The organism is Teichococcus deserti (genome assembly GCF_001982615.1).
In the GTDB taxonomy this organism is placed as follows: domain Bacteria; phylum Pseudomonadota; class Alphaproteobacteria; order Acetobacterales; family Acetobacteraceae; genus Pseudoroseomonas; species Pseudoroseomonas deserti.
On sequence record NZ_MLCO01000279.1, the window covers coordinates 1 to 52,982 of the forward strand.

A 52,982-nucleotide genomic window follows, 5' to 3' on the forward strand; every position below is an offset into this window, starting at 1 on the left:
ATCTGCCCGGGGGGGGTGGCGGCCTCGGCCAGCGGCGCGGTGAAGGACCAGGCGGCAAAGCCGCCGACGAAGAGGGCGATCGCCCCCAGGCCGAAGAGCAGCGTGCCGCGGGTGCGCGGGCGCGAGGCCTCGGGCGCCAGGTCGGGGGCGACCGGCGGCAGCGTGCTGACCGGGCGGTCGAGCGCGCCGCCTTGCGGAGTGGTGGTGATGCTCATGCGGCACCTCCGGGCTGGCTGGCGAGGCGGGGCGTGGGCTGGGCCGGGATCTCGGCCGGGCGCGGGCCCATCAGGCGCTTCAGAACCTCGGCCCGCGGCCCGAACATCTCCACCGCGCCATCCTTCAGCAGCAGCACCTTGTCGACATTCTGCACCAGCTGCGGCCGGTGCGAGACCAGCACCACGGTGCAGCCATTGGCCTTCAGCCCGTCCAGCGCCTTCTGCAGCGCGGCCTCGCTGTCGCCGTCCAGGTTGGAATTGGGCTCGTCGAGGACCACCAGCTTGGGCTGGCCGAACAGCGCCCGCGCCAGGCCCAGCATCTGCCGCTGGCCGCCCGACAGGTGCTGGCCGCCATCGCCGATCTCGGTGTCGTAGCCCGAGGGCAGGCGCAGGATCATGTCATGGCAGCCGGCCAGCTTGGCGGCGGCGAAGACATCCTCGGGCGTCGCATCGCCCATGCGGGCGATATTGGCGAAGACGGTGCCGTCGAACAGCTCGACATCCTGCGGCAGGTAGCCGACATGGCGGCCGAAATCCTCGCGCTTCCAGGTATAGACATCGGCGCCGTCGAGGCGGACCGAGCCGGCCGAGGGCGCGAGCGTGCCGATCAGCAGCCGGATCAGCGTGGTCTTGCCGGCCGCCGAGGGGCCGATGATGGCCAGGCTCTCGCTGGCGCTGAGCGCGAAGCTGACGCCCTTGATGATCGGCACGTTCTGGCCGGGCAGGCCATAGGTGACGCGTTCGGCCGAGAGCTTGCCGGTCGGGTCCGGCAGCGGCAGGCCGGGCGGGCGCAGCCGCGGCATGGCCAGGAAGGAGGAGAGGCGCTGCAGCGCCTGGCGGGCCTGGACCAGCCCCTTCCAGCCGCCGATCAGCTGCTCCACCGGGGCGAGCGCCCGGCCCATGATGATCGAGCCGGCGATCGAGGCGCCCGAGGTCAGCTGCTGCTGCAGCACCAGATAGGCGCCGACGCCGAGGATGGCCAGCTGCACCGCGAGGCGGAAGAACTTGGTGAGGGAGAGAAGAATGGCGGCGCGGTCGGCGGCCTGCTCCTGCGGCGCCACGGTCTCGGCGACGCCCGCGCGCCAGCGGCGCATGACGGCGGGCATCATGCCCATGCTGTCGATCACCTCGGCATTGCGGCTGAGCGCATCGACCCGGCGCTGCCCGGCCATGGCCGCGGTGTTGGCCTTCTTCAGCAGGTTCGAGGTGGTGACCTCGTTCAGCAGGGTCAGGATGAACAGCAGCACCGCGCCGCCGAGCGCGATCAGCCCCATGACGGGATGCAGCAGGAAGATGGCGGCGAGATAAATCGGCACCCAGGGGACGTCGTAGACGGCCAGCGCGCCGGGAGAGGCCAGCCAGGAGCGGCAGAAGCCCAGGTCGCGCAGCGCCTCCATCCGGTAGGGGCGGCCGCGCAGCTGGGATTCGAGGCCGCGCTCGAAGCCCTCGGGGGCGACGCGGGCCTCGATCCAGGCGGCGCAGCGCTGCATGACGCGGCCGCGCACCGCCTCCAGCACCGCCAGCAGGGCCAGGGCGGCCACGGCGATCAGGGTCAGGAACAGCAGGGTGTCGAGGCTGCGGGTGGCCAGCACCCGGTCGAAGACCTGCATCATGTAGAGCGAGACGGTCAGCTGCAGCAGGTTGACCATGCCGCTGAACAGGCCGACGGCGATGAATTCGCGGCGGCAGGCCTGGATGGCGCGGGACAGCGGCGTCGGCTCCTGCTGGCCGGGCATGGCCTGGCGCGGGGCGAGGGCCATGGCGGTCAGCCTGCGACCGGCAGGTGGCCGAGCCAGCCCGCGGTGATCGCGACCCAGCCGAGCCCGCCCGCCAGCAGCGTGGCGACGAAGCCGGCGACCACCAGCGTCAGGAAGCCGGGCGGCGACTTCATCCCCGCCAGCGCGCCGCGGGCGGCTTCCTGGCGGATGCTCTCGGCATGGTTGTGCAGATGGCGGAAGGACCAGTCGCCCAGCAGCTTCTCGGCCTCGGCGCGGCGCTGCGGCAGGCGCGTGGCGGCCTCGTCACCGGCGTCCTGGGCCAGGGCGAAGGCCAGCAGCGCGGTCACCCGGTCGCCGCCGGGGGCCAGGGCCAGCTCGCGCCAGCCGGGCGGCAGGGCCGAGGCCTGAGGTGGCTTGGCGCCGGGCGAGCTGCTGACGGCAGAGACGTCGGAACCGGCGTCGGAGGCCGCATCGGGCCGAAGGGGATGGGGCGCGGACATGCCGACGACAACTCCAGTCAAAAGGGCCCAGGGCGTGCGGGCCGGACGGATGTTTAGGCCGAACCGCGGGACCATAACAGGGCGGCCATACACGGCACGGCGGCATCAGGCCACCGGTTGAAACGAGACAGTTTTCTGGCGGCCGGCATCCCGCTGCCGGTCAATCGGCCACCCGCGGGCGGCGGCCCGATGGCTGGTCGCCGTCCGAAATCCCGTCCTGCCTAGGCCGGCTTTGTGACCGGGCTGTTGCCAGCCTGGAGCGCGGCCAGAGCGTGGCAGGTCGCCATCCGGGTCAACCAGGATGCACGGCCGGGGTTTCATCGAGCTTAGCGCCAGGCGCTGGCGAAAGGGTAGCAGGCTCACGACAACCCGGCCCTGCGATGGCGAGATAGGCGATGCGCCGCGCCTCCTGTCGGCCACGGGTAACGGTGTCGAGGATCAGCCCGACGGCCATTGCGAGAAAACTAAGCTGCAGGCAGCAGACCGAGGCCAGGAAGGTGGGCAGCCGCGGCACCAGCCCGCTTGCCAGATACGTGGTGAAAACCGGCGCGAAAAAGCCGATGGCGGCCAGCAGGAACAGGCCGGCGAGGGCGCCGAAGAAGGGCAGGGGACGCTCCCGCTGCAGCAGGGCCAGGATGGTTGCGAGAATCCGAGCGCCGTCATGGAAAGTGCGCAGCTTGGAGGCCGATCCGGCCGGCCGCGCGCCATAGGCCGAGCGGATCTCGCCGATCGGCATGCGCAGCTCGAGAGCATGCACGGTGAGCTCGGTCTCGATCTCGAATCCGCCGGACAAGGCTGGAAAAGATTTCACGAAGCGGCGTGACAGCATGCGGTAGCCGGAGAGCATGTCGGCCTGGCGGCGGCCGAAGATCGCGCCGACCAGCCCGGTCAGCAGCCGGTTGCCCCAGGCATGGCCGGGCCGATAGGCGGCGTCGCCCTGCCCGACGCGGACCGCGGTCACCATGTCGAGCCGCTTTGCCAGGGCCAGTGCCAGCATCGACGGCGCATCCGCCGCGTCGTAGGTTCCATCGCCATCGGCCATCAGGAAGAAATCGGCCTCGATGTCGGAGAACATGCGGCGCAGGACATTGCCCTTGCCCTGCAGCGCCTCCTCGCCGAGCCGGGCGCCGGCGGCGCGGGCGGCCGCCACCGTGCCGTCGGTCGAATTGTTGTCGTAGACGTGGATCTCCGCCCCCGGCAGCGCGGCGCGGAAGGCCGCGACCACGCCGGCGATGGCCACCGCCTCGTTGTGGCAGGGCAGCAGCACGGCGATGCGGGGGGCGGTCGGCATGGCGGGCGAAGCTCCGGCGTCTGCCTGCGACATGGGGTGGATCAGCCGGCGCGGAAGACGAAGCGGCGGCTCAGCAGAAAATTCCCCGCCATCCCGGCCAGCGACCCGGCGGCGACGCCGATCACCGGATGGGCGGCGGCGAGCGGCAGGCTGCCGACCAGGACAGCATAGGTGCCATAATTCACCGCGAAGCCCACCAGGTTGACCGCCAGGAACAGCGCCCATTGCTTTGCTGCGGGCGTGCCGGTCGCCTGGAAGGTCCAGGCCCGGTTCAGCGCCCAGTTGCCCGACGCTGCGGCGACATAGGACAGCACGCGGCCGAGATAGAGCCCGGCGCCGAGCTGCAGCGCGGCATAGAGCACCGCCGTGTCGACCAGGAAGCCGGCGGTGCCGACCACGCCGAAGCGCAGCATCTGGCCGATCAGCGCCACCTGGCCGGGGGAGAGGGGAAGGCTTCGCATGCCGCCCGGTTAAAGCCTGCGCCAGGCCGTTTCAGCAAGCCGCGCTGAAATCCGCAGGAACCGCGGGGTTTCCGGGGGGCGGCCCCCTTGCATCCTCGCAGGCCCTCGGCTTCCCTTCGCCGCGCAAGATCGGGCCGAAGGCCCCGGGGAGACCGAGAATATGTTCCGACGCCAATTGCTCAACGGCGCCGCCGCCATCGCCGCCGCCGCCACCGGCCTGCCGCGCGCGGCGGCCGCCCAGGGCGCCGCCCCCGCCGCGCCGGCGCCGGCCGCGCCGCGCGTGCTGAAGTTCATCCCCCAGGCCGACCTGGCGGTGGCCGATCCGATCATCACCACCGCCTATGTCTCGCGCAACCACGGCTACCTGATCTGGGACACGCTCTACGGCTTCGACCAGGACTACAAGCCGCAGCCGCAGATGGTGCAGTCGCACAGCGTCTCGCCGGACGGGCTGCAGGTCACCATGACGCTGCGCGATGGGCTGAAGTTCCATGACGGCGCGGCGGTGACGGCGAAGGACTGCGTCGCCTCGATCCGCCGCTGGGCGGCGCGCGACGCGCTGGGCCAGGTGATGGTGGCGACGCTGGCCGAGGAGGCCGGCAAGCCGACCGGCATCGCCGCGCCCGACGACAAGACCATCACCTTCAGCTTCAAGAAGCCTTTCCCGCTGCTCTTCGAGGCGCTGGGCAAGCCCGCGACCCCGGTCTGCTTCATGATGCCCGAGCGGCTGGCGAAGACCGACCCGGCCGTGCCGGTGAAGGAGATGATCGGCTCCGGCCCGTTCCGCTTCAAGGCGGATGAGCGGGTGCCCGGCGCCAAGATCGTCTATGAGCGCTTCGCCGATTACGTGCCGCGCGCCGATGGCGACATCAGCTGGACCGCCGGCCCGAAGAAGGCCAATTTCGACCGCATCGAATGGACCGTGATGCCGGATGCGGCGACAGCGTCCAACGCGCTGCAGAATGGCGAGGCCGATTGGTGGGAGCAGCCGCCGGGCGACCTGCAGGCCCTGCTGCGCCGCAACCGCAACGTCAACCTGGAGATCCAGGACCCGACGGGCCTGATGGCCATGGCGCGGTTCAACCACCTGCACCCGCCCTTCAACAACCCGGCGATCCGCCGGGCGCTGCTCGGCGCCGTCAACCAGGCCGATTTCATGACGGCGGTGATCGGCACCGACAAGAGCCTGTGGCGCGAGAATGTTGGCATCTTCACCCCCGACACCCCGCTGGCCAACGATGCCGGCATGGAGGTGCTGACCAGCCCGCGCGACTACGACAAGGTCAAGCGCGACCTGGCCGCCGCCGGCTACAAGGGCGAGAAGGTGGTGCTGATCGCGGCGTCCGACTTCCCCTCGCTGAACGCCCTGGCCCAGGTCGGCCATGACATGCTGAAGAAATGCGGCATGAACGTCGAATTCGTCTCCACCGACTGGGGCAGCGTCGTGCAGCGCCGCGCCAGCAAGGAACCGGTGGAGAAGGGCGGCTGGTCGATGTTCTTCACCTTCTGGGCCGGCGTGGACATGTTCAATCCGGGCGTCCAGCAGGCCATCCGCGGCCATGGCCAGTCCGCCTGGTTCGGCTGGCCCACCGCGCCGAAGCTGGAAGAACTGCGCACCGCCTGGTTCGAGGCGCCGGATCTGGCCGCGCAGCAGGAGATCGCCAGGCAGATCCAGCTGCAATGCTTCCAGGACGTGCCCTACCTGCCCTGCGGCCAGTATTTCCAGGCCTGGGCCTATCGCCGCAATCTCAGCGGCGTGCTGAAGGGGCTTCCCATGTTCTGGAATGTCCAGCGGAGCTGACGCGAATTGCCGCAGCGAGGCTGACCTAACCGGACTGCAATCCGCTTGGGCATCTGCTCTTCGCAGATGCAGCAAGGCGGGCGGGGCCTGGTCCCGCCCGCCTTTTTTCCGCCTTATTGCCCTTGCGGGCCGGGCGCTCTGCCTGTTCCATCCGGGACCTACAGGCGAGGCCCGACATCCGGGCGACAGGCGGCGGATGACGGGGAAGACCCCGCGCCGCCGCCGGCTTGCAGGGGAGTGGGTGGATGCAGGGATCCGGTCTGAACCGGCGTGGTTTCCTTGGCGCAGGCGCGCGGCTGGGCCTGGCGGCGACGCTGTCCCGGCCGGCGGTGGCGCAGAATGCCGCCGCCCAGGTGCTGCGGGTGATCCCGCAGGCGAATCTGACCAGCCTCGATCCCTTCTGGACCACCGCGGTGGTCACGCTGAACCACGGCTACCTGGTCTATGACACGCTGACCGCGGTCGATTCCAAGGGCGTGCCCAAGCCGCAGATGGCCGAGGGCTGGGAGGTTGGCGACGAGGGCCGCAGCTGGACCTTCACCCTCCGGCAGGGCCTGCGCTTCCATGACGGCGCGCCGGTGCTGGCGCGGGACTGCGTCGCCTCGGTGACCCGCTGGGCCAAGCGCGACGCCTTCGGCCAGGTGCTGTGGATGGCGGTGGATGCGCTGGAGGCGCTGGACGACCGCCGGCTGCGCTTCCGGCTGAAGATGCCCTTCCCCTATCTGGCGCTGGCCTTGGGCAAGAGCTCCTCGCCGGCCTTCATCATGCCGCAGCGCCTGGCCGAGGTGGATGCCTTCACCCAGATCCGCGAGGCGATCGGCAGCGGCCCCTTCCGCTTCATCGCCAATGAGTGGAATCCCGGGCAGAAGGCGGTCTGGGAAAAATTCGCGCAGTACGTGCCGCGGGATGAGGCAGCCGACGGGCTGGCCGGCGGCAAGATGGCAAAAGTGCCGCGCGTCGAGTGGACGGTGATCAGCGATCCGGCGACGGCGGCGGCGGCCATGTCGACCGGTGAGCAGGACTACTGGGAATATCCGCTGCACGACCTGCTGCCGATGCTGAAGCGCTCACGCGACCTGGTGGTGCAGCAGCGGCTGACCGAAGGCACCTATGGCTGCCTGCGCCTCAACCACCTGCAGAAGCCCTTCGACAATGTGGCCATCCGCCGCGCCGTCGCCATGGCCGTCGACCAGCGCGACTATCTGCGCGCGGTGGCCGGCGAGGGGCCGGATGCCTGGGGCGAATGCCCGGGCGTCTTCACCTGCGGCACGCCGCTGTCGAACGAGACCGGCAGCGGGATCCTGAAGACGCGCAATGTCGAGCAGGCCCGCGCCGCCCTGAAGGCCGCCGGCTATGCGGGCGAACGCGTCGTGGTGGTAGCGCCTGGCGATTATCCCCAGATCAATGCCCTGTCCCTGGTCACCGCCGATTTGCTGCAGCGCATCGGCATGAATGTTGAACTGGTTTCAACGGACTGGGGGACTTTGGTGCAGCGGCGCACGAGCCGCGAGCCGGTCGAGAAGGGCGGCTGGAGCGTCTTCCACACGACCTCGCCGGGCACCTCCTTGAACCTGCCGCCGATCCATCTGATGCTGCGGGCCAATGGCAAGGATGCATGGTTCGGCTGGCCCGACGACCCCGAGATCGAGCGGCTGCGCGCGGCCTGGCTGCAGGCGGCCGATGCGGCCGAGGGCAAGCGGATCGCCGACGCGCTGAATGCCCGCGCCATGGACACCATCCCCTACATCCCGCTCGGCTTCTACTGGCAGCCCTCGGTCTGGCGCCGCAGCCTGGCCGGCGTGCAGCCTTCTTCCTCGACCACCTTCTGGAACATCGAGAAGACGTAGCGGTCCCACGCCGCAAGTGGCACGCTATGTGCGGGGCGATCGCCGAAGGCGGAGCGGCAGCTTCGCCAGGGCGGCCGCCGCTCGGGGCTGGTCCCCGGACAGACGACAAGAAGACGGCCGAATGGCCGCACGCCAGAGCAGGGCAGGCGGGGGCTTCCCCCGCCAGGGGCATCAAGGGGGCGGCCGCAAAGGCCGCGGGGCTGGGAGACGAAGGGTATGACGATCGAGCGACGTTCCCTCTTCAAGGTCGCGGGAGCATCGGCGCTGGCCGCCGGCGGCCTCGGCAGCCTGGCGGCGCCAGCGCTGGGCCAGGGCGCCGCGGGCGGCGCCAGTGCCCGCACGCTGCGCTTCGTGCCGCAGGCGAACCTCGCCAATTTCGACCCGATCTGGGGCACCCAGTATGTCGTGCGCAACGCCGGCATGCTGGTCTGGGACACGCTCTACGGCCTCGACGAGAATCTGGCGCCGCAGCGGCAGATGGTCGAGCAGGAGGAGGTGTCCGCCGACGGGCTGACCTGGACCTTTAAGCTGCGCGAGGGGCTGAAGTTCCACGACAACACCCCGGTCACCTCGAAGGACGTGGTCGCCAGCCTGGCGCGCTGGGCGGTGCGCGACCCGATGGGGCAGATGATCCGCGCCATCCAGCAGGAGCTGGTCGCGGTCGACGACCGCAGCTTCCGCTGGGTGCTGAAGGAGCCCTATCCGAAGATGCGGCTGGCGCTGGGCAAGAACAATGCGCCCTGCAGCTTCATCATGCCGGAGCGGATCGCCAGGACCGATCCGTTCCAGCAGATTACCGAATATGTCGGCTCCGGCCCGTTCCGCTTCGTGCGCGAGGAATGGGTGCCCGGCGCCCGCGCCGTGTTCCAGAAGTTCGACGGCTACGTGCCGCGCGCCGAGCCGGCCTCCTGGATGTCGGGCGGCAAGCGGGCGATGGTCGACCGCGTCGAATGGGTCGTCATGCCCGACCCGGCGACGGCTGCGGCGGCGCTGCAGAACGGCGAGGTCGACTGGTGGGAGAACCCGATCTCCGACCTGGTGCCGCTGCTCAAGCGCAACCGCAACATCAACATCGACATCGCCGATCCGCTGGGCAACATCGGCAGCTTCCGCATGAACCACCTGCATGCGCCCTTCAACGATGTGCGCGCCCGCCGCGCCGTGCTGATGGCGCTGAGCCAGGAGGACTACATGCGCGCGCTGGTCGGCGACAGTTCCGACCTGTGGAAGTCGCTGCCCTCCTTCTTCACGCCGGGCACGCCGCTCTACACCGAGGCGGGCGGGGACCTGCTGAAGGGCCGGCGCGACTACGACGCCGCCAAGAAGCTGCTGGCGGAGACCGGCTACAAGGGCGAGCCGATCACCCTGGTCGTGGCGCAGGACCAGCCGATCACCAAGGCCTTCGGCGATGTCAGCGCCGACCTGCTGAAGCGCATCGGCATGAATGTCGACTTCGTCGCCACCGACTGGGGCACGGTCGGCAGCCGGCGCGCGCTGAAGACGCCGCCCAGCCAGGGCGGCTGGCATATCTTCCACAGCTGGCATGCCGGGGCTGACTGCATCAATCCCGCCGCCTATACCGCCCTGCGGGCCAATGGCGACGGCGCCTGGTTCGGCTGGCCGAAGAGCGACGCCGTCGAGGCGGCGCGCAACGAGTGGTTCGCCGCTCCCAACCTGGAGGCCGAGAAGGCGGCTGTTGCCAAGATGAACAAGGAAGCCATGGAGTTCGGGCTTTACGCCCCCACCGGCTTCTTCCTGTCCTACCAGGCCTGGCGGAAGAACGTGAGCGGCGTCGTGAAGGCGCCGATCCCGTTCTTCTGGGGCGTCACCAAGAGCTGATCGAAGAGCATGTTCGCCTACATCATCCGACGTTGCCTGGCGACCATCCCCGTGATGGCGATCGTCGCCTTGTTTGTCTTCAGCCTGCTCTACATCGCCCCGGGTGACCCGGCGGCGGTGATCGCGGGCGACCAAGCCACGCCGGCTGATGTGGAGCGAATCCGCGCCAGCCTTGGCCTGGACCGCCCCTTCCTGGTGCGGTTCGGCGAATGGGTGTTCCGCATCATCCAGGGCGACCTGGGGGTGTCGATCTTCACCAACCTGCCGGTCACCCGCATGATCGCGCAGCGCATCGAGCCGACGCTGTCGCTGATGGTGGTGACGCTGATCCTGGCGGTCACCATCGCCGTGCCGATGGGCGTCATTGCCGCCTGGAAGTCGGGCAGCTGGATCGACCGCGCCGTCATGGGCTTCGCGGTGCTCGGCTTCTCGGTGCCGGTCTTCGTGGTCGGCTACCTGCTGGCCTATTGGTTCGCCCTAGAGCTCGACTGGTTCCCGGTGCAGGGCTACACGCCCTTCGAGCGCGGCTTCGGCCCGTGGATCTCGAACCTGGTGCTGCCGGCGATCGCGCTGGGCGGCGTCTATATCGCGCTGATCGCCCGCATCACCCGCGCCACCATGCTGGAGGTCCTGCAGCAGGACTATATCCGCACGGCGCGTGCCAAGGGCGCCAACCAGGCCACCATGCTGTTCGTGCATGCGCTGAAGAACGCGGCCGTGCCGATCGTCACCGTCATCGGCATCGGCGTCGCCCTGCTGATCGGCGGCGCCGTGGTCACCGAAAGCGTCTTCGCCATCCCCGGCCTGGGCCGGCTGACGGTCGACGCCATCCTGCGCCGTGACTATCCGGTCATCCAGGGCGTGATCCTGATGTTCTCCTTCGTCTACGTGCTGGTCAATCTGCTGATCGACCTGAGCTACACCCTGTTCGACCCGAGGATCCGGTATTGAGCACCTCCCTCCAGCCCCCCCGGGCCTCCGTGCCGGAGGGCGTCGCGGTCGCGGCGCCCCTGCCGGACATCATGCAGCCCAAGGTGGCCCGCAAGGGCTTCCTCGGCTATCTGCTGCGCCATCCGACCATCGCCTTCGGCGGCTTCCTGCTGCTGGTGATGTTCTGCGTCGCCATCTTCGCGCCCTTCCTGTTCACCAAGGACCCGACGGCGCTGGCGCCGGTGATGCGGACCCGCGACCCGTCGGCGGCGCATTGGTTCGGCACCGACATGCTGGGCCGCGACGTCTACAGCCGCGTGCTCTACGGCACCCGCGTCTCGCTGATGGTGGGCTTCGGCGTGGCCTTCTGCGCCTCGGTGATCGGCCTGACCATCGGCCTGGTCTCCGGCATGGTGCGCTGGGCCGACAGCATCATCATGCGCGTCATGGACGGGCTGATGTCGATCCCGTCGATCCTGCTGGCCATCGCGCTGATGGCGCTGACCCGCGGCTCGGTCGGCAACGTCATCCTGGCCATCACCATCGCCGAGATCCCGCGCGTCTCGCGCCTGGTGCGCGGCGTGGTGCTCAGCCTGCGTGAGCAGCCCTATGTCGATGCGGCCATCGCCTGCGGCACCCGCACCCCGGTGATCATCTGGCGCCACATCCTGCCCAACACCCTGGCGCCGATGACCGTGCAGGCCACCTATATCTGCGCCAGCGCGATGATCACCGAAGCCATCCTGTCCTTCATCGGGGCCGGCACGCCGCCGATCATCCCGTCCTGGGGCAACATCATGGCCGAGGGCCGCGCGCTCTGGCAGGTGAAGCCGTATATCGTCTTCTTCCCCGCCCTGTTCCTGTCCATCACCGTGCTGGCGGTGAACCTGCTGGGCGACGGCCTGCGGGATTCGCTCGACCCGCGGCTCGCGAAGCGGGTGTAAAGACCATGGCCCTTCTCGAAGTCGAGAACCTGCAGACCCATTTCCGCACCCCCGACGGCGGCGTCAACCGCGCCGTCGACGGGCTCTCCTTCAACGTGGAGGCGGGCCAGACCGTCGCCATCGTCGGCGAGTCCGGCTGCGGCAAGTCGGTCACCTCCATGTCGATCCTGCGGCTGATCCCGGAGCCGCCGGGCCAGATCGCCGGCCAGATCCGCTTCAACGGCAAGAACCTGCTCGACCTCAGCGACCGCGAGATGCGCGCCATCCGCGGCAACGAGATCAGCATGATCTTCCAGGAGCCGATGACCTCGCTGAACCCGGTGCTCAGCATCGGCAAGCAGATCGGCGAGGCGCTGCGGCTGCATCAGGGGCTGTCGCGCAGCCAGGCCGAGGCCAAGGCGGTCGAGATGCTGACGCTGGTCGGCATCCCGGCCCCCGACAAGCGGGTCAAGGAATACCCGCACCAGCTGTCAGGCGGCATGCGGCAGCGGGTGATGATCGCCATCGCGCTCGCCTGCAACCCGAAGCTGCTGATCGCGGACGAGCCGACCACCGCGCTCGACGTGACCATCCAGGCGCAGATCCTCGACCTGATGCGCGACCTGAAGCACCGCGTCGGCGCCGCCATCGTGCTGATCACCCATGACCTCGGCGTCGTTGCCGAGGTCGCCGAGCGGGTGATCGTCATGTATGCCGGCCGCAAGGTGGAGGAGGCGCGCGTCGAGGACCTGTTCCGCGCGCCGAAGCACCCCTACACGCAAGGCCTGCTCGGCGCGGTGCCGAAGCTCGGCTCCTCGCTCGACGGCACCAGCGAGCGCCTGGCCGAGATCCCCGGCCTGGTGCCCAGCCTGAAGCAGAAGCTGCAGGGCTGCGTCTTCGCCAGCCGCTGCCCGCAGGTCACCGAGCTGTGCCGCACCGCGGCGCCGGCGCTCGAGGAGAAGGCGCCGGCCCATATCGCCGCCTGCCATTACGCGGTGAAGGAGGCCGTCCCGGCATGAGCACGACCATCGCCAAGCCCATGCCGCGCCATGCCGGCGCGCTGCTCGAGGTCAACGACCTGAAGAAGCACTTCCCGATCAAGGCGGGCTTCTTCGGCGGCACCACCGGCCATGTCTATGCGGTCGACGGCGTCTCCTTCCACATCGAGAAGGGCGAGACGCTGTCGCTGGTGGGCGAATCCGGCTGCGGCAAGTCGACCGTCGGCAAGGCGCTGCTGCGGCTGTTCCCGCCGACCGCCGGGCAGGTGGTGCTCGACGGCCAGCGCATCGACGACCTGTCCCAAGGCAAGCTGCGGCCGATCCGCCGGCGCGTCGGCGTGGTCTTCCAGGACCCGTTCTCCAGCCTCAACCCGCGCATGCGGGTGAAGGACCTCCTCGCCGAGCCGATCCGCAACTACGGCCTGGCCAAGGATTCGGCCGACCTGGACGAGCGCGTCGCCAAGCTGATGGACACCGTCCGCCTGCCGCGCGACGCGGTGAACCGCTGGCCGCATGAGTTCTCCGGTGGCCAGCGCCAGCGCATCTGCATCGCCCGCGCCCTGGCCGGCGAGCCCGACCTGATCATCTGCGACGAGGCGGTCTCGGCGCTGGACGTCTCGGTCAAGGCGCAGATCGTCAACCTGCTGCAGGACCTGCAGAAGGAGCTCGGCCTGGCGCTGCTGTTCATCAGCCACGACCTGGCCATCGTCGAGCATATGACGCATCGCGTCGCGGTGATGTATCTCGGCAAGATCGTCGAGATCGCGCCGCGCCGCGAGCTGTTCTCGGCGCCGAAGCACCCCTACACCGAGGCGCTGCTCTCGGCCGTGCCGGTGCCGGAGCCGGGGGCGGCGCGCAAGCGCATCGTGCTGAAGGGCGATGTGCCCAGCCCGATCAACCCGCCGAAGGGCTGCCGCTTCCACACGCGCTGCCCCTATGCCTTCGACCGCTGCCGGACCGACGAGCCGCAGCTGCAGCAGACCGAGCCCGGCCAATGGGCGGCCTGCCACCTGCACGACCTGCCCGCGGTGAAGAACCCGCTGGCCCGCAGCGCGCCGAAGCTGGCCTCCTAAGCCCGCATCGCCGATCCGAACCGGCCCCGGGGGAGCGATCCCCCGGGGCTTTTTCATGGGCCGGTATTGCAAACGCCTCGCAATTGCGATAGCTGGGAGCAAGAACCTTTCAAGCGGCCGCTTGACGGGCTGCGGTCGGTTGGGGGAGCCTTGCCATCCAGGGACGCTGCGGGGCGCGGCGCCTTTTGCATGGGGAGAGGCGGCATGCCGCAAGTCACGCTGGCCGTGAATGGCACCAGCCACACGGTGGAGGTCGAGGCGCGGACCCTGCTGGTCGAGGTGCTGCGCGAGAAGCTTCGCCTGACGGGCACGCATGTGGGCTGCGACACCAGCCAGTGCGGCGCCTGCGTGGTGCATCTGGACGGCGACAGCGTGAAGGCTTGCACCATCCTGGCGATCCAGGCCGAGGGCACGCAGATCACCACCATCGAGGGGCTGGCCGCGGCCGACGGCACGCTGCACCCGATGCAGGAAGCCTTCCGCGAGTACCACGCGCTGCAATGCGGCTTCTGCACCCCGGGCATGGTGATGAGCGCCATCGACCTGGTGCAGAAGCATCCGCAGGGCCTGTCGGAGCAGGAGATCCGCGAGGGTCTCGAGGGCAATATCTGCCGCTGCACCGGCTATCATAACATCGTCAAGGCGATCGCCGCGGCGGCCGATGTGATGCAGGGCCGGGCCGGCCAGCTCGCCAGCGCGGCCGAGTGAGGGGAGGGGCGCGATGTACGACTTCACCTATCACAAGCCCGCCTCCGTCGCCGATGCGGTGGCGATCCTGGCCGCCGATCCGGACGCCAAGCCGATCTCGGGCGGCATGACGCTGCTGCCGGCGCTGAAGCACCGGCTGAACCGGCCGAGCGCGCTGGTCGACCTGTCCGGCATCGCCGAGCTGCGCGGCATCCGCCAGGACGGCGGCGCGCTGGTGATCGGCGCCATGGTCAAGCATTACGAGGTGGCGACCGACAGCCAGGTGATGGCGGCGATCCCGGCGCTGGCGCGGATGGCGTCCACCATCGGCGACACCCAGGTGCGCAACCGCGGCACGATCGGCGGGAGTCTCGCCAACAACGACCCGGCCGCCGACTATCCGGCCGCGGCGCTGGCGCTGCGCGCCACGCTGATCACCGACCGCCGCCGCATCAGCGCCGACGATTTCTTCCTGGGCATGTTCACCACCGCGCTGGAGCCCGACGAGCTGCTGGTCGCCGTGTCCTTCCCGGTGCCGCAGAAGGCGGGTTACGCCAAGCTGCGCAACCCGGCGAGCCGCTATGCGATGGCCGGCGTCTTCGTGGCGCAGGGCCCGCAGGGTGTCGGCGTCGGCGTGAACGGCGCCGGGCCCTGCGCCTTCCGCCAGGCCGAGATGGAGGCCGCGCTGTCGGCCGCCTGGTCGGTGGAGTCGGTGGCGGCCGTGAAGCAGTCTCCCGACGAGCTGAACAGCGACATTCATGGCAGCGCCGAGTACCGGGCGAATCTGGTGACGGTGATGGCGAAGCGCGCGGTGGCTGACGCCGGCTGAGCGGGCGTCGCCGCAGGCGCGCCCGAGAACCGACAGAAAGAGAAGGGGGTCCGGGGGAATTCATTGCCCCGGGCTCTTTCTTTTTCCGCGCCCCGGCGCGAGACAGGGATCAGGTTTGTCCTTGGTCCGGGTCTCCATGCAGCAAGAGCATGTCGTCGTCATCGGTGCGGGCATCGTCGGTGCCGTGACCGCGTTGCAGGCGGCGAAGGCCGGCTATCGCGTCACGATCCTCGAGCCGGGCGAGCCTGGCGGCGAGCAGGCGGCGAGCTACGGCAATGGCGCCTGGCTGTCGCCGCAATCGGTGATTCCGCCGGCGGGGCCGGGGACCTGGCGGAAGGTGCCGGGCTATCTGCGCGATCCGCTGGGCCCTCTGGCGATCCGCTGGCGCTACCTGCCGAAGGTGCTGCCCTGGCTGGCGCGCTACCTGTGGTCGGGCTGGACCGAGGCCAGGGTCCTGAAGATCGCCCAGGCGCTGCGGCCGCTGCTGGCCGATGCGCCGGCGCGGCATCAGGCGCTGGCCGAGGAGGCCGGCGTCGGCCATCTGATCGTGCGCAACGGCCTGATGTACATCTATCCCGACCGCGCGGCCTATGAGGCCGAGGCGCTGGGCTGGCGGATCCGGCGGCAGCTCGGCTTCGCCTGGCGCGAGGTGGAGCGCGACGAGCTGCGGCAGCGCGAGCCTTCGCTGGATCCGCGCTACGGCTTCGGCGCGCTGTTCGAGCAGGGCGGGCATTGCCGCAACCCGGGCGCCTATGTGGCGGCGCTGGTGCAGCTGGCGCAGCGGCATGGCGCGGTGCTGCAGCGGCAGGCCGCGACCGGCTTCCGCATCGAGGGCGGGCGGCTGAAGGCGGTGCTGACGGGCGCCGGCGAGATCGCCGCCGACAAGGCGGTGATCGCCGCCGGGGCTCGGTCGAAGGCGCTGGCGGCGGCGGCGGGCAGCCGGGTGCCGCTGGAGACCGAGCGCGGCTACCACGCGGTGCTGGCCGCGCCGGAGGTCGGGCCGCGGATCCCGCTGATGCCGTCCGATGGCAAGATGGCGGTGACGATGACGGAGACCGGGCTGCGCGTCGCCGGCCAGGTGGAGATCGCCGGGCTCGAGGCGGCGCCGAACTGGAAGCGCGCCGAGATCCTGCGCGACTATCTGCTGAAGGCGTTCCCCGGGCTGCCGCGGGACCTGCCGGCCGAGCGGATCAAGGTCTGGATGGGGCACCGGCCGAGCATGCCGGACGGGCTGCCCTGCATCGGCGTGGCGCGGGACTCGGCGGATGTGGTGCTGGCCTTCGGGCATGGCCATGTCGGGCTGGTCTCCGGGCCGGCGACGGCCGAGGCCGTGTTAACGATTCTGCAACGGCGTTCCCCGGATATTGCTCTGGAAGCCTACGATCCGCAGCGATTCGACTAGCAATCGTGGCGCAGGGGTGCGACAGTGTAGCCAGTCGGTTCTACATCCCGTGGGGCCGCGCACTTTTACGGATTATAGACGCAGTGCTTCCGGATAACGATTCGCAGGGCAGCGCCGGGGCCATCGAGGCCGAGGTCAAGTGGTACAACGGTCGCAAGGGTTTCGGCTTCGTGCTGGGCCCGGATGGCCAGGATGTGTTCTTCCACGCCTCGGCTCTGACCGAGGCCGGGATCGAACCGCCCGAGACCGGCGACAAGCTGGTCTGCGAGATCGGCACGGACCGTCAGGGCCGCCGGCTGGTCACCAAGATTTTTGAGCGGAAGCTTGGCCCCGGCGCTCCGGCCGGCGGCGACCGCCCGCGCCGCGACTTCGGCGCCCCCGGCGGCTTCGGCGATCGTCCGCCGCGCCGCGACTTCGGCGACCGTCCCCCGCGCCGTGACTTCGGCGACCGCGGTGGTTTCGGCGGCGGCTTTGGTGGCGGTGGTGGCGGCTTCGGCGATCGTCCGCCGCGTCGCGACTTCGGTGCGCCGGGCGGCTTCGGTGGCGGCGGTGGCTTCGGCGATCGTCCGCCGCGCCGTGACTTCGGTGGCGGCGGCTTCGGCGGCGGCGACCGTGGTGGTTTCGGTGGTGGCGGCTTCGGCGGCGGCGATCGTGGCGGCTTCGGCGGCCCGCGCTCCTTCGGCGACCGTCCGCCGCGCCGCGACTTCGGCGGCGGCCGCGACGAGGGTGGCCCGACCGAGTCCGTGAACGGCACCGTCAAGTGGTTCGACCAGGTCCGTGGCTTCGGCTTCGTGACGCCGGATGACGGCGGCGCGGATGTCTTCCTGCACAGCTCGGTGCTGCAGCGCGCCGGCAAGCAGGATGTGCAGCAGGGCGAGAAGCTGGCGCTGGAGGTCCGTCAGGGCCAGCGCGGCCGCCAGGCCGTGATCCTGAAGGGCGAGTAATCCGGCCCGCCCTGCCTTCGGGCGGGGTACACGGAAGCGTGTTGACCCTCGGTGCCCCTGGCGCCGGGGGTTTTCGCATTGTTCAGCCTGCGTTCAGCATTGCGCCGCCACACTCCCGGGGCAGCCACCGGTCCGGCCGGAGGGAAACGCCCCAAGGGAAGAGCCCAATGATCGTCGAACCAGGATTTCCGCAGCCCATGATCTCCACCGGCGGGGGGCGTCCCGCGACGGGGCCGGAAGCCGGGCTGGCGGCGACGGCCCGGCTGGACGGCATCCTCTCCTTCGGCCGGCAGCTGAGCAGCGCCAAGGCGCTGCTGGATGTGGTGCGGCAGGTGCTGGAAGACGTCTCGGTCATGGTGGACGAGGCTAGCCGCATCCTCGGCGTGCTGAGCGAGCCCGGGCTGCCCAGCGCCTCCTGGGAGGCGGCGACGCTGCGCTACCAGCATGCGGTGCATGAGGTGGTCGGGCTGCTGGCGGCCTCGCGCAATGTCGGCCACATGCTGCTGCAGGGGGAGGACAGCCAGGGGCTGGTCGCCGTCGGGCTGCAGCGGATGGAGCGGATCGCCAGCCTGCTGCCGCGGGTGCCGGCGGACCATCATGCGGCGCATCAGGCGGCGGAGAATTTCGCGCCGGTGCAGCGCAGCCTGGAGGAGGCGCGCAGCCGGCTGGAGGAGGCGCATCGCTCGGTCGAGGCGCAGCTGGCCATGGCGCTGGAGCGGATGGACGACGAAAGCGCTGCCCTGGGCGCGATGGAGGATACTGACGTGCTGAAGGAGGCGGCGCGGCTGCAGGCGCTGCAGATCCGGCAGCAGCTGGCCGGGCATGCCATCGGGCTGGGCGCGCTGGTGCCCCGATGCCTGCAGGACCTGCGCCAGTTTTAGGCAAAGCGCGGCTGGCAGGCTGGGATTTTTAGGAAAGGCGGGTTCCCGGGAGGGTGATGGCAGGGATAACCTCTGCGTAACAAACACCACGGGATTGGCTTTCGATGCGTCGTTCTTTCCTCGGCCTGGCGGTTGCCGGTCTGCTGCCCCTCCTGGCTCCCCTGGCGGCGGGGGCGCAGGAAGCGCCCTGGCCGAACCGGCCGATCACCCTGATGGGCGGCTTCCCGAACGGGGCCGGCACCGACATCTATTCGCGCAAGCTGGCCGAGCCGCTGTCGCGGGCGCTGGGCGTGCCGGTTGTGGTGGACAGCCGCTCGGGCGCTGGCGGCAATATCGCCAGCGACCTCGTCGCCAAGGCGCGGCCGGATGGCTACCTGTTCCTGTTCGGCACCGCCGGCACCCACGCCATTAACGCCTCGCTGTATCGCAGCCTGCCCTTCGACGTGGTCAAGGACAGCACAGCGATCACCCATCTGGGCGACGTGCCGAACGTGCTGACGGTCAGCGCCGAGAAGCGGCCGCAGCTGAACAGCTGCCAGGCGGTGCTGGCGGCGGCGCGGGCGAAGCCGGGATCGCTGAACTACGCCTCGACGGGCAACGGGGCCTCGACGCATCTGGCCGGCGCCCAGTTCGCCCAGGTCACCAATATCGACATCGTGCATGTGCCGTTCCGCGGCCAGCCGGGGGCGCAGACGGCGCTGCTGGCCGGCGATGTCGACCTGTTCTTCAACCAGTCGGGGCCGGCGATCGGCTATATCAGCCAGGGTCAGGTGCGCGGGCTGGCGGTGACCACGGCGAAGCGCCTGCCGGCGCTGCCGGACGTGCCGACGGTGGCCGAGGCCTGCAACCTGCCGGGCTTCGACAGCAGCACCTGGTACGGCATCTTCGCGCCGCCCGGCCTGCCGCCGGCGATCGCCGAGCGGATGAATGCCGAGATCCAGAAGATCATCAGCACCGACGACTTCAGGACGTGGCTGGTGGAGAGCCAGGGCATCACGCCCAGCACGCTGACGACCTCGGCCGAGTTCCGCGCGCTGCAGGAGCGCGACATCGCCCGCTGGGCCGAGGTGGTGCGCCGCTCCGGCGCCCAGGTCGACTGAACGAATAGAAGGAGATGATGGGGGCCTGGGGGAAGAATACCTTCTTCCCCCAGCCTTGCTTGTCCTGCTTACCCGCGCCCGACGAAGGGCATCTTGGTGGCCATGATCGTCATGAACTGCACGTTGGTATCCAGCGGCAGGTTGGCGATCTGGACGACGGCATTGCCGACATGGCGGGCGTCCATGCGCGGCTCGACCATGCTGGTGCCATTCGCCTGGGGCACGCCCTTGGTCATGCGGTCGGTCATCTCCGTCGCCGCATTGCCGATGTCGATCTGGCTGCAGGCGATGTCCCACTTGCGCCCGTCGAGGCTGATCGACTTGGTCAGGCCGGTGATGGCATGCTTGGTCGCGGTATAGGGCGCCGAGCCCGGCCGCGGCGCATGGGCGCTGATCGAGCCGTTGTTGATGATGCGGCCGCCGACCGGATCCTGGTGCTTCATGATCCGGTAGGCTTCCTGGGCGCAGAGGAAGGCGCCGTTCAGATTGGCCGCGACCACGCCGAACCAGTCCTCATGGGTGAGCTCGTCGAAATCGACCGAAGGGCTGCCGCGCCCGGCATTGTTGAACAGCAGGTCCAGGCGGCCCCATTTCTGCTTCACCGCGGCGAAGAGGCCGGCCACCGACGCCGCGTCGCCGACATCGGTCGCGACCGGCAGGCAGCGATCGGCGCCGCCGCCGGCGGCGGCCACCGTCGCCTCCAGCGCCTCGGCGCGCCGGCCGGCAAGGGCCACGCTCCAGCCCGCTTCCAGCAGCGCCAGCGCGGCGGCGCGGCCGATGCCGCTTCCCGCGCCAGTGACGACGGCGATCTTGCTCATGGACGTTTCTTCCTTCATGCAGGGCTGGGTCGGCCGCAGGGTGCGGCCAGCGGCCCGGGAGTGCAAGCCACCCTCAGGCTTGGCCTCCGGCGATGACCTGCGGCCCCGCGCGCGGGGCGGCGAAGGAGCCTGCCGAATGAAGCATCCGACAATCGCCGCGGCCGCGGCCGCCCTGCTGGTGGCGCTGCCGGCAGTGGGGCAGCAGCCCGCCCCGGCGCAGCTGCGGCCGCAGCGCGACGTGGCGGTGACCTACCGGATGACCGCCGGCAACCGCCCGCCGCAGACCGTCGCCGCCAGCTGGCTGGCGGCGGCGCAGCGGCTGCGGATCGAGCCGCCGGGCCTGCCGGGCTGGCTGCTGCTCGACCTGCCGTCGAGCCAGGCGCAGATGGTGATGGACAGCACGCGGATGGTGGTCCGGCTGCCGGGCAAGGGGCCCTGGCCGATGCTGGACAGCCTGCCGGCCGGAACGCGGATGACGCCGGCGGGCAGCGCGACAGTGGCCGGGCTGCGCTGCGACAACTGGCAGGTGGTGAATCGCGAGGGCACCGGCCAGGTCTGCCTGACCGCTGATGGGGTGATGCTGCGCGGCAGCGGCACGCATGACGGGCAGCAGGGCAGCCTGGAGGCGACCAGCGTCGCCTATGTCGCGCAGGATCCGGCGCGGTTTCAGGTGCCGCCGGGCTACCAGGCGGTCAGCCTGCCGCAGGGCCTGCCCTCGGGGCTGATCCCGGGGATGCGCTGAGCCGCGGCCCTACCAGGGGCAGGGTGGCAGGCGGAGGGCGCGTTCCAGCAGGTGCGAGGGCAGCAGCCCGGCCACCCCGGTGCCCAGCTGGCCCGGTGGCGGAATGGTGTGCTGGCCGGGCGGCAGGTCGAGGCGGAGCTCGGCCTGGAAGGCGGGGCCCAGCCCCTCGACCAGCAGCTGGGCGAAATCGGGGTCGAACTGCGCGCCGGAGCAGACCTCGATCTCGGCCAGGGCAGCGGCGACCGACAGGGTCGGGCGATAGGCGCGGCCGGGCTCGATCATGGCGACAAAGGCGTCTGCGACGCAGACGGCCCGGGCCAGCGGCAGCAGCCGGTCGCCGGGCAGGCCGCTGGGATAGCCGCCGCCCTGCCAGCGCTCGTGATGGTCGCGGGCGGCGGCGACCACCGGCTCGGGGAAGCGCAGCGCGGCCAGGGTCTCGGCGCCGGTGACCGGATGGGCGCGGATGGCGCGCATCTCGCTCTCGGTCAGGCCACGCGGCGCATCCAGCAGCGGCAGCGGCAGGAACAGCTTCCCCAGGTCATGCAGCAGCCCGGCGGAGACCACGAGGGCGGCGTCGCCCATCACCTCGGGCCGGCGCGACCACATGGCCAGCAGCACGGTGGCGACGCGCACCGAATGATCGGCCGTTGCGGGATGGTGACGCCGGATCGCGGCCAGAAGGCGCAGGCTCTGCCGGGGCAGATCCTTGGGCACGCCCTGCTGTGGCAGCGACGCGCGTGCCTCCAGCACGGTGTGGCAAATCTGCATGCCCGCAACGATAGCAGAAACTTGACGGCAATGTCTTGTAGGTAAGTGTCAAGAAAGCCATCTCGCGCAAAAGTTGTGGCGCTCAAGCCTCGCCTTGGAGCAAGGTCGGAGAGCGAGGCGGTCACCCGCCCGGCGTCAGCAGCGCGGCCAGCCGTGCGCCGAGCTCGGCGGTGCCCACCGGCTTGGCCAGCAGCGGCAGAGCGCCGGCCGGCCCGCCCGCCTCGGGCTGCGGGGTGAAGGCGGAGACCAGCAGCACCGGCAGGCCGGGCTGGCGGGCGCGCAGCTCGGCGGCGAGGCGCACGCCGCTGAGCCCGCCGGGCAGCACCACGTCGGTCAGCAGCAGGTCGGGGCGGGTGCCGTCGGCGAGCGTCCCGATGGCCGCGGGCCCGTCGGCGACGGCCGTGACGGCATAGCCCAGCTCGTGCAACTGCCCGGCCATGCGGGCGCGCAACGGCGCCTCGTCCTCGACCAGCAGGACATGGGCGGCGAGCGGCGGGCGGGGTGGCGCGGCCGGCGCCAGCGGCAGCAGCAGGGCCAGGCGCCAGCCGCTGGCGGGGCCGTGCGGCGGCACCGGCTCGGCGCGCAGCAGCCCGCCCTGGCGGCGGGCGAAGCCGGCAACGGCCCCGAGGCCGGCCTCGGAGAGCGGCTCGATCGTCCCCGACAGGGGGCCGGCAGGCGCGGTCCAGCCGGGCGGGCCGCGGCCTTCCAGGCGCAGCGCCAGCACCTGGGCCGGGCGGGCATGGCCAGGGTCGCCCGCGACCGGCAATGGCTGGCGGCTTTCCTCCAGGCTGAGGGCCAGGCGGCCGCCGGGCGGCAGCCGCTCGGCCAGATGCCCCAGCATGCCGAGCAGCGCATCCTCCAGCGCCGCCGCGGCCAGCACCGGCTGCGGCAGCCCCTCTGGCGCCGCCAGGGTCAGGGTGAGATCCGGCCCCGCCAGACGGTGCAGGACCGGCAGGACATCGCGCAGGCGGGCGGCCAGGTCGATCGGCTGCGGCGGCCGCGGATAGGGCCGCGCCATGTCCTGCAGCCGGTTCCATTGCGCCGTCCCGCGCTGCGTGGCGGACAGGATCTGGCGGGCGATGCCGGCCAGCCCCGGGGCGCTGTCGCGCAGCGCGGCGTCCAGCGTCTCGGCCTGGCCGGCGACCTGGGCCAGCAGCCCGCGCACATCGGCGCCGAGCCGTCCTGCCATCCGCCCGGCCAGGGCCAGACGCCGCTGCTGCAGCCGGCGGGAGGGGGATGCCGGGGCTTCGGCCAGCGGGCGCAGGTAGAGCGCCACGCCATCGCCGGCGGGATGGGCGATCAGCCGGAAGCTGCGGTCGAGGCCGGGCAGGGCCGCCTGGAAATCGGCATGCTCGGCGCGGGCGGCGACGCGGTGCAGCCGGGTCAGTGCGCAGCCGGCAGCGAGGTCGGGCAGGCGCTGCCACAGCACCTGGTCCTGCAGCGGCCGCGCCGCATCGCCCAGCAGCCGCCGCGCCGCGCCATTGGCATAGGTGATGCGCCAGTCGAGATCGAGCGCCAGGAAGCCGTCATCGAGCGATTCCAGCACCGCCTCGACCCGGGCGCGGCCGCTCTCGGCCTCTTCCACCGCGGCGCGCAGCGCGGTGATCAGGCCGCGGTTGCGCAGCGCGATCTCGGCCAGCCGCGCCAGCGGCTGCAGGGTGGCGATGTCGTCGGCGCTGAAGCGGCCGGACTCGGGCCCGGCCAGCAGCAGCAGGCCGAGCGGCGCGCCCTCGGCATCCTGCAGCGGCAGGGCCAGCGCCGGCAGCCGGCCACCCGGGGGATCGCCGGGCAGGGCGAGGGGGGCGGCGCCGGTGGCCAGCACCGGCGTCGCGGCCAGGGCCAGCAGCCGGGCGCGCTCGGCCTCGGGCAGGGCGGTGCCGGGGGCGAGGTCCAGCACCGCGCGGCGCGGCATGCCATCCTGCAGCGCCAGGGTGGCAAAGCCGGCGCCGCCGGCCTGCCGCGCCAGCCGGGCGATCCGCTGCAGCATGTCCGGCAGCTCGCCCTGCAGTCCGATCTCGGCGGAGGCCTGGGCCAGCCCCTCCAGCCGCCGGGTCGCGGCGGTCTGGCCGGCCAGGCGGCGGCCGGCCTCGCGCAGCAGCAGCCAGGCGCCGCCGCCGATCGCCAGCAGCGACAGGCCGGTCAGCAGCGCCGCCCAGCGCGCCCGCCGCGCCCAGGGCGCCAGCGCTGCCGATTCGAGCTGCGTCGCCAGCTGGATGGCCGGCAGGCTGGGCAGGGCGGCGGCGACGGCGAAGGCCGGGCCGGCCGGCAGCTCGAGCGCGCCCCGCCAGGGGCTGGGGCCGGCAACGCGGCCAGCCTCGGGCAGGCCGGGCAGCGGCAGGCCCAGCGCCCCGGGCCGCGGCGGCAGGCTGGCCAGCAGCCGGCCCTGGCGGTCGAGCAGCGCCAGCCCGCTGCCGGGCGGCAGGCCGATGCGGGCATAGGTGGCCTCGACCAGGCGCAGCGGCAGCAGGGCGATGCCGACCTGGCCGTCGGGCAGGCGGCGCAGCAGCGGCAGCATCGGCCCCACCGTGCTGCGCAGGGGGGCGGCCATCACCAGCTCCGGCGCCCCCGGCAGGGCCGCGATGGTCGCGGCGAGCGGCGCCAGGTCGGGGGAGGCGAGGTAGCGCGCGGCGGCCGGCGTCAGCAGGCGGAGCTCGCCGTCGGGGCTGGCCAGGGCCAGGCCGGCGCCGGCGGGGCCCGCGCGCTCCCGCCGTTCCATCTCGGCGCGGGCGAGGACCGGGTCGGGCGGCAGCCACTGCAGCCCCTGGACCAGCCGGTCCAGGCTGTCGAGCAGCGTCGCCGCCTGATCGGCCATGGCGGCAGCCCAGGCGCCGGCGGCGTCTTCCGCGGCGCGGGTCGCGTTGCGGTGGTCGAGCCAGACGGTGGCGCCAAGCCCGCCAGCCAGCAGCAGGGCGACGGCGCCGAAGGCGGCCAGGCCGCGGCGGCGCCAGGGATAGGCAGGGGTCGCCGGCAGGCGCATGCGGGGCGGCGATGCCGCCTCAGGCCATTGGCGGCCTTTCGAAGGCGGCCATCCGCGACAGCAGGGTCAGGGCGGCGGCGTAGTAGTGCGGCGCCTGGCGGACCTGCGGCAGCTCCTCGGCGCGGGCGCGCGGCTGGCCGACCAGCTGGGCGATGGCGCGCATGCCGTGATCGGCCGGATAGGGCGAGACGCCGTTGGTGCCGAACTCGGTCCAGGCCGGCATGGCGACCGGGGAGGAATGCCAGAAGCTGAGCGCCGCCTGCGCCGCCGGCTCGTCGCCAAGCCCGGCCCAGGCGAGGTAGAGCGGCACCCGCACGGCGTCGTAGGAGAAGCGCGGCGGCCAGCCCCAGGCGGGCTTCGGCCGCTCGCCCATGGCCACGCGCACCCAGTCGGCCGGCAGGCCCCAGCGGCCGAAGCGGGCCTCGCGCAGCAGGGCGATGCCATGCTGGTGCAGCTCCATCCAGCGGCCTTCCGGCATCAGCGCGGCCATCGCCGGAAAGGCCGGGAAGACATAGTAGGAGGGGTTCACGACGACATAGCCGGAATGCTCGAAGCCATAGGCGGCCGGCAGCAGCACGGCGCGGCCATCGACCTCGCGCACGCAGAGCCGGTGCAGGTCGCGGGCGATGGCGCGGGCATCCTCCAGCAGCTCCGGCCGCTTCCAGCGCTTGGCGGCGCGGTACAGCGCCCAGGCCATGCAGAGGTCGCCGTCGGTGGCGTTGTTCATGTCCTCGACGGGGCGCTGGCGGTTCGGCTTCCAGCTCCAGGCGGAGAGGGTGTCGTAGGGCCGCCGCATGGTCATGCGGGTCCAGTTGTAGACCCGGTCGAAGGTGGCCTCGTCGTCGAAGGCGGTGGCCAGCAGCATGGCCCAGCCCTGGCCCTCGGAATGCGACTGGTCCTTGTTGCCGGTGTCCACGACGCGGCCGGCATCGGTCATGTAGATGCGCTTGAAGTCGGCCCATTCGGCAGGGCCGTCCATGGTCGGCTCCAGCGCCAGCTCGGCATGGCCGGACAGACGCGGCGTCGCGGACAGCACCAGGGCGCTGAAAGCAAGCAGGCTGCGCCGCTTGACCGAGCCAGACATCTGTTGTCCTCGCGTGTGCCCGGGAGCGATTCCCAGGCGCTCTGATAGCAACTCGTTTACCGTTGCATCCTATGCGAGCACAAGGCTTTGTGTAGGCCGCGCGAAAATTGCTGTCCCGCCGTATTTGCAGGGGTTTTCGGCCAAGCTAGCGGCAACCTAAGGTTGTCTCGCGGGTTTCTGAAGGTTTTCCCGCGCTCTGTCCTGCAGGCCGCGGGCCAGCACCAGGGCCAGGCCCAGGCTGCACAACCACCAGCTTTGCCAGGCACCGAAGCTGGCGAGAAAGGTGACGTAGCCGGAGACCAGGCTGCCCAAAACGCCGGCACCCAGCGGCAGCAGGCCGGCCTGCATGGCCAGCAGCATCACCGCCGCCGCCGCCAGCAGGCTGCCCACCGTGCCGAGCTCCAGCCTGAGCTGCAGCGGGCCGTTATGCGGGTGCAGCGGCATCAGCTTCACATGCGGCTGGGCGAACCAGTCGCGCAGGCCGGGGCTGGTGACGCCGAGGGCCGCCAGGCGCGCCGCCTCCGGCCGGTCGTCGCCGCCGGGCAGGGCGCGGGAGGCCTCCATGCCCCAGCCGAGCAGCGGCCTCTCCGCCGCCCGCCCGGCGCCGAAATGCCAGATCACCAGCCGGTGGATGGCCGAGGGCGGCAGCCGTTCGGCGACCGGCGCGACCTTCTGCAGCAGGGCCGGCAGCAGCGGCGGCGTGGCCAGGATGATGGCGGCCAGCGCCAGCCCGACCACGGCGGCCAGCCGCCCGGGCGCCCAGCGCTGCAGCAGCGCCGCCAGCCCGGCCGCGGCCAGGCCCGCCACCACGGCGATCCGCGCGGTGTCGCCGGGGATGGCGAGGAGTAGCGCCCCGCCCGCCAGCGGCAGGCCGATGCGCCAGGCGCGGCTCCAGGGGGTGGCGGCCAGCAGCGGCAGCAGCAGCGCCATGACCGAGGCCGCCGGCTTCAGCCCGAAGGCCAGCTGCGGCGTGGGCTCGGCGATGCCGCGCACCGCCGCGCGGATCATCGAGCCGGAAAGATGGTCGGCCAGGGCGAGGCCGAGGCCGAGGAACAGCCCGGCCGTCAGCGCATAGGGCAGGGGGGCGCGTGCCTCCGGCCCGCTCTGCGCCACGGCGCGCGCGGCGGCGGCGGCCAGCAGCACCAGGCCGGCAAAGGACAGGCCATCCTTCAGGGCGCGGGCCGGCTCCGGCGCCCAGGCGGCCGAGGCGGCGCCCCAGAGCCCGAGCAGCAGCCCGAAGCCCAGCGCCGCCTGGCCGGGGGTGACGCCCGCGCCGTCACGGACCGGCCAGGGCCAGCGGCCGCTCTCGCGCCGGGCCAGCAGCACGGCGGCGACCAGGGCGACCAGCCCGATCGGCGCCATGGCCTTGGATTGCAGCACGGCGACGGCCGGCGCCAGCAGGGCGGCCAGCAGGATCGGCGCGGTCGGCGCCGTCCAGATGATCCGGGGCAGCGGCATCGTCAGGCGGCCACGGCTTGCAGGCCGGCGGCGCGCGGGCTGTAACCGCGGACGGTCGAGGCAGGAGAAAAAGACATGCAGCCGGTCCTGAAGCGATGCGAAGGGGGCGCAGACTACGCGCCCGCGCTCTCTGCCCCAAGCGGCCGGGCATGAGGCGCCCCATCCTGGCGGTGCTGGGCATCGCCGTGGTCATGGCGACGGTCCTGCTGGCCATGGGCCGGGTGCCGATCTGCACCTGCGGCGAGGTGCTGCTCTGGTACGGAAAGGCCGACGGCCCCGGCAATTCCCAGCATATCGCCGACTGGTACACGCCCAGCCACATCATCCACGGGCTGCTGTTCTATGCGGCGCTCGCCTGGCTGCGGCCGGGCTGGTCGGTTGGCGCGCGGATGGTGGTGGCCAGCCTGGTCGAGGCCGCCTGGGAGATCGCCGAGAACACGCCGATGGTGATCGACCGTTACCGCGAGGCGACCCTGGCCGCCGGCTACCAGGGCGACAGCGTGCTGAACTCGCTGGCGGACCTGGGCTGGATGCTGCTGGGCTTCGCCATCGCCGCCCGGCTGCCCTGGAAGGCCAGCCTGGCCTTGGGCGTGTTCTTCGAGCTGCTGGCCCTCTATGCCATCCGCGACAACCTGACGCTGAACGTGCTGATGCTGCTCTGGCCGATCCAGGGCATCCGCGAATGGCAGGCGGGGTAGCGGCCTACTCCTTGTAGGCCGGCTCCTCCCGGTCGAGGATGCGGCGCCAGGCATCCAGATGCAGCCTGGCATCGACCTTGTCGCCCCAGGGGCCGTGATGCTTCCGCCGCAGCCCCTCGGGCAGGCGGTGCAGCGGCTGCCCGGTCTGCAGCGCGGTCAGCTGCACCATCGCCGTGCGTTCCGCAAAATAGCATTCGTCGAAGGCGTCCTCGACCCGCGGGCCGACCACGGTGACGCCATGGCCGCGCATCACCATCACCGTCTTGTCGGCCATCAGCGCCGCGATGCGGTCGCCCTCGGCATTCTGGTGCACCGGCTCGTCGCCCTCATGGTCATAGACGATGCGGTCGTTCAGCAGCAGGTTGTTGTGGTGCGACAGCGCCAGCTCGGTGTCGCGCAGCAGCGACAGCGCGGTCAGCCAGCGCGGATGCACATGGATGACGCAGGCCGCCCCCGGGTTCTGCACATGGATCCGCGCATGGATGTGGAAGGCGACCTTGCGCAGCTCGCCGCTGCCCTGCAGCACGCGGCCGTCCAGGTCGCAGACGATCAGGTCGCTGGCCCGCAGCTCCTGGAACAGATAGCCGCGCGGATTGATCAGGAAGCGCGGCGGCCCCTCGCCCGGCAGCATCAGGCTGTTGTGGTTGCCGATCTGCTCGTTCCAGCCGAGCCGGGCGGCGACGCGGAACACCGCCGCCATGTCGCAGCGCAGCGCCCATTCCCGCTCTTCGGCGGCGCTGCTGCTGAGGTTCTGGATGGCCACGCTCATGTCGAAGGCCTCGCTCTGTGCGGCGACCAGACTGCACGCATGACGCGCCGCTGACCAGTGCGTTCGCGCAGCGACCGGAAAGCCTTTGTTCGAGACAGGGGCTTTCCGAACCCCTCGCGCCGCGCAAGACTGACCGCCCTGCCGTTGATGGAGCTGAGCGCATGCGCATTCCCCCGCACTGCAGCATGGTCCGATCCGCGCGATGACCGCGGCGCCGCGCGAGCTGCCGATCACCGGCTATCTCGACCGCTTCTCCCGCCGGCCAGGTGATTCCTTCAGTGTGCAGGTGAGCGTGCCCTCCGGCGCCCGCTACCGCGCGCGGCTGCTGCGGGTGATCAGCGGCGATCCCAACCCGGCCGGTCCCGGGATCCGCTTCGAGGATCTGTCGGGGACATTCGACGCCGAGTTCCCGGGGCGGCACCAGCCGATCCAGCTCGGCTCCTGCGCCGTCATCCCCTCCGGCCCGCGGCGCGGGCCGGGGCCGGTGACCTGGACGGTGCTGGCCTGGGCCGGCGCGCTGCCCAAGGCGCCGGCGGCGCTGCTCAGCGAGGCGCAGGGCGGCCGCCGCGTCACCCTGGCGCTGGGGCCGCAGGGGGCGGTGGCGCGGCTGGCGCAGGATGGCGCGGTGCGGGAGGTGGCGACCGGCGTGCCGGTGGCGGCGCGCGGCTGGTACCGGCTGTGGCTGTCGCTGGATGCCGAGGCGGGCTGCCTCTGGCTCGGCCAGGTGCCGGTGAACCCGGCCTCGGGCGGCACGGCGGTGCTGCGCGAAGGGCTGCAGGGTTTTCTTCCCGTCTCCGGCGGCGGCGAGTTCCTGCTCGGTGCCGAGCGGGAAGGGGGCGTGCTGGCGCGCCATTTCACCGGCAAGCTGGAAGACCCCGCGATCGTCGCAGGCACGCGCGAGACCTGGCCGCGCCCGCTGGAGAACCCGGCCCAGCCCCTGGCGCTCTGGGATTTCGCCGAGAAGATCGCCAGCCAGACGGTGATCGACACCGGCCCCCAGGCCTGCCACGGCCGGCTGCTGAACGTCCCCACCCGCGCCGTGGTCGGCGCCCGCTGGTCGGGGGAGGAAATGTGCTGGCGCCATGCGCCGCGCGACTATGCCGCCATCCATTTCCACGCCGACGACCTGGGCGATTGCGGCTGGCAATCCGACTTCCTGTTCCGCATCCCCGAGGGGCTGAAGAGCGGCGCCTATGCCCTGCGCCTGACCTGCGCCGGCGGCGAGGATTTCTTGCCGTTCTACGTGCTGCCGCCGCGGGGGGAGAAGCCGCGGGCCAAGGTGGCCTTCCTGGCCTCGACCTTCACCTACCAGGCCTATGCCAATCATTCGCGCGGCAATGCCGATGCTGCCTATCGCGCCCGCGTCGCCGCCTGGGGCGCCTATCCGCACAACCCCGACGATTTCCCAATCTATGGCCGCTCCACCTACAACCGGCATCCGGACAATACCGGCATCGCCTTCTCCTCGCGGCTGCGGCCGATGCTGACCATGCGGCCCGGCTTCCTGACCTTCAACGACGCGCGGGGATCGGGGCTGCGGCACTATCCGGCCGACACGCATCTGCTGGCCTGGCTGGAGGCGCAGGGCATCGACTTCGACGTCGTCACCGACGAGGACCTGCATGACGAAGGCGTCGGCTTGGTTGCGCCCTACAACGTCGTGCTGACCGGCTCGCATCCCGAATACCACACGGCGCAGACGCTGGACGCGCTGGGCGCCTTCACCGCGACGGGCGGCAAGATGGTCTATCTGGGCGGCAACGGCTTCTACTGGCGCATCGCCTGCGTGCCCGAGCTGCCCGGCATGATCGAGCTGCGCCGCGCCGAAGGCGGCATCCGCGCCTGGGCCGCCGAGCCGGGCGAATACTACCACCAGCTCGACGGCGCCTATGGCGGGCTGTGGCGGCGCAACCGTCGGCCGCCCCAGGCCCTGGCGGGCGTCGGTTTCTCGGCGCAGGGGCTGTTCGAGGGCACCTATTACCGCCGCATCGAGGCGGGCCTGACGCCGGAATTCGCCTGGGTCTTCGAGGGCATCACCGAAGAAAAGATCGGCGACTACGGCTTGTCCGGCGGCGGCGCCGCGGGCTTCGAGCTCGACCGCGCCGATGCCGCGCTGGGCTCGCCGCCGGGAACGGTGGTGCTGGCGCGCTCGGTCGAGCCGCCGTCCTCCTTCATCACCGTTCCGGAAGAGCTGCTGTCGCATCTGGCCACCGTGTCCGGCGAGCCGCCGGAGGCGCTGAAGCGCGGCGAGCTCGCCTATTTCGAGACGCCCGGCGGCGGCGCGGTCTTCGCCGTCGGCTCCATCACCTTCTGCGGCAGCCTGTGGCGCGACGACGGCTTCGACGGGCCGGTCAGCCGGCTGCTGCTGAACGTGCTGCGGCGCTTCATGGGCTGACACCATGAAATAGTGTTGACGCCGCAACGCCCTGCTTCGAAGCTGTCCCCGAGGCTTCAAAAGAAACGACGACACAACTGGGGATTCTCGCGATGCAGCGATCCTTGCTGGCGTCCTGTCGCCCTTCGGCCGTCGCGGCCCTGGGCTTGGCCTTGGCGGCGGGCATCGCCGCGACGCCGGCGGCCGCCGCGCCCTTCCAGTGCCCGCAGCGCGGCGGCGACCTGGTCTTCGGCCAGGAAGCCAATGTCAACAGCCTGGACCAGATGACGTCCAGCACCATCTCCACCCGCAACATCGCGATGAACATCTACGAATCGCTGGTGACGCGCGACGAGAACAACCGGCCGATCCTCGAGCTGGCCGAGAAGATGGTCGAATCCGACGACCGTCTGACCTATACCTTCACGCTGCGCAGCGGCGTCACCTTCCACAACGGCAAGGCCCTGACCTCGGCCGATGTCGCCGCCTCCTTCGACCGCTACAAGCGGATCGGGTTGCAGCGCAGCACGCTCGACAATGTCGACCGCTGGGAGACGCCGGACGCCGCCACCTTCGTCATCCGCATGAAGGTGGTGCAGCCGACCTTCATCGAGGCGCTGTCCTCCTTCAGCGTGCCGATCGTCATCATCCCTGCCGAGCACAAGGATGATGCGCCGCAGCAGTTGCGCCCCGTCGGCACCGGCCCCTTCCGCCTGCTGGAGTTCACCCCCGGCGCCCAGGCGCGGCTCGGCCGCTATGACGGCTACAAGCCGAACACCGCCTATGAGCAGGCGACCGGCTTCGGCGGCTACAAGCTGGCCTGCCTCGACACCGTGACCTTCCGCATCGTCACCGAAGCCTCGGCCCGCGTCGCCGGCCTCGAGACCGGCGAGCTGCAGGGCGTCGAGGACGTCCCCACCAAGTCCGTCGCGGCGCTGCGCGGCAATCGCAACGTCACCGTGCTGCCGCTGGAGAACTGGTGGATCCAGATCGCCCTGCCCAACACCGCGACGCCGCCCACCGACAACCTGAACTTCCGCCGCGCGGTGCAGGCGGCGCTGGGCGCCGAGGACATCATGGATGCCGCGACCGACGGCAATTTCCGCCTCAATGTCGGCTTCCAGTTCCCGAACCAGCCGAGCTACACCGATGCCGGCAAGCAGTTCTACAACATCAACGACATCGCCGCCGCCCGGCGCTTCCTGGCGCAGTCGCCCTACAAGGGCGAGCCGATCACCATCCTGACCAACCGCGACTATCCGGCGATGTACAATGCCGCCCTGGTGATGCAGCAGCAGATGAAGGCCGCCGGCATCAACGCGCAGCTGCGCGTGGTGGACTGGCCGACCTCGGTGCAGATGTCGCAGCAGGTCAACAGCAACGAATGGCATTTCTTCCATTCCGGCTGGGGCACGCAGCCGGCGCTGGGGGCGCTTGCCACCATGCAGTTCCTGGCCTCGCCCGGCGCCAACTACCGCCCGCGCGACGACAAGGGCGACCCGGATGTCGAGGCCGCCTGGAACGACATGAACACCAAGCCGACGGAAGCCGAGCGCAACGCCGCCTTCGCCCGCATGCAGCAGCTGGTGATGGAGCGGGCGCTGGCCTATCCCTTCGGCTCGCTGACCAAGGTGCAGGCGACGCGGGCCAATGTGAAAGGCTTCCGCCCGTTCCGCATCCCGCGCTTCGCCAATGTCTGGATGGAACGGTGAGGGGGTGGCTGCCGGATTAGCGCCATGATGGGCGTCGCCCTGCGGCGGCTGGCCAGCGCCCTGCCGGTGCTGCTGCTGGTCAGCCTGATCACCTTCGGCATGATGCGGCTGATCCCGGGCGATCCGGCGGCCGCCATCGCCGGCCTCTCCGCCACGCCGCAGCAGGTGGCGCAGATCCGCGCCGATCTGGGCCTCGACCAGCCTTTCCTGCAGCAGCTCGTCCATTGGTATGGCGGGCTGCTGCAGGGCGACCTGGGGCGCTCGATCCTGATGGGGCGCGGCGTCTTCGCCGTCACCATGGAGCGCCTGCCGGTCACCCTCGGCCTCTCCGCCTATGCGCTGGTGCTGACCCTGCTGATCGGGCTGCTCTGCGGCATCGCGGCGGCGCTGAAGCAGAACACCATCATCGACCAGCTGGCCATGGTCTTCGCCATGATCGGCATCTCGGTGCCGAGCTTCTTCCTGGGCCTGGTGATGATCATCGTCTTCGCGGTGCATCTCGGCTGGCTGCCGACCGGCGGCTATGTGCCCTTCGCCCAGGATCCCTGGGGATGGTTCCGCAGCGTCACCATGCCGGCGATCTCGCTGGCGCTGCTGCAGGCCGGGCTGCTGGCGCGCATCACCCGCTCCACCATGCTGGAGGTGATGCGCCAGGACTATATCCGCACCGCCCGCGCCAAGGGCCTGCCCTACCACCAGGTGGTCTTCCGCCATGCCCTGGCGAATGCGCTGATCCCGATCACCACCGTGGTCGGCATCATCATCAGCCTGCTGCTGTCGGGCGCGGTGGTGACCGAGGCGCTGTTCTCCATCCCCGGCATCGGCCAGCTGCTGACCCAGGCGGTGCTGAACCGCGACTATCCGATGGTGCAGGGCGGGCTGCTGCTGGTCACTGGCTTCCTCGTCCTCGTCAATATCGGCATCGACCTGCTCTATGCCGTGCTGGATCCGCGGGTGCGCTATGAGTGAGGTCCTTCCCCTGGCCGCGGCGCCCGAGGCGGTGGAACGCGCGCCGAAGCGCCGCCACCCGGCGCTGGCCGCGCTGCGCCGGCTGTTCAGGCACCGGCTGTTCCTGACCGGGCTGTTCCTGTTCGGCATCATCGCCTTCCTGGCGGCCGCGGCGCCCTGGATCACCACGGCCGACCCGAACCGCCTGTCGATGCGCAACAAGTTCCTGCCGCCCGGCGGCGACTATATCCTGGGCACCGACAATTTCGGCCGCAGCCTGTGGTCGCGCGTGGTCTGGGGCGCGCAGCTGTCGGTGATCATCGGCATTTCGGTGGTGGCGCTGAACGCCGTCTTCGGCACGCTGATCGGCGCGCTGGCCGGCTATTTCCGCCGCGTCGACAATGTGCTGATGCGCATCAACGACGCGCTGATGGCCTTCCCGGCCATCCTGCTGGCGATCGGCGTCACGGCGATGCTCGGGCCGTCGACGATGAACGTCATCCTGGCGCTGGGCATCGTCTATGTGCCGCGCACGGCGCGCATCGTCCGCGCCTCGGTCATTGTCCTGCGCGAGATGGAATACGTCCAGGCCGCGGTCGCCGCCGGGGCCGGCCACTGGCGCATCCTGCGGCACCATATCCTGCCCAATGCCATGGCGCCGATGATCGTCCAGCTGTCGTTCCTGTTCGCCTACGCCGTGCTGTCCGAGGCGACGCTGTCCTTCCTCGGTCTCGGCGCGGTGCCGCCGACGCCGACCTGGGGCAATATCATGGCCGAGGGCCGCGACTTCATGCGCGACGCGCCCTGGATCATCGCCATCCCCGGCGTCGCCCTGATGCTGACCGTGCTCGGCCTCAACATGCTGGGCGACGGTCTGCGCGACGTGCTCGACCCGCGGCTGAGGATCCAGCAATGAGCCTGCTCGAGATCCGCAACCTCACCACCGCCTTCGGCACCGAAAGCGGCCAGGTCACCGCCATCGAGGATATTTCTTTCGGTATCGAGCCAGGGGAAATCCTGGGGATCGTCGGGGAGTCCGGCAGCGGGAAAAGCGTCACGGCGCTGACGGTGATGGGGCTGCTGCCGCGGCCACCCGCAAAGATCCTGTCGGGCTCGGTGATGTTCGACGGGCAGGATCTAACAAAACTGTCCGAGCGGCAGCTGCAGAAGATCAGGGGCCCGGGGATCGCCATGATCTTCCAGGAGCCGATGACCTCGCTCAACCCGGTCTTCCGCATCGGCGAGCAGATCATGGAGACCATCCGCGCGCATGAGCGCCTGTCGCCGCGGGCCCTGCGCGACCGCGCCGTGCAGCTGCTGGCCAAGGTCGGCATCCCGTCGCCGGAGCGGCGGATGGACGACTATCCGCACCAGCTCTCCGGCGGCCAGCGGCAGCGCGTGATGATCGCGATCGCCTTGGCCTGCAACCCGCGCCTGCTGATCGCCGACGAGCCCACCACCGCGCTCGACGTCACCATCCAGGCGCAGATCCTCGACCTGCTGATGGACCTGCGCGACGAGCTCGGCATGGCCATCATGATCATCACCCACAACATGGGCGTGGTCGCCGAGACCGCCGACCGCGTGCTCGTCATGTATGCCGGCCGCATCGTCGAGCAGTCGCCGGTCGAGCGCCTGTTCGACGCGCCGCTGCATCCCTATACCCGCGGCCTGCTCGACTGCGTCCCCTCGCTGGAGCATGACCGGCCGCGCCTGGTCGCCATCCCGGGCAGCCTGCCGGAGCCGGCGCGCCGCCCCTCCGGCTGCCGCTTCCGCCCGCGCTGCGCCCATGCCGCGCCGGCCTGCGCCGAGACCCTGCCCATCCTCGCCGAGCGCGCGCCGGCCCATGCCGCCGCCTGCATCCGCCTGCCGGAGATCGCCGCCGCCATGGCCGAGCCCGCATGAACCGCCCGCTGGTCGAGGCGACCGCCCTGTCCAAGCATTTCCATGTCGGCCCTGCCGGCTGGTTCGGCCGCCGCATCGGCGGCGCCGTGCTGCGCGCGGTGGACGATGTCTCCCTGCGCATCATGCCAGGGGAGACGCTGGGCCTGGTCGGCGAGTCCGGCTGCGGCAAGTCGACGCTCGGCCGGCTGCTGATCCGCCTGCTGGAGGCCAGCGACGGCCATGTCCTGTTCGACGGCGCCGACATCACCGGCCTGGCGCCGAAGCAGCTGCGCGAGACCCGCCGCGGCATGCAGATCGTCTTCCAGGACCCATATGGCGCGCTGAACCCGCGCATGACGGTGGAAGACATCGTCATGGAGCCGCTGGTCATCCATGGCGCCAAACCCGACGCCGCCGCACGCGACAAGGTGGCGGCGATGCTGGAACGCGTGGGTCTCTCCGCCCGCGCCGCCTCGCGCTTCCCGCATGAATTCTCCGGTGGCCAGCGCCAGCGCATCGGCATCGCCCGCGCGCTGATCCTGCGCCCGCGCTTCATCGTCTGCGACGAGGCGGTCTCGGCGCTCGACGTCTCGGTGCAGGCGCAGATCGTCAACCTGCTGCAGGACCTGCAGCAGGAGATGGGGCTGACCTACCTGTTCATCGCGCATGACCTGTCGGTGGTGCGCCACATCTCCGACCGCGTCGCCGTGATGTATCTCGGCCGCATCGTCGAGCTGGCGCGGAAGGAAGAGCTCTACGCCGCGCCGCTGCATCCCTATACCCAGGCGCTGCTGGCCGCCGTCCCCGCGCCGCATCCGGCCGGGCGCGCCGCCCGCCGCGCCGCCCGGCTGCGCGTCGCCGGCGACATGCCCAGCGCCATCAACCCGCCGCCCGGCTGCCGCTTCCACACCCGCTGCCCGCACGCCATGGCGATCTGCCGCGAGGTCGCGCCGCCGCTGGCCGAGACCGCGCCAGGCCATCTCGCCGCCTGCCACCTGCTGACCAAGACCCACTGAACGCCGGAGCCAAGCTGCGATGCCTGAACCCCGCAAAAGCCGCATCCTCTGCGATGTGGATTTCGACCGCGATGGCGCCCAGCACGGCTTCCTGCGGCTGTTCCATTCCAGCCACGCCTCGGCCTATGGCTTCCTGCCGATCCCGATCGTCGTCATCCGCAACGGCGAGGGCCCGACCGCGCTCTTCGTCTCCGGCAACCACGGCGACGAATACGAAGGCCAGGTGGCACTGGCCAACCTGGTCAAGCGCCTGACGCCGGAGGCCATCAAGGGCCGCGTCATCATCCTGCCGACGGCCAACTTCCCCGCCGCCATGGCCGGCAACCGCGTCTCGCCGATCGACAACCTCAACCTGAACCGCATTTTCCCCGGCGATCCTGATGGCTCGGTCACCCAGCAGATCGCCTATTTCATCGCGACCGAGCTGATCCCGCGCGCCGACCTGATCTGCGACCTGCATTCCGGCGGCTCCTCGCTGCTCTACGTGCCCTGCGTGCTGACCAGCCAGGTGCCCGACCGGGCGCTCTACGCGAAGCACATGGCGGCGCTGCGGGCCTTCGGCGCGCCGCTGGCCTATGTGCAGGGCCGCGCCCAGGGGCAGGGCGGCAACCAGACGCTCGGCGGCTATGCCGAGACGCTCGGCATCCCGACGCTGGGCAGCGAGCTCGGCGGCGGCGGCTGCGTCACCCCGGCCGGGCTGCGCATCGCCGAGCGCGGCGTGAACAACCTGCTGGTCCATCTCGGCATCCTGCCCGAGAGCGAGCGCCTAGAGGGCGAGGCCACCGAGGTCTTCGGCCTCGCCGGCCAGGACCACTTCGTCTACACGCCCGAGGCCGGCGTCTTCGAGCCGCTGGTCGAGCTTGGCGACCGCGTGAAGGCCGGACAGCCGGCAGCGCGGATCCATTTCCCGGAGACGCCCTGGGCGCCCTTCGTCGAATGCACCTTCGCCAATGACGGCTTCGTCCTGTGCAAGCGCCAGCCGGGGCGGACGGTGCGGGGGGATTGCCTGTTCGTTTTGGGCGGCGCGTTCCAGGAATAGGGCAGGGGTAGGCCAGGGGAATGAATTCCCCTGGATTTTTCTGTTCATCGGCCGTCACGAGACCAGCGCCATACCGCAGGCCACACCAGGGCAGCGCGGCGGGACGCCATCAGACAAGAACGGCGCCACCCCAAAGGTCGTGCTGCGGATTGGCCGTTTCACGTCCTGTCTCCACGTGGACACGGCAGTCACCGCAGAAAGAAGAAGGGGGTTCGGGGGAATTCATTCCCCCGAGCTTATTCTGTCTTCTCTTTTATCTGTCACACCCCCGTCATGGCGACGTCGCGAAGCTCCGATAAGGCCTCCCCTCGGATGCAACGCTCAGGCCACCGGTCGCGGACTCGGATCCTGGGCACAGCCGAGGGAAGCCGGAATGCCGCCGAGCCCCGCCACGCGCCGTTATCGGACGCTGTTCATTTCCGACACCCACCTGGGCCAGCGCGGCTGCCGGGTCGACCTGCTGCTCGAGTTCCTCAACGAGGTGGAGTGCGAGCATCTCTACCTGGTGGGCGACATCATCGATGGCTGGCGCCTGAAGCGCTCCTGGTACTGGGATGCCGGGCATGACCAGGTGATCCGCAAGGTCCTTTCCATGGCCAAGCGGGGCACCAAGGTCACCTATATCCCGGGCAACCACGACGAGGTCTTCCGCGACTGGGCCGGGCCGGAGTTCCAGGTGGCCGGCATCGCCCTGATGAAGGAGGCGGTCCACACCGCCGCCGACGGCCGCCGCTTCCTGGTCATCCATGGCGACGAGTTCGACAGCGTGGTCCGCTATGCCACCGTCATCGCGCATCTGGGCGACTGGGCCTATGACGCGGCGCTGGCGGTGAACCGCTGGTTCAACGCGGTGCGCCGGCGCCTGGGCTATCCCTACTGGTCGCTCAGCCAGTGGCTGAAGCGCCAGGTGAAGGAGGCGGTGAAGGCCATCGACCGCTTCGAGGTGGCGCTGGCCGAGGAAGCCCGTCGCCGCGGCCTGGACGGCGTCATCTGCGGCCATATCCACCATGCCGAGATGCGCCAGGTGAACGGCGTGACCTATATGAACGACGGCGACTGGGTGGAGAGCTGCTCGGCGCTGGTCGAGCATGCCGATGGCCGCTTCGAACTGATCGACTGGGCCGCCGAGCACCGCCGCCGCCACAACGCCACCCCGCGCGCCCTGCCGGCGCCGGTCGCCGTCGCCGCCGAATAAGATGCGGCTTCTGCTGGTCACGGATGCCTGGACGCCGCAGGTCAACGGCGTCGTCCGCACCCTGAGCATGGTGGCCGAGACGCTGAAGCGCGCCGGCGACAGCGTCACGGTGATCAGCCCCGACCGCTTCGGCAGCCTGGCGGTGCCGGGCGAGCCGGGGCTGCGGCTGGCGCTGTTCCCGCGCCGCCGCCTGGCGGCGATGGTGGAGGAGGCCAGGCCCGATGCGGTGCATATCGCCACCGAAGGGCCGCTGGGATGGTCGATGCGGGGGCTGTGCCGCCAGCGCGGCTGGCGCTTCACCACCGCCTTCCACACCCGCTTCCCCGATTATCTGGCGGCGCGCTTCCGGGTGCCGCTGGCCTGGTCCTGGCCGGTGCTGCGGCGCTTCCACGCGGCGGCCTCGGGCACTTTCGTCGCGACCGAAAGCCTGCATCGCGAACTGGACGCCCAGGGCTTCGGCCGGCTGCGCCACTGGTCGCGCGGCGTCGACACCGCGCTGTTCCAACCGGGGGCGCGCGACGCGTTCCCTGGCCTGCCGCGACCGATCTTTCTGCACGTCGGCCGCGTGGCAGTCGAGAAAAATATCGAGGCCTTCCTGTCGCTCGACCTGCCGGGGTCGAAGGTGGTGGTGGGCGACGGGCCGGCGCGGGCAGGGCTGCAGCAGCGCTTTCCCCAGGCGCATTTCGCCGGCTTCCGCCATGGCGAGGCGCTGGCCGCCGCCTATGCCTCGGCCGATGTGATGGTGTTTCCCTCGCGCACCGACACCTTCGGCCTGGTGCTGCTGGAGGCGCTGGCCTGCGGCACCCCGGTCGCCGCCTTCCGGCAGCCCGGACCGCTGACCGTGCTGGGCGATGCGCCCGTCGGTGCCGTCGACGACGACCTGCAGCGCGCCTGCCTGGCCGCGCTGACCGCCGACCGCGCCGCCTGCCGGGCGCGGGCCGAGGGCTTCAGCTGGCAGGCCTGCGCCGCGCAGTTCCGCGCCCAGCTGGTCTCGCTGCGCGGCGAGCTGCCGGCCGGGCTCGCCGCGGCCGGCTAGGCCTCAGCCGGGCAGGGGCGGCCAGTCCTCCGGCGACTGGATGGCGCCCCAGGCCTTCTGCCGTGCCAGGGCCGCCTCCATGCCCAGGCTGAAGGCGGCTTCGGCCCAGCGGCGGCGGCGCAGTCCGGTCACCGGCTTGCCGGCGCTGTTGCGGTAGATCTTGAACAGGTCGGCGGCGGCCTTCCAGTCGCGGCCGTTCACCAGCTTCAGCAGGCTGGGCGCCGCGACGGTCAGCGCGCCCAGGTTGTTGGCCAGCAGGATCAGCGCCGCCGCCTGGCGCGGGGTCAGCGGCGCGGTGACCGCCCGGGTGACCAGCAGGGCCGCCTTGTCCAGGTCGCGCTGCGCCAGCAGCTCGGCCATCGCCCGGTCGATCGAGGGGCCACCAAGCCGCACCGGCGCGCCGTCCAGATAGCTGCGGCTGCCGATGCCGATGGTCGGGAAGCCGAAGCCGTCATTGTAGGGGGTGAGGATGCAGCCCTCGAAGGCCTCGGACAGGGTCACGGCCTCGGCCGGCACGCCGCCTTGCCAGAGCGCTTCCGGCTCGGCCGCCGCCATCGGTGCCATTTGCAGAATGCCGCCCATCGCTGCCTCCCCGGGGTTGGGGAGGCAGCACAGCATGGGCGTTATCGTTACGTCAACGTATCAGACGGCGTCGGGCGTGTAGCGCCAGACGCTGGCGGGGGGGAAGTTGCGCGGCGTCCAGGCGCGGCGCTCGGCCTTCAGCGCCAGCTTGCGCCAGGGCAGCGGGGAGGTGATGCAGTAGGTATAGAGCAGGAAGCCCTGGCCCGGCGCCACCGCCTCGACGCTGTCGAGGAATCGCCGCTGCTTCTCCAGCGGCAGCAGGACCAGCGGGATGCCGCAGATCGCCGTGGAAATCCGGTGATGCGCCTCGGGCGGGATGCAGGCGGCCAGGTCGAAGGCGTCGCCGCAGACCACGCGCACCCCGGGCAGGGTGTCGCGCAGATGCGCCGCCATCTCGGGGACGATCTCGACCACGATCAGCCGCTCGGCGGGGACGCCGCTCTCGAGCAGGGCGCGGGACACCACGCCAGTGCCGGCGCCGAGCTCCAGCACATAGTCCTGGGGCCCGCGCTTCACCTCGCGCGCGATCCGGCGGCAGAGGCTGGGGGAGGACGGCACCACCGAGCCCATCTGCAGCGGATTGGCCGACCAGCGCTTCAGGAAGAGCGCGGCATTGGCCGTGTGCTGGCGGGTGATCCGGGGCAAGGCGTCGGGCATGCGGCGACTCCGCGAAGGGGCAGACGCCTCCTGTTGGACCCGACGCGGCGACAGCGGCGTGGCGGTGCCGTGACAGTCCCGCGAAGCCGCGGTTCAGCCTTGGTGATCATCCTGCGGCGGCGGGCCACGCAGCAGGCCCAGAAGCCGTGGCGGCAGCGGCTCGGCGCTGTCCTGCGCGAAGCTTTGGCGCAGCTTCGCCTCCAGCCAGGCGGCCGCCGCCTCGGGCTGCGTCGCAGGGTCAGGGCAGGGCGGTTCGGCCACCCGGGGGCGGGGCGGCGGCCGGCGGGGAAGAAAGGCGATCGTCGCTGCCGGTCGGGTCCATGGCGCCGCTCCATCAAGGCGCCGTGAGCTTAGCCTTGGGCGAGGATTTGCTCGACCGGAAAAATCGCGGATTCGCGAGCTGGCAACCCGGCCGGCGCGCCATCGGTTCTTCCATCACAGGCGCCCGGCCGCGGCGGCAGGGCGCGCAACGGGAGGAAACCCGCCATGGCCAACCCGACCCCGCAAGGCGCCGGCGACAAGCAGGCCGAGAAGGACCGTCCGGTCGAAGAGCACCGCAAGGCGAAGGGCGAGGACGCCAAGCTGGAGCGCTCGCTGGAGGACACCTTCCCGGCCAGCGATCCGCCGTCGCAGTCCAGCCCCGGCACCAACACGGTGGGCTGGGAGGAGCCGCTGAACGACGGTACCAAGAAGTCCTGAGCATCGCCGGCGGGACGGTGGCCTAGCGGCTTTCGGCGTCGAGGTCGAAGGCCGGCGCCTCGCGCAGCGCCTCGCGGGTCATCCCGGTGACCAGGCGGGGCGCGCCGCGCGGGCCGGGCAGGAAACGCAGCTCGGCCATCGGCACCCCCACGTATTTCGTGCCCACCCCCAGGAAGCCGCCGACGCCCAGGACCAGCGAGGCGACGCGGCCATCCTCCAGCAGCACCAGGTCGACCACGGCGCCGACCTGCTCCTCCTCCGCGTTGAAGACCGGGCTGCCGATCACCCGGCTGGCGCGCCAGGCCGGCTGCGGCTCCGCCAGGACAAGGGCCGCGGCCGCCGGCGGCGGTGCCGATGGCGATTCGGCCCGGACGGGACGGTTCGGCGGGCCGAGGAATGTGACAAGAACGGCCAGGGCCGTGGTGCTGGGCAGCCGGGGCATGGCAGGATCCTCCACGGCCCCGCGCGATAGCGCGGCACCGGCACCGGCGAAAAGCCCAGCCCCCGCCTGGGGTTTCAGGCAGCGCTCCGCGCGCGCGGCGATGAGGTGGGGGAGACAACCGGATGACTGTCTCTGGAGGTCTAGGCGGCCGTCATCGAAGCTTCATATTTCTGAAATAGAACCGTCGCTCCTCCGTCCTAGAAGGCGCCTCACCGAACCGGCCGGACCGGCTGCCACCAGCGGACACCGGACGGCCCCAAGGACGGAGAGATACAAGGTGAGCAATCGGATTCTGGCCCTGGCGGCCGGCCTCGTGGCGTCGATCAGCCTCTCGATGGGCGCTGTCGCGCAGCAGGCCACCATCACCGGGGCCGGCGCGAGCTTCCCGAACCCGCTGTACCAGAAGTGGGGCGAGGCGGCCCGCTCGGCGATCAACATCCAGCTCAACTACCAGTCCGTCGGCTCGGGCGCCGGCCAGGCCCAGATCCGCAACCGCACCGTCGACTTCGGCGCCTCCGACGCGCCGATGACCGCCGAGCAGCTGCAGGAGCACAACCTGCTGCAGTTCCCGGCCACCATGGGCAGCCTGGTCGCCATCGTGAACGTCCCCGGCGTCGAGGACCACAAGATGCGCCTGACCGGCGAGGTCCTGGCCGACATCTACCTGGGCAAGATCACCAAGTGGAACGACCCGCGCCTGGTCGAGATGAACCCGGGCCTGAGCCTGCCGAACCTGGCGATCGCGCCGGTCTACCGCGCTGACGGCTCGGGCACGACCTTCGTCTGGGTGTCCTACCTCTCCGCCGTCTCCGGCGACTTCAAGACCCGCGTCGGCGTCGGCACCTCGGTGCGCTGGCCGTCGGGCACGGGCGCCCGCGGCAACGAGGGCGTCGCCGGCACCGTCCGCAACGTCCGCGGCGCCATCGGCTATGTCGAGCATGCCTATGCCATGCAGAACAAGCTGGTGACCACGCAGCTGCGCAACCGCGCCGGCAACTATGTCGAGCCGACGACCGCCGCCTTCCAGGCCGCCGCCGCCAATGCCGACTGGACCGCGCCGAACTTCGCCGCCAGCCTGATCGACACCCAGGGCGCCACCTCCTGGCCGATCGTCTCGCCGACCTTCATCCTGCTGCCGCGCAACCCGACCGACGCCACCCGCGCGCAGAACGTGATGAAGTTCTTCGACTGGGCCTTCCGCTCGGGCGATGCCACGGCGACCGAGCTCGACTACATCCCGGTGCCGGAAGCGGTCGAGAACGCCATCCGCGCCGCCTGGGCGACCATCCAGGTCGACGGCAAGCCGGTCTGGCCGGCGAACTGAGGACCTGGTCCGGACGCCCGCGTCCGGCCGGATGACAGGACAGGCGGGCGGCATCACGCGGTGCCGCCCGCTTCCGCGGATCGGCCGGGGCGGTTAAGCCCGGCCTCCTCAGGACCGACCGCCGCGGCCGCCGCGCCGCCGGCCCAGGCCCGTCCCGCCGCCGGGGGCTACCCGGAACCCGCGACCCGGAGCGCGATCTTGCCGCCGTCCGCCACCCTTGCCCCTGACGCCATCGCCGCCAGCGGCTCGCCGCCCGGCCTGAGGCGCGGCAGCGCCTCCGGCGCCATGGGCGACGCCATCTTCGCCGCCGCCTGCCGCATCGCCGGCCTCCTGGTGCTGGCGCTGCTCGGCGCCATCATCATCGGCCTGTTCATCGGCGGCCTGCCGGCCTTCCGGGCCTTCGGCTTCGGCTTCGTCTTCTCGACGGAGTGGGATCCGGTGCAGGAGGTCTTCGGCGCCGGCGTCTCGATCTACGGCACCGTCATCACCGCCGTGCTGGCGCTGGTGCTCGCCGTGCCGCTGGCCTTCGGCGTCGCCTTCTACCTGACCGAGCTGGCGCCCGCCTGGCTGCGCCGCCCGGTCGGCACCGCGGTCGAGCTGCTGGCCGCCGTCCCCTCGATCATCTACGGCATGTGGGGCTTCTTCCTGATCGTGCCGTTCATGGCGCAGACGGTGCAGCCCTTCGTCATCGACACGCTGGGCGAGCTTCCGCTGATCGGCGACCTCTTCGCGGGCCCGCCCTTCGGCACCGGCATCTTCACCGCCGCCCTGATCCTGGCGATCATGGTGCTGCCCTTCATCGCGGCGACCATGCGCGACGTCTTCGAGACGGTGCCCGCCGTCTACAAGGAGAGCGCCTACGGCCTGGGCTGCACCCAGTGGGAAGTGGTCCGCAGCGTGGTGCTGCCCTATACCCGCATCTCGGTGGTCGGCGGCATCATGCTGGGCCTCGGCCGCGCGCTGGGCGAGACCATGGCGGTCACCTTCGTCATCGGCAACGCCAACCGCATCTCGACCAGCCTGTTCGGGCCGGGCAACACCATTGCCTCGGTGATCGCCCTCGAATTCGGCGAGAGCGAGCTCGGCAGCCTCAAGCTCTCCGCGCTGCTGGCGCTGGGCTTCCTGCTCTTCGTCATCTCCTTCATCGTGCTGGCGGCCTCGCGCTTCCTGCTGCGCCAGCGTCGGAAGGCCTGATCCCATGAGCGCCACGACCCACGCTGCCCTCCCCAAGGCCAGCCTGCCGGGCGGCCCCGCCAAGAACCAGGCCGTCGCCGCCGCCCTCGGCCGCCGCCGCCGCGCCACCGCGCTGACCGTCAAGCTCGCCTGCTACGCGGCGACCGGCATCGGCCTGGCCCTGCTGCTGTCGATCCTGGGCACGCTGTTCTGGAACGGCTTCACCGCGCTGTCGCCGCGGGTCTTCACCGAGGTCACCAAGCCGCCCGGTTCCGACGGCGGCCTGCTGAACCCGATCATCGGCAGCCTGATCCAGGCCGGCATCGGCACCCTGATCGGCACCCCGATCGGCCTGCTGGTCGGCACCTACCTGGCCGAATACGCCAAGGCCTCGCCGCTGGCCAATGCCGTGCGCTTTGTCTCCGACATCCTGCTCTCGGCGCCCTCGATCCTGATCGGCCTCTTCGTCTACCAGATCCTGGTGGTGCCCTTCGGCGGCTTCTCCGGCTGGGCCGGGTCGGTCGCGCTGGCCATCATCGTCATCCCCATCGTGGTCCGCACGACGGAAGACATGCTGCGCCTGCTGCCCGACACGCTGCGCGAGGCGGTGATCGGCCTGGGCGCGCCGAAGTGGAAGATGATCACCCTGGTCTGCTGGCGCGCCGCCGCCTCGGGCATCGTCACCGGCGTGCTGCTGGCGGTCGCCCGCGTCGCCGGCGAGACCGCGCCGCTGCTCTTCACCTCTCTCGGCAACCTGAACTGGTCGCTCAGCCTCTCCGGGCCGATGTCCAGCCTGCCGATCACCATCTACTCCTATGCCGGCTCGCCGTATCAGGACTGGATCGCGCTGGCCTGGGCGGGCGCGCTGATCATCACGCTCGGCGTCCTCGGGCTCAACATCGCAGCGCGCACGCTGCTGCGCCGCAAGTGAGGCAGATCATGAGCGCTTCCATGACCCAGACCGCCACCGACGCCATGCCCGGCCTGCAGGCCCGCAGCGCCGAGACCCTGAACCCGGCCCGCATCTCGGTGCGCAAGCTCGACTTCTACTACGGCGACCACAAGGCGCTGAAGTCGATCGACTTCGACCTGCCGGACCGCCAGGTCACCGGCATGATCGGCCCCTCGGGCTGCGGCAAGTCGACCCTGCTGCGCGTCCTGAACCGGATGTACAGCCTCTATCCGGGCCAGCGCGCCACCGGCGAGGTGCTGCTCGACGGCAAGAACATCCTGGATGACGACGTCGACATCAACGCGCTGCGCTCGCGCGTCGGCATGGTGTTCCAGAAGCCGACGCCCTTCCCGATGACCATCTACGAGAACATCGCCTTCGGCATCCGCCTGCACGAGAAGCTGTCCAAGGCGCAGATGGACGAGCGGATCGAATGGGCGCTGACCCGCGCCGCCATCTGGGGCGAGGTCAAGGACCGGCTGAACAGCTCGGCCATGGGCCTCTCCGGCGGCCAGCAGCAGCGCCTCTGCATCGCCCGCACCATCGCGGTGCGGCCCGAGGTGATCCTGCTGGACGAGCCGACCTCGGCGCTCGACCCGATCTCCACCCTCAAGATCGAGGAGCTGATCGACGAGCTGAAGCGCGACTTCACCATTGCCATCGTCACGCACAACATGCAGCAGGCGGCGCGCTGCGCCGACCAGGTGGCCTTCTTCTATCTCGGCGAGCTGATCGAGGTGGCGCCGGCGGAAGAGATGTTCACCGCGCCGAAGCAGAAGAAGACCCAGGAATACATCACCGGCCGGTTCGGCTGATCGGGGCTCCCATGGAAGACACTTTGCAGAGCGAGCACATCGTGAAGTCGTACGAAGAACAGCTGAAGCGCCTGCGTGACATGGTCGCCCGCATGGGCGGCCTGGCCGAGCGCCAGGTGGCCGATGCCGCCGCCGCCCTGATCCGCCGCGACACCGAGCTCGCCAGCGCCGTCGTCGGCCGCGACGGCGAGATCGACGCGCTCGAGACCGAGATCGAGAACTTCTGCGTCCGCCTGCTGGCGCTGCGCCAGCCGATGGCCGCCGACCTGCGGCTGATCGTGGCCGCGATGAAGGTCTCGACCGACATCGAGCGCATCGGCGACTACGCCCGCAACGCGGCGAAGCGCGCCATCGTCGTCTCGCAGCAGCCGCAGCTGGGCAGCCTGAACGGCTTCCAGTGGATGGCCAAGCTGGTGCAGGAGAACCTGAAGGACGCGATCGACGCGCTGGTCAAGGAAGACGCCAACGCCGCCGAGCGCGTCTGGGGCGCCGACGCGCCGGTCGACGACATCTACAACGGCATCTTCCGCGAGATGCTGACCCACATGATGGAAGACCCGCGCAACATCACCGCGGCGACCCACCTGCTGTTCATCGCCAAGAACTTCGAGCGGATCGGCGACCACGCGACCAACATCGCCGAGACCGTGCACTACGCCGTGCTCGGCCACATGCTGCCCGAGGACCGGCCGAAGTCGGACAGCTCCGCCTACACCGTCGTCCGCCCGCCGGTCTGACCGAACGACCGCCTGAGGAGAAGTGCCACCGATGGCCGAGCTGCATTCCGGTATGTCGCGTCCGACGATCCTGGTGGTCGAGGACGAGGCGCCGCTGCTGACCCTGCTGCGCTACAACCTGGAAAAGCAGGGCTTCCGGGTCGACGAGGCCGCCGACGGCCAGGAAGCCCTGATGCGGGTCGCCGAGGCTCCGCCCGACCTGGTGCTGCTGGACTGGATGCTGCCGGCCCTCTCCGGGCTGGAAGTCTGCCGCCAGCTGCGCCGCCGCCCCGACACGCGTGACCTGCCGATCATCATGGTCACCGCCCGCACCGAGGACCAGGACGCCGTGCGCGCCCTGGACACCGGCGCGGACGACTACATCGCCAAGCCTTTCGTCATGGATGCGCTGATGGCGCGCATCCGGGCGCTGCTGCGCCGCTCCGGCGGGGTCGCGACCAAGGGCGTGCTGGCCTGGCAGGACGTGTCGATGGACCAGGACGCGCACCGCGTGACTCGCGCCGGCCGCGCGCTGCATCTGGGCCCGACCGAGTACCGGCTGCTGGAATTCTTCATGCAGCACCCGGGCCGCGTCTTCTCGCGGGAGCAGCTGCTGGACGCCGTCTGGGGCCGCGACATCCATGTCGAGCCGCGCACCGTCGACGTCCATATCCGCCGTCTGCGCAAGTCGGTGAACGCCGATGGGGAGGTGGATATCATCCGCACCGTCCGTTCCGCCGGCTATGCGCTGGATCTCGAGCACGCCTGAAGGGAAAAAAAGAGGCAGGCCAGGGGAATGAATTCCCCTGGACCCCTTCTTTTTTCTGTCCGACTGCCGTGTCCACGTGAAGACGTGGGGCACAACGGACCATCAACAGCGCGACCTTCGAGGTCGCGCTGTTTTTTTATGCCTGCGTCCCGCCATGATGCCCGGGCGACGGTGCAGGCAAGGCGCAGGTCCCCGAACGGCCGGTGATCAGAAAAAAGATGGGGGCTCGGGGGAATTCATTCCCCCGACCTTCCCCCCTGTCTTCTCTGCTCAGACGGTCGCTTCTCCCAACAACAACGTCTGCCGCCGGATCAGCCACACCGCGCGTTCGAAGAGCGTGGTGACCCGGAACAGCAGGCTCTGATCTTCCGGCGTCAGCGCTTCGGTCGTCGACACCCGGCGGCGCAATTGGTCCATCATCTCCGAGCGGTCGGCCGAAAGCTCGCGCAGCATCGCCAGGTCCTCGCTGTCGCCGCGGCTGCCGACGTCCTCGAGCTGCAGCAGCAGCAGGTGCAGCGCTTCCGACAGCTGCAGCACGCGGGTGGCGACCGGCGCCTGGGACGGGCCCGCGGCGGCGATGGCGAAGTCGCCGATGGTCTCGCGCAGCGCCGCCAGCAGCTCGTTGCGGTTCTCCAGCAGCACGGCGCGGTCCAGCGTGCCGCGGTCGGGGTCGCGCGCCAGCAGCTCGGCCAGGAAGGTCTTGGTGGCCTGCTCGACGCTGGCGGCGGCAGCCAGCTGGGTGGCGACCGGCGGCGTCGCAGGCGTGCCGTCCAGCACCGGGGCCAGCAGGCCGGGCAGGCGGGCGGCGAGGCCGGCCTGCTCGCGCTCGACCAGGTCGAGGGCGCTGGGCGGATGGTCGAGCGCCTGATCGTACAGAAAGCGCGGACGGCCCAGCGCCTCGGCCGGCGTCGCCGGCGACAGCCGCTCCAGCAGGGCGCGCATCGGGCGGCCGAGTGGTGCGAGGAACAGCGCCGTCACCACCTGAAAGATCAGGAACAGCCAGCCGATGCGCTCGGGCAGGCGCTCGGCCAGGTGCTCGGTCAGCCAGAGGACGAGCGGGATGCCGCGCTGCTCCAGCACGAAGAGGCCGAGGAACAGGACCGTGCCGATCACCTTGAAGAGGGTCTGGAACCAGGCGAGCTGGCGGGCCGAGCCGGACAGGTTGCCCGACAGCAGCAGCACCGACAGGCCGGAGCCGAGCGAGGCGCCATAGACCACCATCACCGTCTGCTCGAAGCCGAGCAGGCCGAGGCTGGCGAGCGTGATCGCCAGGATCGAGACGGTGGAGGAGGATTGCGCGACGATGGTCACCACCACCCCGACCAGGAAGGGCGGGGTGAGGGCCTGGCCGGAGAAGGCCAGCAGCTCGCGCACCATGGGCAGGTCGCGCAGCGGCGCGGCGCCGGCCTTGATGGTGGCCAGGCCCAGGAACAGCAGGCCAAGCCCCGCCAGCGCCCCCAGCAGCGGCCGCAGGCGCCCGCCGTGGTCGATGCCGAAATAGCTGGCGAAGCCGACCAGGCCGAACAGCCAGAGCACCGCCAGCCGCAGGTCGATGGTGGCCAGCAGCACCAGCCCCGCGGTGCCGGCATTGGCCCAGGCGAGCGCCGGCAGCGCGCGCGCCAGCGGCAGCAGCCCGGCGGTGTAGAGGCTGGTGGCGATGAAGGTGACGGCGTTGGAGCTCTGGGTCAGCGCGCCCAGCAGCAGGCCGGTGCCGGCGGCCGAAACCGGCCCGCGGGTCGCCAGCCGCATGGCGCCGCGCAGCCGTGGGCCGGCCATGGCCTGCAACCCGCTGCCGACCGCCTTGATGCCCAGGAAGAACAGGCCGAGGCCCCCGAAGAGGCTGGCGAAGAGTTCCATCGGTCAGGTCTCTCGAGGCGGGTCTCAGGCCGGGCGGCGGGCGGTGGCGAGGGTCAGCAGCAGGGCCAGCACCAGCACCAGCCCGGCGGCCGAGCCGATCAGCAGCAGGCGCCGGGTCTCCTCGTAGCGGGCGGCGGAGTCGCGCAGCATGGCCTCGCGGCTGGCATGGAAGGCCTGGGCAATGGCCTCGGCGGCGGCGTCCAGCTTCTGCTCCAGCGCGCGATCGACGCCTCGCACCCGGGCATCGATGGCGCGCGGGCCCTCGGGCGTGGTCGGATCGGCGCCGGCCAGGGCCTCGGCATAGCGCGCAGCCAGCGTCGCATGGTCGGCGACCAGGGCGGGCAGGCCGGCGCCGGCGGCCTCCGGCAGGCGCGGCGCCGCCCGGGCCAGGCCCTGCAGCAGCGCGGCGGTGCGCGTCTGCTCGGCCAGGAAGCGTTCCTCCAGCGCGCGCCGGCTGGCTTCGTCGCGGGAGCGGAGCAGGAGATTCTTCCATTCCTGCACCTGCCGCTTGAAGCCGGTCTCCGCCTGGCGGCCGGTGTCGAGGATGCCCTGCAGCTCGGCCAGCCGGGTCGAGGTCGCGCGGCTGGCGGCATCGGTCTGGTGCAGGGCGAAGAGGCCGAGCCCGGCCATGCCGAGCAGCACCAGCATCACCAGCCCGCCCAGCATCAGGCGCATGCGCATCAATCAGATGTCCTGCATGGCCCCGCGACCTGTCATGAAACTGTCACGAAGCGCTTGTTTTCACGAAAGAAAGCCCGCTTGCGGCGGTGCGCCGCATCGATGCCGCGCCGGCCTGCCAGCGTCAAGCTGGCGGCCGTCGCCGGGGCGCCCGCCGCTGCCGTCCTGACAAGCGTCGTGCGCTTGGGTAATCTGGCGCGGAAACGTCCGTCCGAGTCGAGAGGAAGGCAGCCGAGCATGGCGATGAGCACGCAACTGGCGCTGCGGCTGCGGCCCGAGGCGGAGGCGGTGCCCGAGCTGCTGGACCGGCTGGAGGCCTTTGCCGAGGAGGCGGAGCTCAGCCCGGGCGTGGCGCATCGCCTGGCCCTGGTCGCCGAGGAGCTGGTAGCCAATGTCGCCATGCACGGCGTCGGCGCCAGCTTCGTCGAGGTGGCGCTGCGCCAGGCGGAGGGCGCGCTGCTGCTCGACATCGTCGATGACGGCCCGGAATTCGATCCGCTGGCCGAGGCTGCGCCCGACACCGAGGCCGGCATCGAGGAGCGCGAGATCGGGGGCTTGGGCATCCATTTCGTCCGCAAGATGGTCCGCAGCCTGGACTATCGGCGGCAGGACGGCTGCAACCGCCTCGCGGCGGTGCTGGACGCGGGCTGAAGCGCGCGGCACTTTGACGGCCACGCGTCAGAGACGATTGAGAGACGCATAGAGGAGCGTGACGAGTATGCAGATCGCCGAGATCAAGTCCGGGGCCGTGACGGTCGCTGCCTTCGAAGGGCGGCTCGACACCGCCACCGCCGCGGCGGCGGAGAGCAAGCTGCTCGCCCTGTTGGAGGAAGGCGGCGTGGTCGCCGATCTGGAGGGGGTGCGCTACGTTTCCTCCGCCGGGCTGCGCGTGCTGCTGAAGGCCGCCAAGCAGGCCAAGACCGCCGGCAAGCCGTTCAGCGTCTGCGGCCTGCAGGCGCCGGTGCGCGAGGTCTTCGAGATCTCCGGCTTCGACAAGATCATCCCGGCCTATGCCACCCGCGCCGAGGCGCTGGCGGCCTGATCCCGCGCCGGCGGACGCCCTTCCTCGGGATGGCGCCCGCCGGGCTTTCCCGGCCGGAGGCATGATGCAGGGACCTCCTGGCGCGGATGGCTTGCAGCTCGGCCTGCTGGACGGGCTGGCGCGGCTCGCCGGCCTGGCGCCGAGCGAGGTGCTGCTGGGCCGGCTGCGCCGCGCCGCCCTGCTGCTCTCCGGCATGACCGAGGCGCGGCTGCCGCCCGCCGATCCTGAGGATCCTTTCTGGGCCGCGCTGCTCGACGCCGTGACCGTGCAGGAGACGCGGCTGTTCCGCGCCGCCTCCCAGCTCGAGGCGCTGGCTGCTCTGGTCTTCCCGGGCCTGCGCGGGCTCGGCCGCCCGCTGCGCCTGCTCTCCGCCGGCTGCGCCACGGGGGAGGAGGGCTGGACGCTCGCCGCCCTGGCCGGCAAGGCCGGCTTCGCCGCGGCGGTCACCGGCATCGACCTCTGCCGCCCGGCCCTCGCCCGGGCCGCGACGGGCCGCTTCCCGCCCGGTCCGCCGGACCCGCTGCGCGACGTGCCGACGGCCTATCTGCGGCATTTCCCGCGCCTGCCCGATGGCGGGGCGCGCGCCCAGCCGCCAGCCGGTGTGACCGTGTCCTGGTCGCGCCAGAACCTTTGCGAACTGGCCGAGCCGGAAGAAAGCTTCGACATCATCCTGTGCCGCAACGTACTGATCTACCTGACCGCGCCCGCCCGCGCCGCGGTGGTCGAGGGCCTCTTCGCCCGGCTCGCCCCGGGCGGGGCGCTGCTGCTGGGCGCCACCGACGCGCCGCCGCCCTCGCTCGGCCTGGTGCTGTGGTCGGAGACGCAGCCCTCGCTGTGGCGGCGGGCATGAGCGCGCTGCTGGCCGGTGGCCGCGCCTGGCGCCTGCCGCCCGGGGTAGAGGCCGTCCCGCCGCTGCGCCCGCGCCCGCTGCCCGGCGCCGCGCCCGGGCTGCTCGGCCTGGCGCTGCAGGGCGGGCAGCTGCTGCCGGTGCTGGCCCCGGGCGGCGTCGCCGGCCCGGTCTGGCTGCTCTGTCCCGCCAGCGAAGGCGGCGCCCGCCTGCTGCTGACCGGCGAGGCGCTGCTGGCCCAGGTGCCGGAGGACGCCCAGCCGCTCGACCTGCCGCTGGCGCTGCTCTCCGCCACGCCGACCGCGGCCGTCGCCCCGCTGCCCGCCGCCGCCCTGCCGCCGCGCCCGGTGGCCGAGCGGGCGCGGGCCGGCCTGCTCGGCCTCGGCCTGGCGGGGGGCAGGATGCTGCTGCCCCTCGACCGGCTGGCGCGGGTGGTGCCGATGCCGGCGCTGGCCCCGGCGCCGGCATCGGC

General features: G+C 71.1%; 51 protein-coding genes and 1 pseudogene. 35 read left to right on the forward strand and 17 right to left on the reverse strand.

Annotated features, from left to right (window positions below):
• The 5 genes and pseudogenes from BKE38_RS23750 to BKE38_RS23770 form a co-directional block, all read right to left on the reverse strand.
• Window positions 1-215 (reverse strand): annotated as a pseudogene (locus tag BKE38_RS23750) (HlyD family type I secretion periplasmic adaptor subunit); the annotation flags it as partial.
• The gene (locus BKE38_RS23755) at window positions 212-1,975 is read right to left on the reverse strand and encodes a type I secretion system permease/ATPase (RefSeq protein ID WP_076959702.1); all 1,764 of its coding nucleotides are present in this window, start codon (window positions 1,973-1,975) and stop codon (window positions 212-214) included. The gene BKE38_RS23755 and the pseudogene BKE38_RS23750, both read right to left, overlap by 4 nt.
• A gap of 5 nt (window positions 1,976-1,980) precedes the next feature.
• On the reverse strand, window positions 1,981-2,433 hold the full coding sequence (locus BKE38_RS23760; RefSeq protein WP_076959703.1) for a hypothetical protein: 453 nt from the start codon (window positions 2,431-2,433) through the stop codon (window positions 1,981-1,983).
• Between the two features lie 292 nt (window positions 2,434-2,725).
• Window positions 2,726-3,724, reverse strand: a complete 999-nt coding sequence (locus BKE38_RS23765; RefSeq protein WP_076959704.1) for a glycosyltransferase — start codon at window positions 3,722-3,724, stop codon at window positions 2,726-2,728.
• A gap of 41 nt (window positions 3,725-3,765) precedes the next feature.
• Window positions 3,766-4,185, reverse strand: coding sequence for a GtrA family protein (locus BKE38_RS23770; protein ID WP_076959705.1), 420 nt, complete (start codon window positions 4,183-4,185; stop codon window positions 3,766-3,768).
• A 160-nt stretch (window positions 4,186-4,345) separates the two neighbouring features.
• Here BKE38_RS23770 and BKE38_RS23775 point away from each other — a divergent pair, with 160 nt between their 5' ends.
• From BKE38_RS23775 to BKE38_RS23835, 13 genes are all read left to right on the forward strand, one after another.
• Window positions 4,346-5,986, forward strand: coding sequence for an ABC transporter substrate-binding protein (locus BKE38_RS23775; RefSeq protein ID WP_076959706.1), 1,641 nt, complete (start codon window positions 4,346-4,348; stop codon window positions 5,984-5,986).
• Window positions 5,987-6,246: 260 nt separating this feature from the next.
• Window positions 6,247-7,833, forward strand: a complete 1,587-nt coding sequence (locus BKE38_RS23780) for an ABC transporter substrate-binding protein (RefSeq protein ID WP_076959745.1) — start codon at window positions 6,247-6,249, stop codon at window positions 7,831-7,833.
• 216 nt (window positions 7,834-8,049) lie between these two features.
• Window positions 8,050-9,672, forward strand: coding sequence for an ABC transporter substrate-binding protein (locus BKE38_RS23785; RefSeq protein ID WP_207553655.1), 1,623 nt, complete (start codon window positions 8,050-8,052; stop codon window positions 9,670-9,672).
• A 9-nt stretch (window positions 9,673-9,681) separates the two neighbouring features.
• Complete coding sequence (locus tag BKE38_RS23790) at window positions 9,682-10,623, forward strand: ABC transporter permease (protein WP_076959707.1); 942 nt, start codon at window positions 9,682-9,684, stop codon at window positions 10,621-10,623.
• Entirely contained in the window at window positions 10,620-11,546 is a 927-nt protein-coding gene (locus BKE38_RS23795; protein WP_076959708.1) for an ABC transporter permease, read from the forward strand. The genes BKE38_RS23790 and BKE38_RS23795 overlap by 4 nt, the downstream gene beginning before the upstream one ends.
• A 5-nt stretch (window positions 11,547-11,551) precedes the next feature.
• Complete coding sequence (locus BKE38_RS23800) at window positions 11,552-12,544, forward strand: ABC transporter ATP-binding protein (RefSeq protein ID WP_076959709.1); 993 nt, start codon at window positions 11,552-11,554, stop codon at window positions 12,542-12,544.
• Window positions 12,541-13,596 carry an ABC transporter ATP-binding protein gene (locus BKE38_RS23805; RefSeq protein ID WP_076959710.1) on the forward strand — a complete coding sequence of 352 codons (1,056 nt, stop codon included), beginning with the start codon at window positions 12,541-12,543 and terminating at the stop codon, window positions 13,594-13,596. The genes BKE38_RS23800 and BKE38_RS23805 overlap by 4 nt, the downstream gene beginning before the upstream one ends.
• 204 nt (window positions 13,597-13,800) lie before the next feature.
• Window positions 13,801-14,304 carry a (2Fe-2S)-binding protein gene (locus tag BKE38_RS23810; protein ID WP_076959711.1) on the forward strand — a complete coding sequence of 168 codons (504 nt, stop codon included), beginning with the start codon at window positions 13,801-13,803 and terminating at the stop codon, window positions 14,302-14,304.
• Between the two features lie 13 nt (window positions 14,305-14,317).
• Window positions 14,318-15,112: an FAD binding domain-containing protein gene (locus tag BKE38_RS23815; protein ID WP_076959712.1), complete on the forward strand. Its 795-nt coding sequence runs from the start codon at window positions 14,318-14,320 to the stop codon at window positions 15,110-15,112.
• Between the two features lie 136 nt (window positions 15,113-15,248).
• A complete protein-coding gene (locus BKE38_RS23820) occupies window positions 15,249-16,514 on the forward strand; it encodes an NAD(P)/FAD-dependent oxidoreductase (protein ID WP_076959713.1) in 1,266 nt (421 codons plus the stop codon).
• 5 nt (window positions 16,515-16,519) lie between these two features.
• The gene (locus BKE38_RS23825) at window positions 16,520-17,458 is read left to right on the forward strand and encodes a cold-shock protein (RefSeq protein ID WP_165694270.1); all 939 of its coding nucleotides are present in this window, start codon (window positions 16,520-16,522) and stop codon (window positions 17,456-17,458) included.
• Window positions 17,459-17,655: 197 nt separating this feature from the next.
• Window positions 17,656-18,339 carry a hypothetical protein gene (locus BKE38_RS23830; RefSeq protein WP_076959714.1) on the forward strand — a complete coding sequence of 228 codons (684 nt, stop codon included), beginning with the start codon at window positions 17,656-17,658 and terminating at the stop codon, window positions 18,337-18,339.
• A 104-nt stretch (window positions 18,340-18,443) separates the two neighbouring features.
• Window positions 18,444-19,439, forward strand: coding sequence for a Bug family tripartite tricarboxylate transporter substrate binding protein (locus tag BKE38_RS23835; RefSeq protein WP_076959715.1), 996 nt, complete (start codon window positions 18,444-18,446; stop codon window positions 19,437-19,439).
• Between the two features lie 68 nt (window positions 19,440-19,507).
• Here BKE38_RS23835 and BKE38_RS23840 read toward each other — a convergent pair whose 3' ends face one another.
• Window positions 19,508-20,257: an SDR family oxidoreductase gene (locus BKE38_RS23840; RefSeq protein ID WP_242662551.1), complete on the reverse strand. Its 750-nt coding sequence runs from the start codon at window positions 20,255-20,257 to the stop codon at window positions 19,508-19,510.
• 136 nt (window positions 20,258-20,393) lie between these two features.
• On the opposite strand from BKE38_RS23840, the gene BKE38_RS23845 reads away from it, so the two are divergent.
• The gene (locus BKE38_RS23845; protein WP_076959716.1) at window positions 20,394-20,999 is read left to right on the forward strand and encodes a hypothetical protein; all 606 of its coding nucleotides are present in this window, start codon (window positions 20,394-20,396) and stop codon (window positions 20,997-20,999) included.
• 9 nt (window positions 21,000-21,008) lie between these two features.
• Here BKE38_RS23845 and BKE38_RS23850 read toward each other — a convergent pair whose 3' ends face one another.
• From BKE38_RS23850 to BKE38_RS23865, 4 genes are all read right to left on the reverse strand, one after another.
• Window positions 21,009-21,767 (reverse strand): HD-GYP domain-containing protein, encoded by a 759-nt coding sequence (locus tag BKE38_RS23850; RefSeq protein ID WP_076959717.1) that lies wholly within the window; start codon window positions 21,765-21,767, stop codon window positions 21,009-21,011.
• A 121-nt stretch (window positions 21,768-21,888) separates the two neighbouring features.
• Window positions 21,889-24,744 carry a response regulator gene (locus BKE38_RS23855; protein WP_076959718.1) on the reverse strand — a complete coding sequence of 952 codons (2,856 nt, stop codon included), beginning with the start codon at window positions 24,742-24,744 and terminating at the stop codon, window positions 21,889-21,891.
• A 19-nt stretch (window positions 24,745-24,763) separates the two neighbouring features.
• Window positions 24,764-25,828, reverse strand: a complete 1,065-nt coding sequence (locus BKE38_RS23860; RefSeq protein ID WP_076959719.1) for a family 8 glycosyl hydrolase — start codon at window positions 25,826-25,828, stop codon at window positions 24,764-24,766.
• A 156-nt stretch (window positions 25,829-25,984) separates the two neighbouring features.
• Window positions 25,985-27,286, reverse strand: coding sequence for an O-antigen ligase family protein (locus BKE38_RS23865; protein WP_076959720.1), 1,302 nt, complete (start codon window positions 27,284-27,286; stop codon window positions 25,985-25,987).
• Window positions 27,287-27,435: 149 nt separating this feature from the next.
• Between BKE38_RS23865 and BKE38_RS23870 the strand changes: the two genes are divergently transcribed.
• Window positions 27,436-27,984: a DUF2585 domain-containing protein gene (locus BKE38_RS23870; RefSeq protein WP_076959721.1), complete on the forward strand. Its 549-nt coding sequence runs from the start codon at window positions 27,436-27,438 to the stop codon at window positions 27,982-27,984.
• Between the two features lie 4 nt (window positions 27,985-27,988).
• Here BKE38_RS23870 and BKE38_RS23875 read toward each other — a convergent pair whose 3' ends face one another.
• A complete protein-coding gene (locus BKE38_RS23875) occupies window positions 27,989-28,753 on the reverse strand; it encodes a class II aldolase/adducin family protein (protein WP_076959722.1) in 765 nt (254 codons plus the stop codon).
• 202 nt (window positions 28,754-28,955) lie between these two features.
• Between BKE38_RS23875 and BKE38_RS23880 the strand changes: the two genes are divergently transcribed.
• The 9 genes from BKE38_RS23880 (at window position 28,956) to BKE38_RS23920 (ending at window position 39,957) form a co-directional block, all read left to right on the forward strand.
• Window positions 28,956-31,148, forward strand: a complete 2,193-nt coding sequence (locus BKE38_RS23880; protein WP_076959723.1) for a N,N-dimethylformamidase beta subunit family domain-containing protein — start codon at window positions 28,956-28,958, stop codon at window positions 31,146-31,148.
• 92 nt (window positions 31,149-31,240) lie between these two features.
• Window positions 31,241-32,839 carry an ABC transporter substrate-binding protein gene (locus BKE38_RS23885; RefSeq protein ID WP_076959724.1) on the forward strand — a complete coding sequence of 533 codons (1,599 nt, stop codon included), beginning with the start codon at window positions 31,241-31,243 and terminating at the stop codon, window positions 32,837-32,839.
• 24 nt (window positions 32,840-32,863) lie between these two features.
• Window positions 32,864-33,808, forward strand: coding sequence for an ABC transporter permease (locus tag BKE38_RS23890; protein WP_076959725.1), 945 nt, complete (start codon window positions 32,864-32,866; stop codon window positions 33,806-33,808).
• Entirely contained in the window at window positions 33,801-34,703 is a 903-nt protein-coding gene (locus BKE38_RS23895) for an ABC transporter permease (protein WP_076959726.1), read from the forward strand. The genes BKE38_RS23890 and BKE38_RS23895 overlap by 8 nt, the downstream gene beginning before the upstream one ends.
• A complete protein-coding gene (locus BKE38_RS23900) occupies window positions 34,700-35,692 on the forward strand; it encodes an ABC transporter ATP-binding protein (RefSeq protein WP_076959727.1) in 993 nt (330 codons plus the stop codon). The genes BKE38_RS23895 and BKE38_RS23900 overlap by 4 nt, the downstream gene beginning before the upstream one ends.
• Window positions 35,689-36,687, forward strand: coding sequence for an ABC transporter ATP-binding protein (locus BKE38_RS23905; protein WP_076959728.1), 999 nt, complete (start codon window positions 35,689-35,691; stop codon window positions 36,685-36,687). The genes BKE38_RS23900 and BKE38_RS23905 overlap by 4 nt, the downstream gene beginning before the upstream one ends.
• A gap of 19 nt (window positions 36,688-36,706) precedes the next feature.
• Window positions 36,707-37,726: a succinylglutamate desuccinylase/aspartoacylase family protein gene (locus tag BKE38_RS23910; protein ID WP_076959729.1), complete on the forward strand. Its 1,020-nt coding sequence runs from the start codon at window positions 36,707-36,709 to the stop codon at window positions 37,724-37,726.
• A 373-nt stretch (window positions 37,727-38,099) separates the two neighbouring features.
• Entirely contained in the window at window positions 38,100-38,921 is an 822-nt protein-coding gene (locus BKE38_RS23915; RefSeq protein ID WP_076959730.1) for a UDP-2,3-diacylglucosamine diphosphatase, read from the forward strand.
• Window position 38,922: 1 nt separating this feature from the next.
• Window positions 38,923-39,957 (forward strand): glycosyltransferase family 4 protein, encoded by a 1,035-nt coding sequence (locus tag BKE38_RS23920; RefSeq protein ID WP_076959731.1) that lies wholly within the window; start codon window positions 38,923-38,925, stop codon window positions 39,955-39,957.
• A 3-nt stretch (window positions 39,958-39,960) separates the two neighbouring features.
• On the opposite strand, the gene BKE38_RS23925 is transcribed toward BKE38_RS23920, so the two are convergent.
• Both BKE38_RS23925 and BKE38_RS23930 read right to left on the reverse strand, forming a co-directional pair.
• The gene (locus tag BKE38_RS23925) at window positions 39,961-40,521 is read right to left on the reverse strand and encodes a lysozyme (RefSeq protein WP_131829708.1); all 561 of its coding nucleotides are present in this window, start codon (window positions 40,519-40,521) and stop codon (window positions 39,961-39,963) included.
• A 78-nt stretch (window positions 40,522-40,599) separates the two neighbouring features.
• The gene (locus BKE38_RS23930; protein ID WP_076959733.1) at window positions 40,600-41,196 is read right to left on the reverse strand and encodes a class I SAM-dependent methyltransferase; all 597 of its coding nucleotides are present in this window, start codon (window positions 41,194-41,196) and stop codon (window positions 40,600-40,602) included.
• A gap of 486 nt (window positions 41,197-41,682) precedes the next feature.
• Here BKE38_RS23930 and BKE38_RS23935 point away from each other — a divergent pair, with 486 nt between their 5' ends.
• On the forward strand, window positions 41,683-41,895 hold the full coding sequence (locus tag BKE38_RS23935) for a hypothetical protein (RefSeq protein WP_076959734.1): 213 nt from the start codon (window positions 41,683-41,685) through the stop codon (window positions 41,893-41,895).
• A gap of 22 nt (window positions 41,896-41,917) precedes the next feature.
• Here BKE38_RS23935 and BKE38_RS23940 read toward each other — a convergent pair whose 3' ends face one another.
• On the reverse strand, window positions 41,918-42,337 hold the full coding sequence (locus tag BKE38_RS23940; RefSeq protein WP_076959735.1) for a PRC-barrel domain-containing protein: 420 nt from the start codon (window positions 42,335-42,337) through the stop codon (window positions 41,918-41,920).
• A 277-nt stretch (window positions 42,338-42,614) separates the two neighbouring features.
• Here BKE38_RS23940 and pstS point away from each other — a divergent pair, with 277 nt between their 5' ends.
• The 6 genes from pstS to phoB all read left to right on the forward strand — a co-directional run bounded on the left by pstS (window position 42,615) and on the right by phoB (window position 48,086).
• Window positions 42,615-43,661: a phosphate ABC transporter substrate-binding protein PstS gene (gene pstS, locus BKE38_RS23945; protein ID WP_076959736.1), complete on the forward strand. Its 1,047-nt coding sequence runs from the start codon at window positions 42,615-42,617 to the stop codon at window positions 43,659-43,661.
• A 285-nt stretch (window positions 43,662-43,946) separates the two neighbouring features.
• Complete coding sequence (gene pstC, locus BKE38_RS23950) at window positions 43,947-44,855, forward strand: phosphate ABC transporter permease subunit PstC (protein WP_242662552.1); 909 nt, start codon at window positions 43,947-43,949, stop codon at window positions 44,853-44,855.
• A 4-nt stretch (window positions 44,856-44,859) separates the two neighbouring features.
• Window positions 44,860-45,765 carry a phosphate ABC transporter permease PstA gene (gene pstA, locus BKE38_RS23955; RefSeq protein WP_076959737.1) on the forward strand — a complete coding sequence of 302 codons (906 nt, stop codon included), beginning with the start codon at window positions 44,860-44,862 and terminating at the stop codon, window positions 45,763-45,765.
• A gap of 44 nt (window positions 45,766-45,809) precedes the next feature.
• The gene (gene pstB / locus BKE38_RS23960) at window positions 45,810-46,601 is read left to right on the forward strand and encodes a phosphate ABC transporter ATP-binding protein PstB (RefSeq protein ID WP_076959750.1); all 792 of its coding nucleotides are present in this window, start codon (window positions 45,810-45,812) and stop codon (window positions 46,599-46,601) included.
• Between the two features lie 11 nt (window positions 46,602-46,612).
• Window positions 46,613-47,338: a phosphate signaling complex protein PhoU gene (gene phoU, locus BKE38_RS23965; protein WP_076959738.1), complete on the forward strand. Its 726-nt coding sequence runs from the start codon at window positions 46,613-46,615 to the stop codon at window positions 47,336-47,338.
• A 31-nt stretch (window positions 47,339-47,369) separates the two neighbouring features.
• The gene (gene phoB, locus BKE38_RS23970; protein WP_076959739.1) at window positions 47,370-48,086 is read left to right on the forward strand and encodes a phosphate regulon transcriptional regulator PhoB; all 717 of its coding nucleotides are present in this window, start codon (window positions 47,370-47,372) and stop codon (window positions 48,084-48,086) included.
• 270 nt (window positions 48,087-48,356) lie between these two features.
• Here the strand turns inward: phoB and BKE38_RS23975 are convergent, their stop codons facing one another.
• Genes BKE38_RS23975 through BKE38_RS32380 form a run of 3 tightly spaced genes read right to left on the reverse strand, consistent with a single transcriptional unit; the run spans window position 48,357 to window position 50,872 of the window.
• A complete protein-coding gene (locus BKE38_RS23975) occupies window positions 48,357-49,943 on the reverse strand; it encodes a Na/Pi symporter (protein ID WP_076959740.1) in 1,587 nt (528 codons plus the stop codon).
• A gap of 24 nt (window positions 49,944-49,967) precedes the next feature.
• Window positions 49,968-50,624 (reverse strand): hypothetical protein, encoded by a 657-nt coding sequence (locus BKE38_RS32375; RefSeq protein WP_076959741.1) that lies wholly within the window; start codon window positions 50,622-50,624, stop codon window positions 49,968-49,970.
• 32 nt (window positions 50,625-50,656) lie between these two features.
• Window positions 50,657-50,872: a hypothetical protein gene (locus BKE38_RS32380; RefSeq protein ID WP_165694272.1), complete on the reverse strand. Its 216-nt coding sequence runs from the start codon at window positions 50,870-50,872 to the stop codon at window positions 50,657-50,659.
• On the opposite strand from BKE38_RS32380, the gene BKE38_RS32385 reads away from it, so the two are divergent.
• The 4 genes from BKE38_RS32385 to BKE38_RS24000 form a co-directional block, all read left to right on the forward strand.
• Window positions 50,859-51,272: an ATP-binding protein gene (locus BKE38_RS32385; protein WP_165694273.1), complete on the forward strand. Its 414-nt coding sequence runs from the start codon at window positions 50,859-50,861 to the stop codon at window positions 51,270-51,272. The genes BKE38_RS32380 and BKE38_RS32385 overlap by 14 nt on opposite strands.
• Window positions 51,273-51,339: 67 nt before the next feature.
• On the forward strand, window positions 51,340-51,663 hold the full coding sequence (locus tag BKE38_RS23990; RefSeq protein ID WP_076959742.1) for an STAS domain-containing protein: 324 nt from the start codon (window positions 51,340-51,342) through the stop codon (window positions 51,661-51,663).
• A 64-nt stretch (window positions 51,664-51,727) separates the two neighbouring features.
• Window positions 51,728-52,513, forward strand: a complete 786-nt coding sequence (locus BKE38_RS23995; protein WP_165694274.1) for a CheR family methyltransferase — start codon at window positions 51,728-51,730, stop codon at window positions 52,511-52,513.
• A partial coding sequence (locus tag BKE38_RS24000) for a hypothetical protein (protein WP_131829709.1) occupies window positions 52,510-52,982 on the forward strand: 473 nt, incomplete at its 3' end. The genes BKE38_RS23995 and BKE38_RS24000, both read left to right, overlap by 4 nt.

Bases quoted from the DNA above. Each gene is read 5' to 3' on its own strand.
- BKE38_RS23755 (WP_076959702.1), bottom strand. From the start codon at position 1,975: ATGGCCCTCGCCCCGCGCCAGGCCATGCCCGGCCAGCAGGAGCCGACG.
- BKE38_RS23760 (WP_076959703.1), bottom strand. From the start codon at position 2,433: ATGTCCGCGCCCCATCCCCTTCGGCCCGATGCGGCCTCCGACGCCGGT.
- BKE38_RS23765 (WP_076959704.1), bottom strand. From the start codon at position 3,724: ATGCCGACCGCCCCCCGCATCGCCGTGCTGCTGCCCTGCCACAACGAG.
- BKE38_RS23770 (WP_076959705.1), bottom strand. From the start codon at position 4,185: ATGCGAAGCCTTCCCCTCTCCCCCGGCCAGGTGGCGCTGATCGGCCAG.
- BKE38_RS23775 (WP_076959706.1), top strand. From the start codon at position 4,346: ATGTTCCGACGCCAATTGCTCAACGGCGCCGCCGCCATCGCCGCCGCC.
- BKE38_RS23785 (WP_207553655.1), top strand. From the start codon at position 8,050: ATGACGATCGAGCGACGTTCCCTCTTCAAGGTCGCGGGAGCATCGGCG.
- BKE38_RS23790 (WP_076959707.1), top strand. From the start codon at position 9,682: ATGTTCGCCTACATCATCCGACGTTGCCTGGCGACCATCCCCGTGATG.
- BKE38_RS23800 (WP_076959709.1), top strand. From the start codon at position 11,552: ATGGCCCTTCTCGAAGTCGAGAACCTGCAGACCCATTTCCGCACCCCC.
- BKE38_RS23805 (WP_076959710.1), top strand. From the start codon at position 12,541: ATGAGCACGACCATCGCCAAGCCCATGCCGCGCCATGCCGGCGCGCTG.
- BKE38_RS23810 (WP_076959711.1), top strand. From the start codon at position 13,801: ATGCCGCAAGTCACGCTGGCCGTGAATGGCACCAGCCACACGGTGGAG.
- BKE38_RS23815 (WP_076959712.1), top strand. From the start codon at position 14,318: ATGTACGACTTCACCTATCACAAGCCCGCCTCCGTCGCCGATGCGGTG.
- BKE38_RS23820 (WP_076959713.1), top strand. From the start codon at position 15,249: ATGCAGCAAGAGCATGTCGTCGTCATCGGTGCGGGCATCGTCGGTGCC.
- BKE38_RS23830 (WP_076959714.1), top strand. From the start codon at position 17,656: ATGATCTCCACCGGCGGGGGGCGTCCCGCGACGGGGCCGGAAGCCGGG.
- BKE38_RS23835 (WP_076959715.1), top strand. From the start codon at position 18,444: ATGCGTCGTTCTTTCCTCGGCCTGGCGGTTGCCGGTCTGCTGCCCCTC.
- BKE38_RS23840 (WP_242662551.1), bottom strand. From the start codon at position 20,257: ATGAGCAAGATCGCCGTCGTCACTGGCGCGGGAAGCGGCATCGGCCGC.
- BKE38_RS23845 (WP_076959716.1), top strand. From the start codon at position 20,394: ATGAAGCATCCGACAATCGCCGCGGCCGCGGCCGCCCTGCTGGTGGCG.
- BKE38_RS23850 (WP_076959717.1), bottom strand. From the start codon at position 21,767: ATGCAGATTTGCCACACCGTGCTGGAGGCACGCGCGTCGCTGCCACAG.
- BKE38_RS23855 (WP_076959718.1), bottom strand. From the start codon at position 24,744: ATGCGCCTGCCGGCGACCCCTGCCTATCCCTGGCGCCGCCGCGGCCTG.
- BKE38_RS23860 (WP_076959719.1), bottom strand. From the start codon at position 25,828: ATGTCTGGCTCGGTCAAGCGGCGCAGCCTGCTTGCTTTCAGCGCCCTG.
- BKE38_RS23865 (WP_076959720.1), bottom strand. From the start codon at position 27,286: ATGCCGCTGCCCCGGATCATCTGGACGGCGCCGACCGCGCCGATCCTG.
- BKE38_RS23870 (WP_076959721.1), top strand. From the start codon at position 27,436: ATGAGGCGCCCCATCCTGGCGGTGCTGGGCATCGCCGTGGTCATGGCG.
- BKE38_RS23875 (WP_076959722.1), bottom strand. From the start codon at position 28,753: ATGAGCGTGGCCATCCAGAACCTCAGCAGCAGCGCCGCCGAAGAGCGG.
- BKE38_RS23880 (WP_076959723.1), top strand. From the start codon at position 28,956: ATGACCGCGGCGCCGCGCGAGCTGCCGATCACCGGCTATCTCGACCGC.
- BKE38_RS23885 (WP_076959724.1), top strand. From the start codon at position 31,241: ATGCAGCGATCCTTGCTGGCGTCCTGTCGCCCTTCGGCCGTCGCGGCC.
- BKE38_RS23890 (WP_076959725.1), top strand. From the start codon at position 32,864: ATGATGGGCGTCGCCCTGCGGCGGCTGGCCAGCGCCCTGCCGGTGCTG.
- BKE38_RS23895 (WP_076959726.1), top strand. From the start codon at position 33,801: ATGAGTGAGGTCCTTCCCCTGGCCGCGGCGCCCGAGGCGGTGGAACGC.
- BKE38_RS23900 (WP_076959727.1), top strand. From the start codon at position 34,700: ATGAGCCTGCTCGAGATCCGCAACCTCACCACCGCCTTCGGCACCGAA.
- BKE38_RS23905 (WP_076959728.1), top strand. From the start codon at position 35,689: ATGAACCGCCCGCTGGTCGAGGCGACCGCCCTGTCCAAGCATTTCCAT.
- BKE38_RS23910 (WP_076959729.1), top strand. From the start codon at position 36,707: ATGCCTGAACCCCGCAAAAGCCGCATCCTCTGCGATGTGGATTTCGAC.
- BKE38_RS23915 (WP_076959730.1), top strand. From the start codon at position 38,100: ATGCCGCCGAGCCCCGCCACGCGCCGTTATCGGACGCTGTTCATTTCC.
- BKE38_RS23920 (WP_076959731.1), top strand. From the start codon at position 38,923: ATGCGGCTTCTGCTGGTCACGGATGCCTGGACGCCGCAGGTCAACGGC.
- BKE38_RS23925 (WP_131829708.1), bottom strand. From the start codon at position 40,521: ATGGCACCGATGGCGGCGGCCGAGCCGGAAGCGCTCTGGCAAGGCGGC.
- BKE38_RS23930 (WP_076959733.1), bottom strand. From the start codon at position 41,196: ATGCCCGACGCCTTGCCCCGGATCACCCGCCAGCACACGGCCAATGCC.
- BKE38_RS23935 (WP_076959734.1), top strand. From the start codon at position 41,683: ATGGCCAACCCGACCCCGCAAGGCGCCGGCGACAAGCAGGCCGAGAAG.
- BKE38_RS23940 (WP_076959735.1), bottom strand. From the start codon at position 42,337: ATGCCCCGGCTGCCCAGCACCACGGCCCTGGCCGTTCTTGTCACATTC.
- pstC (WP_242662552.1), top strand. From the start codon at position 43,947: ATGGGCGACGCCATCTTCGCCGCCGCCTGCCGCATCGCCGGCCTCCTG.
- pstA (WP_076959737.1), top strand. From the start codon at position 44,860: ATGAGCGCCACGACCCACGCTGCCCTCCCCAAGGCCAGCCTGCCGGGC.
- pstB (WP_076959750.1), top strand. From the start codon at position 45,810: ATGCCCGGCCTGCAGGCCCGCAGCGCCGAGACCCTGAACCCGGCCCGC.
- phoU (WP_076959738.1), top strand. From the start codon at position 46,613: ATGGAAGACACTTTGCAGAGCGAGCACATCGTGAAGTCGTACGAAGAA.
- phoB (WP_076959739.1), top strand. From the start codon at position 47,370: ATGGCCGAGCTGCATTCCGGTATGTCGCGTCCGACGATCCTGGTGGTC.
- BKE38_RS23975 (WP_076959740.1), bottom strand. From the start codon at position 49,943: ATGGAACTCTTCGCCAGCCTCTTCGGGGGCCTCGGCCTGTTCTTCCTG.
- BKE38_RS32375 (WP_076959741.1), bottom strand. From the start codon at position 50,624: ATGCGCATGCGCCTGATGCTGGGCGGGCTGGTGATGCTGGTGCTGCTC.
- BKE38_RS32385 (WP_165694273.1), top strand. From the start codon at position 50,859: ATGGCGATGAGCACGCAACTGGCGCTGCGGCTGCGGCCCGAGGCGGAG.
- BKE38_RS23990 (WP_076959742.1), top strand. From the start codon at position 51,340: ATGCAGATCGCCGAGATCAAGTCCGGGGCCGTGACGGTCGCTGCCTTC.
- BKE38_RS23995 (WP_165694274.1), top strand. From the start codon at position 51,728: ATGCAGGGACCTCCTGGCGCGGATGGCTTGCAGCTCGGCCTGCTGGAC.